Source organism: Clostridia bacterium, from assembly GCA_012840125.1.
GTDB lineage: Bacteria > Bacillota > DULZ01 > DULZ01 > DULZ01 > DULZ01.
Genome location: DULZ01000105.1, coordinates 1 through 47,671 on the forward strand (window position 1 = coordinate 1; position 47,671 = coordinate 47,671).

At 54.6% G+C, this 47,671-nt stretch carries 46 protein-coding genes and 1 other annotated feature; of the genes, 41 read left to right on the forward strand and 5 right to left on the reverse strand.

Annotated features, from left to right (window positions below; all coding sequences use genetic code 11):
* The 4 genes from GXX34_12280 to GXX34_12295 form a co-directional block, all read left to right on the forward strand.
* On the forward strand, window positions 1-1,547 hold a 1,547-nt coding region (locus GXX34_12280; protein HHW08284.1), incomplete at its 5' end, for a 4Fe-4S binding protein.
* Window positions 1,540-2,127 (forward strand): indolepyruvate oxidoreductase subunit beta, encoded by a 588-nt coding sequence (locus GXX34_12285; protein ID HHW08285.1) that lies wholly within the window; start codon window positions 1,540-1,542, stop codon window positions 2,125-2,127. The genes GXX34_12280 and GXX34_12285, both read left to right, overlap by 8 nt.
* Before the next feature lie 321 nt (window positions 2,128-2,448).
* Window positions 2,449-3,147: a hypothetical protein gene (locus tag GXX34_12290; GenBank protein HHW08286.1), complete on the forward strand. Its 699-nt coding sequence runs from the start codon at window positions 2,449-2,451 to the stop codon at window positions 3,145-3,147.
* An 11-nt stretch (window positions 3,148-3,158) separates the two neighbouring features.
* Window positions 3,159-3,755, forward strand: a complete 597-nt coding sequence (locus GXX34_12295) for a hypothetical protein (GenBank protein HHW08287.1) — start codon at window positions 3,159-3,161, stop codon at window positions 3,753-3,755.
* A gap of 34 nt (window positions 3,756-3,789) precedes the next feature.
* On the opposite strand, the gene GXX34_12300 is transcribed toward GXX34_12295, so the two are convergent.
* The gene (locus GXX34_12300) at window positions 3,790-4,797 is read right to left on the reverse strand and encodes a DUF3048 domain-containing protein (GenBank protein HHW08288.1); all 1,008 of its coding nucleotides are present in this window, start codon (window positions 4,795-4,797) and stop codon (window positions 3,790-3,792) included.
* A 176-nt stretch (window positions 4,798-4,973) separates the two neighbouring features.
* On the opposite strand from GXX34_12300, the gene GXX34_12305 reads away from it, so the two are divergent.
* The 13 genes from GXX34_12305 (at window position 4,974) to GXX34_12365 (ending at window position 16,777) form a co-directional block, all read left to right on the forward strand.
* A complete protein-coding gene (locus tag GXX34_12305) occupies window positions 4,974-6,068 on the forward strand; it encodes a fructose 1,6-bisphosphatase (GenBank protein ID HHW08289.1) in 1,095 nt (364 codons plus the stop codon).
* 98 nt (window positions 6,069-6,166) lie between these two features.
* Window positions 6,167-7,684, forward strand: a complete 1,518-nt coding sequence (locus GXX34_12310; GenBank protein HHW08290.1) for an aminotransferase class I/II-fold pyridoxal phosphate-dependent enzyme — start codon at window positions 6,167-6,169, stop codon at window positions 7,682-7,684.
* Window positions 7,685-7,827: 143 nt separating this feature from the next.
* Window positions 7,828-8,001 carry a hypothetical protein gene (locus tag GXX34_12315; protein ID HHW08291.1) on the forward strand — a complete coding sequence of 58 codons (174 nt, stop codon included), beginning with the start codon at window positions 7,828-7,830 and terminating at the stop codon, window positions 7,999-8,001.
* A 104-nt stretch (window positions 8,002-8,105) separates the two neighbouring features.
* Window positions 8,106-10,259 carry a hypothetical protein gene (locus GXX34_12320; protein ID HHW08292.1) on the forward strand — a complete coding sequence of 718 codons (2,154 nt, stop codon included), beginning with the start codon at window positions 8,106-8,108 and terminating at the stop codon, window positions 10,257-10,259.
* A gap of 119 nt (window positions 10,260-10,378) precedes the next feature.
* Window positions 10,379-11,251: a diacylglycerol kinase family lipid kinase gene (locus GXX34_12325; protein HHW08293.1), complete on the forward strand. Its 873-nt coding sequence runs from the start codon at window positions 10,379-10,381 to the stop codon at window positions 11,249-11,251.
* A 129-nt stretch (window positions 11,252-11,380) separates the two neighbouring features.
* Complete coding sequence (locus tag GXX34_12330; GenBank protein ID HHW08294.1) at window positions 11,381-11,665, forward strand: co-chaperone GroES; 285 nt, start codon at window positions 11,381-11,383, stop codon at window positions 11,663-11,665.
* A 16-nt stretch (window positions 11,666-11,681) separates the two neighbouring features.
* Window positions 11,682-13,295: a chaperonin GroEL gene (groL, locus tag GXX34_12335; GenBank protein HHW08295.1), complete on the forward strand. Its 1,614-nt coding sequence runs from the start codon at window positions 11,682-11,684 to the stop codon at window positions 13,293-13,295.
* A gap of 113 nt (window positions 13,296-13,408) precedes the next feature.
* Window positions 13,409-14,017 (forward strand): GAF domain-containing protein, encoded by a 609-nt coding sequence (locus GXX34_12340; GenBank protein ID HHW08296.1) that lies wholly within the window; start codon window positions 13,409-13,411, stop codon window positions 14,015-14,017.
* A 103-nt stretch (window positions 14,018-14,120) separates the two neighbouring features.
* Window positions 14,121-14,339, forward strand: coding sequence for a NifU family protein (locus GXX34_12345; GenBank protein ID HHW08297.1), 219 nt, complete (start codon window positions 14,121-14,123; stop codon window positions 14,337-14,339).
* A 76-nt stretch (window positions 14,340-14,415) separates the two neighbouring features.
* Window positions 14,416-15,297, forward strand: coding sequence for an MBL fold metallo-hydrolase (locus GXX34_12350; protein HHW08298.1), 882 nt, complete (start codon window positions 14,416-14,418; stop codon window positions 15,295-15,297).
* Between the two features lie 60 nt (window positions 15,298-15,357).
* Window positions 15,358-15,717 carry a multidrug efflux SMR transporter gene (locus GXX34_12355; protein ID HHW08299.1) on the forward strand — a complete coding sequence of 120 codons (360 nt, stop codon included), beginning with the start codon at window positions 15,358-15,360 and terminating at the stop codon, window positions 15,715-15,717.
* Between the two features lie 167 nt (window positions 15,718-15,884).
* On the forward strand, window positions 15,885-16,199 hold the full coding sequence (locus GXX34_12360) for a multidrug efflux SMR transporter (GenBank protein ID HHW08300.1): 315 nt from the start codon (window positions 15,885-15,887) through the stop codon (window positions 16,197-16,199).
* Window positions 16,200-16,288: 89 nt separating this feature from the next.
* Window positions 16,289-16,777 carry a hypothetical protein gene (locus tag GXX34_12365; GenBank protein ID HHW08301.1) on the forward strand — a complete coding sequence of 163 codons (489 nt, stop codon included), beginning with the start codon at window positions 16,289-16,291 and terminating at the stop codon, window positions 16,775-16,777.
* A gap of 74 nt (window positions 16,778-16,851) precedes the next feature.
* Here the strand turns inward: GXX34_12365 and sfsA are convergent, their stop codons facing one another.
* Entirely contained in the window at window positions 16,852-17,532 is a 681-nt protein-coding gene (gene sfsA / locus GXX34_12370; GenBank protein ID HHW08302.1) for a DNA/RNA nuclease SfsA, read from the reverse strand.
* Window positions 17,533-17,755: 223 nt separating this feature from the next.
* Here sfsA and GXX34_12375 point away from each other — a divergent pair, with 223 nt between their 5' ends.
* The 3 genes from GXX34_12375 to GXX34_12385 all read left to right on the forward strand — a co-directional run bounded on the left by GXX34_12375 (window position 17,756) and on the right by GXX34_12385 (window position 19,526).
* On the forward strand, window positions 17,756-18,031 hold the full coding sequence (locus GXX34_12375) for a 4Fe-4S binding protein (protein HHW08303.1): 276 nt from the start codon (window positions 17,756-17,758) through the stop codon (window positions 18,029-18,031).
* A gap of 124 nt (window positions 18,032-18,155) precedes the next feature.
* On the forward strand, window positions 18,156-19,289 hold the full coding sequence (locus GXX34_12380; GenBank protein HHW08304.1) for an HD-GYP domain-containing protein: 1,134 nt from the start codon (window positions 18,156-18,158) through the stop codon (window positions 19,287-19,289).
* Window positions 19,290-19,307: 18 nt separating this feature from the next.
* Window positions 19,308-19,526, forward strand: a complete 219-nt coding sequence (locus tag GXX34_12385) for a zinc ribbon domain-containing protein (protein HHW08305.1) — start codon at window positions 19,308-19,310, stop codon at window positions 19,524-19,526.
* A 203-nt stretch (window positions 19,527-19,729) separates the two neighbouring features.
* On the opposite strand, the gene GXX34_12390 is transcribed toward GXX34_12385, so the two are convergent.
* Complete coding sequence (locus tag GXX34_12390; protein ID HHW08306.1) at window positions 19,730-20,023, reverse strand: hypothetical protein; 294 nt, start codon at window positions 20,021-20,023, stop codon at window positions 19,730-19,732.
* A 189-nt stretch (window positions 20,024-20,212) separates the two neighbouring features.
* Window positions 20,213-20,450, forward strand: a binding site (T-box leader).
* Window positions 20,451-20,530: 80 nt separating this feature from the next.
* Between GXX34_12390 and ilvE the strand changes: the two genes are divergently transcribed.
* The 15 genes from ilvE to GXX34_12465 all read left to right on the forward strand — a co-directional run bounded on the left by ilvE (window position 20,531) and on the right by GXX34_12465 (window position 39,066).
* The gene (ilvE, locus tag GXX34_12395) at window positions 20,531-21,418 is read left to right on the forward strand and encodes a branched-chain-amino-acid transaminase (GenBank protein ID HHW08307.1); all 888 of its coding nucleotides are present in this window, start codon (window positions 20,531-20,533) and stop codon (window positions 21,416-21,418) included.
* Between the two features lie 5 nt (window positions 21,419-21,423).
* Window positions 21,424-23,085, forward strand: coding sequence for a dihydroxy-acid dehydratase (gene ilvD, locus GXX34_12400; protein HHW08308.1), 1,662 nt, complete (start codon window positions 21,424-21,426; stop codon window positions 23,083-23,085).
* The gene (gene ilvB / locus GXX34_12405; protein ID HHW08309.1) at window positions 23,078-24,763 is read left to right on the forward strand and encodes a biosynthetic-type acetolactate synthase large subunit; all 1,686 of its coding nucleotides are present in this window, start codon (window positions 23,078-23,080) and stop codon (window positions 24,761-24,763) included. Before ilvD ends, ilvB (GXX34_12405) begins: the two co-directional genes overlap by 8 nt.
* A 4-nt stretch (window positions 24,764-24,767) precedes the next feature.
* Window positions 24,768-25,262 (forward strand): acetolactate synthase small subunit, encoded by a 495-nt coding sequence (gene ilvN, locus GXX34_12410; protein ID HHW08310.1) that lies wholly within the window; start codon window positions 24,768-24,770, stop codon window positions 25,260-25,262.
* A 22-nt stretch (window positions 25,263-25,284) separates the two neighbouring features.
* A complete protein-coding gene (ilvB, locus tag GXX34_12415; GenBank protein ID HHW08311.1) occupies window positions 25,285-26,973 on the forward strand; it encodes a biosynthetic-type acetolactate synthase large subunit in 1,689 nt (562 codons plus the stop codon).
* A 7-nt stretch (window positions 26,974-26,980) separates the two neighbouring features.
* Window positions 26,981-28,561 (forward strand): 2-isopropylmalate synthase, encoded by a 1,581-nt coding sequence (locus GXX34_12420; GenBank protein HHW08312.1) that lies wholly within the window; start codon window positions 26,981-26,983, stop codon window positions 28,559-28,561.
* Entirely contained in the window at window positions 28,527-29,789 is a 1,263-nt protein-coding gene (leuC, locus tag GXX34_12425; GenBank protein ID HHW08313.1) for a 3-isopropylmalate dehydratase large subunit, read from the forward strand. Before GXX34_12420 ends, leuC begins: the two co-directional genes overlap by 35 nt.
* A 1-nt stretch (window position 29,790) precedes the next feature.
* On the forward strand, window positions 29,791-30,291 hold the full coding sequence (gene leuD, locus GXX34_12430) for a 3-isopropylmalate dehydratase small subunit (protein HHW08314.1): 501 nt from the start codon (window positions 29,791-29,793) through the stop codon (window positions 30,289-30,291).
* Window positions 30,284-31,363, forward strand: a complete 1,080-nt coding sequence (leuB, locus tag GXX34_12435) for a 3-isopropylmalate dehydrogenase (protein ID HHW08315.1) — start codon at window positions 30,284-30,286, stop codon at window positions 31,361-31,363. The genes leuD and leuB overlap by 8 nt, the downstream gene beginning before the upstream one ends.
* A complete protein-coding gene (locus GXX34_12440; protein HHW08316.1) occupies window positions 31,360-32,949 on the forward strand; it encodes a citramalate synthase in 1,590 nt (529 codons plus the stop codon). Before leuB ends, GXX34_12440 begins: the two co-directional genes overlap by 4 nt.
* Window positions 32,950-33,091: 142 nt before the next feature.
* Window positions 33,092-35,026 carry a hypothetical protein gene (locus GXX34_12445; protein ID HHW08317.1) on the forward strand — a complete coding sequence of 645 codons (1,935 nt, stop codon included), beginning with the start codon at window positions 33,092-33,094 and terminating at the stop codon, window positions 35,024-35,026.
* A 308-nt stretch (window positions 35,027-35,334) separates the two neighbouring features.
* Window positions 35,335-36,420, forward strand: a complete 1,086-nt coding sequence (locus GXX34_12450; protein HHW08318.1) for a hydrogenase small subunit — start codon at window positions 35,335-35,337, stop codon at window positions 36,418-36,420.
* A complete protein-coding gene (locus GXX34_12455; protein ID HHW08319.1) occupies window positions 36,420-37,973 on the forward strand; it encodes a nickel-dependent hydrogenase large subunit in 1,554 nt (517 codons plus the stop codon). Before GXX34_12450 ends, GXX34_12455 begins: the two co-directional genes overlap by 1 nt.
* Before the next feature lie 12 nt (window positions 37,974-37,985).
* The gene (locus GXX34_12460; protein HHW08320.1) at window positions 37,986-38,603 is read left to right on the forward strand and encodes a Ni/Fe-hydrogenase, b-type cytochrome subunit; all 618 of its coding nucleotides are present in this window, start codon (window positions 37,986-37,988) and stop codon (window positions 38,601-38,603) included.
* Window positions 38,584-39,066 carry a hydrogenase maturation protease gene (locus GXX34_12465; GenBank protein HHW08321.1) on the forward strand — a complete coding sequence of 161 codons (483 nt, stop codon included), beginning with the start codon at window positions 38,584-38,586 and terminating at the stop codon, window positions 39,064-39,066. The genes GXX34_12460 and GXX34_12465 overlap by 20 nt, the downstream gene beginning before the upstream one ends.
* 102 nt (window positions 39,067-39,168) lie before the next feature.
* Here the strand turns inward: GXX34_12465 and GXX34_12470 are convergent, their stop codons facing one another.
* Both GXX34_12470 and GXX34_12475 read right to left on the reverse strand, forming a co-directional pair.
* Window positions 39,169-39,873: a DUF881 domain-containing protein gene (locus tag GXX34_12470; GenBank protein HHW08322.1), complete on the reverse strand. Its 705-nt coding sequence runs from the start codon at window positions 39,871-39,873 to the stop codon at window positions 39,169-39,171.
* Window positions 39,863-40,615, reverse strand: a complete 753-nt coding sequence (locus tag GXX34_12475) for a DUF881 domain-containing protein (GenBank protein HHW08323.1) — start codon at window positions 40,613-40,615, stop codon at window positions 39,863-39,865. The genes GXX34_12470 and GXX34_12475 overlap by 11 nt, the downstream gene beginning before the upstream one ends.
* Before the next feature lie 249 nt (window positions 40,616-40,864).
* Between GXX34_12475 and GXX34_12480 the strand changes: the two genes are divergently transcribed.
* The 6 genes from GXX34_12480 (at window position 40,865) to GXX34_12505 (ending at window position 47,573) form a co-directional block, all read left to right on the forward strand.
* The gene (locus GXX34_12480; protein ID HHW08324.1) at window positions 40,865-41,689 is read left to right on the forward strand and encodes a TIGR00159 family protein; all 825 of its coding nucleotides are present in this window, start codon (window positions 40,865-40,867) and stop codon (window positions 41,687-41,689) included.
* Between the two features lie 3 nt (window positions 41,690-41,692).
* Window positions 41,693-42,616 carry a hypothetical protein gene (locus tag GXX34_12485; GenBank protein ID HHW08325.1) on the forward strand — a complete coding sequence of 308 codons (924 nt, stop codon included), beginning with the start codon at window positions 41,693-41,695 and terminating at the stop codon, window positions 42,614-42,616.
* A 112-nt stretch (window positions 42,617-42,728) separates the two neighbouring features.
* Window positions 42,729-44,066, forward strand: coding sequence for a phosphoglucosamine mutase (locus GXX34_12490; GenBank protein ID HHW08326.1), 1,338 nt, complete (start codon window positions 42,729-42,731; stop codon window positions 44,064-44,066).
* A gap of 306 nt (window positions 44,067-44,372) precedes the next feature.
* Window positions 44,373-45,500 carry an isomerizing glutamine--fructose-6-phosphate transaminase gene (locus tag GXX34_12495; protein ID HHW08327.1) on the forward strand — a complete coding sequence of 376 codons (1,128 nt, stop codon included), beginning with the start codon at window positions 44,373-44,375 and terminating at the stop codon, window positions 45,498-45,500.
* A 330-nt stretch (window positions 45,501-45,830) separates the two neighbouring features.
* Window positions 45,831-46,211: a PH domain-containing protein gene (locus tag GXX34_12500; GenBank protein HHW08328.1), complete on the forward strand. Its 381-nt coding sequence runs from the start codon at window positions 45,831-45,833 to the stop codon at window positions 46,209-46,211.
* A 798-nt stretch (window positions 46,212-47,009) separates the two neighbouring features.
* Window positions 47,010-47,573 (forward strand): hypothetical protein, encoded by a 564-nt coding sequence (locus GXX34_12505; protein ID HHW08329.1) that lies wholly within the window; start codon window positions 47,010-47,012, stop codon window positions 47,571-47,573.
* The last annotated feature ends 98 nt before the right edge of the window (window positions 47,574-47,671 follow it).

A 47,671-nucleotide genomic window follows, 5' to 3' on the forward strand; every position in this document is an offset into this window, starting at 1 on the left:
GGGCCTTAGTGGCTATGAAGCATATCGGTGTCAATGTGGCCGCCGACCCCCTTTTTACTTTTTCCTATACGGGAGTTAACGGGGGATTGGTGCTGGTCTCCGCCGATGACCCGGGCATGCACAGTTCCCAAAATGAACAGGATAATCGCAATTATGCCAAATTTGCCAAGATCCCGGTCCTGGAACCGAGTGACAGTCAGGAATGCAAGGACTTCGTCGTGTTAGCTTACCGGATCAGTGAAGAATTCGATACGCCCGTCATGGTCAGGACCACCACCCGGGTGGCCCACGGCCAATCCCTGGTCTCCCTGGGAGAACGGCGGGAACAGGAACTGGGAGAATACAAGAAAAACGCTCCCAAGTACGTCATGCTGCCGGGCTACGCCAGGCAGCGGCACCCGCTGGTGGAAGCCCGCCGGGAGGCATTGGTCCGGTATAATGAAGCGGCACCGGTCAATAGAATCGAGTGGGGCGATAAGAAAATCGGGGTCATCACCAGCGGCGTGGTTTATCAATACGTGAAAGAAGCCCTGCCGGAAGTGTCGGTGCTCAAACTCGGCATGACTTTTCCCCTGCCGGAAAAGTTAATTAAAGACTTTGCCGCCCAGGTGGAACAACTTTATGTCATTGAGGAATTGGAGCCTTTCCTGGAAGACCAGCTGAAAGGGATGGGGCTCAACGTGATCGGGAAGGAACTGTTCCCCAGGATTGGAGAGCTCAGCCCGGAACTGATCGCAGCCTCGATGAAGATCGCGGCCCGGGAAACGGCGGCAGCGGTAGAGGTGGAGGTTCCCGCCCGGCCCCCGGTCTTGTGTCCCGGCTGCCCGCACCGGGGTGTGTTCTATGTCATTAACAAGCTGAAGTTAACGGTAGCGGGGGATATTGGCTGCTATACCTTGGGGGCTACCCCACCCTTGACGGCTATGGATACATGTATCTGCATGGGGGCCAGCATCAGCGGTGCGCTGGGGCTGGAAAAAGCCCGGGGTCCGGAGTTTGCCAGGAAACTGGTGGCGGTTATCGGCGATTCCACTTTCCTTCATTCCGGCATTACCGGTCTGGTGGATGTGGTCTATAACGGGGGTACTTTTACCACCGTTATCTTAGATAACAGCACCACCGCCATGACCGGGCACCAAGATCACCCGGGTACCGGCTTTACGGCTAAGAAGGAGCCTGCCCCGGCGGTGAACTTGGAACAGCTGGTGCGTTCTCTGGGCATTCAAAGGGTGCGGGTGGTGGACCCGTACAATCTGGCGGAAGTAGAAGCAGCCCTCAAAGAAGAGACCGCCGCACCGGAGCCCTCCGTCATCATCGCCAAGAGACCCTGCGTGCTGCTGAAAGGCCAGCAGCCCACCGGGGGTCCGGTGGCCGTCGATGAGGACAAGTGTACCGAATGCGGCCGCTGCCGCCGGCTGGGGTGCCCGGCCCTGGTATTCATGCAAGCCAAGCCGTCGGTGGATCTCACGTTGTGCAACGGGTGCGGCCAGTGCGTTCAAGTTTGCCGCTTTAACGCCCTGCAGAAAGTGGGTGAAGCTCATGCCTAAGGTAACCAATATTTTATTGGTAGGTGTCGGCGGTCAGGGCACCGTTTTGGCGAGTAAGGTCTTAGGGCAAGTGGCTGTCAGCCTGGGACAGGAAGTCAAGGTGGCGGAGATTCATGGGATGTCCCAGCGGGGCGGCAGCGTCGTTACCCAAGTGCGTTTCGGGGAGACAGTCTACGCTCCCACCATTCCCAAAGGACAGGCGGATGTGATTCTGGCCTTTGAAAAGATGGAAGCCTTGCGTTGGTTGCCTTATCTTAAGCCGGGCGGTCAGATCATCGTCAATGACCAGGAAATCGATCCCATGCCCGTCATCGTGGGCTCCGTCTCTTATCCGGACAAGGTCATCGAGCAGTTGACCGCGGCAGCTCGGGTGACAGTGGTGCCCGCCCTGAAACTGGCTGAGGAAGCAGGCAATGTGAAGGCAGTCAATGTGGTGCTGCTGGGGGTGCTGGCCCAGGAGCTGGGCATCGAAGCTGATACCTGGCGCCGGGTTCTGGCCGAGGTGGTCCCGCCCAACACCCTGGCGGTAAACCAGAAAGCCTTCGAACTGGGGTTGGCCTTCAAACCCTGTGAAGCATGATCATCTTCACCGTCACGAAACGCAGCGGTTAGTTCAAAATAAAGGAGAGCTGCCTGGCCACAGGCAGCTCTTTTTGTATTTTTGTAGGCGCGCATCGATGAGGGCTCCTTCACCAGAACAAAGATGTCTTTGCGCAATACAAGAGGTTGTCTACTGTATTATAAAATAGATAAATTAAAATCTTGTGTTGAATCTAAATTTGAATGTTACTATAATAAACTTAAGTTAGCAGCTTTATGCAATAGCAAAGAACTGCAGTGAAATCAAAACAAAAAACGCCCCCAAACTTGTGAAAAAAATATCTAAACGGGAGGGTAACCCATGAAAAACATCATTAAAAAAGGTTGGTTTGTCTTGTTGTTGGTGTTAATCTTGGCAGGTTGCGGGGGTCAGGGTCAGGAAGCGGTGAAAGAGATTCCGGTGGCTGAACCGGATGAAACCAGCATGTTCGGGGTGGACAAGAATATCAATATTAAGACCATCGATGAATGGTTGGGCAGGGATGATGTAGCTTACATAGATGTGAGGATGCTGGAGGACCCGGCGGATTATACCGCCATCGGTGGGGATCCGGTGCTGTCAGGAACCGTCAAAGGGTTTGAAGTTGTGCCATATCCCTACCTGGCTAATCTGACGGGTTTGCCGGAAGCTGTGGCCGCTACCCAGTATACGGGGCCCACCCTGTTTACCCTTACTTGGGACGAGCAGGGTAAGATTGCATCGGTAGTTCCCAATTACCGGGAATCGGAAATGATCATTAACGATCTATTTCCCAAGGATAAGCCCATCTTCCTCATGTGCGGCGGGGGAGGATATGCCAGCTTTACCAAAGCATTATTGATAGAACTGGGTTACAATCCTGACTTGTTGTATAACATAGGAGGGTTCTGGGAGTATCAAGGAGATAACGTGGTGCATGTAAAAGTCTCCTATGGTGAGAACAACAAGTATGAATATAACGCTTTCCACCGGCTGAAATATCATTTAATTGATTTCGACCAGTTAACTAAGATCAATTAGCGGAGGGCCATATGAAGAGACTTGGTGCCGGTTTGTTATTAATCTTGCTGCTCGCCCTGTTGCCGGGATGTGAAAGGGAGCAGGTCTCCCAAGAATACCCTAATTTCAGCAGTGATAGGGTCATAACTTACAAGCATCGCAAGCCTGGCGAAGAACGCGATTTTGCGGCCGTAATTCTATTTGAATATGAAATGGACAACTATACGAAATATCAAGTGAGCTATTTATCGTGTACTTGCCGGGCTCCATCGGAGAATTTCCAGCAGCTCTTATATGTGGAGCTGAACAACAATAATAACAGCCCTGAGGAAGCCACCATCAGAAACATCGCCTTCCAGTTTTGGGGTGACAGTGCAGTAAACCCGGTTAACGGGTTAACTTACGAAATGATCGAACAAGAATTTCTACCCTATTTGCAATACAAGAGTAAGGCTGAAATCGATGCTATCATCACCCTGAAAGATATCAAAGATGCGAAGCCGGTCATAAGAAACGGGAAAGAAGTTGACTTTGTGGACGGTTATACAGGCGCAACTGTATCGGTAGATAATACCATATCTGTTCTACAGGCTCTGTTTGATTACCATGTAAAAAAATACTACCGGTGATAAGCTGAGAGCTGCTTGGTGGCAAGCAGCTCTCTTAATTGTTATCGGCTACCTTATGGATTGCTTTTCCCGGCCTGAGTATCTGCACCCAGGTTTTGCCCCGGACTAGTTTAATAGGATTTCCCTGGTCGTCCAGGTACTCCGTGGGGGAATGCAAATCCTTTTTCCGCCAGGTGCCGGTGAAATGCTTGCCGCCCAGGAAATACTCGGCTTTGCCTTCCCCGGTTAGCTCCACGTCGATATGGAGGAGTTTCGTGCCCAGGTCCCGGTGCCTGGCGTACTGGATGATCACATTGCGGGCTGCGATTTGCTGCCCGGTAGCTTTGTCCAGGTGCGGTTTGCCGTTGATATAGCGGAGGTATACCCCTTGTTCCTCATCAAAAACATAGCTGGGGCGGTTGTACTGGTCGTAGGAAAAACTGATCTCCTTGTACTCGGGCGGTCCCTCCGGCGGGTCGACAAATTCCCAGTCATGAAACTTGCCGTTTTCCGCCTTGCCTTCCAGGGCTTCTTTAAGATTCAGGTATGTATTATGAGGACGCTTGCCCGTTTTGTCTACCCAGAAGCCTTTATGTCCTCTCACGTCATCCAGATCCCGGATACCCCATTCCTTCACCTTGGCAAAAGCATCATCAGAACCGCCTACATGGGCAAAATAGGCGTCCCATTCCTTGGCCAGCATCATCACATAGGGCCTGGCGCTGCGCACCGACCCCACGTTTTCCGGCAGCTCCCCGTAAAAGAAGGCCAGGAAGCGGGTTACCATGCCTTCCATCTCTACCTCATATACCAGGTCGGCGCTGCCTAACCCGGTCTGGGGCCGGGCGGCAGGGGCGTTGTTGATCATGACGGCGATGAGGTGAGTGGCCTTTTCGATGGGTTCCCCGGTTAAGGGATTGGGAAAAGTGTCTCTGGGCGGCGGGGCTTCCTCCACTGCCGTTACCGGCGGGGGAGTGTCCTCCACCTCGGGTTGTTGACCGCCGCAGCCGGATAGAGCCAGTGCCAGAGCTACCATAACAGCGAAATAGATTGTGCGCTTCATAGACATCTCCTTGCTAAAGAAAAATGACGGCTATAAATTCGCCCCGAGGGGACCGGTTACCTGCTTTTCTTCATCATTGCCATAATATTTTACCCGGAACGGAAAAGGTATTTTGCCACACTATATCGAATACAATGCAATATAGTATAACATATTTGTGCATGGGGGGATAATTTGTGAGCAAAATTACCTTGTCTGTGATTAAGGCCGATGTTGGGGGCTGGGTAGGTCACACCAGCGTCCATCCCCAATTGCTCTCTAAAGCCGAGCAAGTACTGTCCGAAAGTAGTATCTTAAAGGATTTCCATGTCACCAGCGTGGGAGATGACATCAACCTCATCATGACCCACGAGTTAGGGGTGGATAATGCGGAGATTCACCAGTTGGCCTGGGATACTTTCGTGGCATGCACGGAGGTGGCTAAGGAGTTAAAGCTGTACGGAGCGGGACAAGACCTGCTGTCCGATGCTTTTTCCGGCAATGTGAAGGGCTTAGGCCCCGGGGTTGCGGAAATGGAATTCGAAGAAAGAAAAGCGGAGCCCGTCATTGTTTTCATGGCCGATAAGACGGAGCCCGGCGCATGGAATCTCCCTTTATATAAAATGTTTGCCGATCCCTTCAATACCATTGGCCTGGTGATCGATCCCAAGATGCACCAGGGCTTTATCATGGAAGTTCATGACCTGATCGAACATAAGAGCGTGAAGTTCTCCCTGCCTGAGGAACTGTATGATCTCTTGGTGTTTATCGGGGCACCGGGACGTTATGCAGTCAAAGCCGTCTATTCCAAGACCACCGGAGAGATCGCTGCTGCATGCAGTACACAAAGACTGAACCTTACTGCCGGGCGTTATGTGGGTAAGGACGATCCCGTGTGCATTGTCCGCTGCCAGTCCGGTTTGCCGGCGGTAGGGGAAGCGGTGGAGCCCTTTGCTAACCCGCACCTGGTGGCAGGTTGGATGCGCGGTTCCCATCAAGGTCCCCTGATGCCGGTCGGCTTGCAAGATGCTCACCCGACCCGTTTTGACGGTCCGGCCCGGGTGGTGGCCCTCGGTTTCCAAATTGCCAACGGGAAACTGGTGGGACCGCGGGACCTGTTTGCTGACGTGTCCTTCGACCGGGCCAGGAAGCAAGCTCTGGAAATCGCCGATTACCTGAGAAGACTTGGACCGTTCGAGCCCCACCGGCTGCCCTTGGAGGATATGGAATACACCACCATGCCTGAGGTCATGGAGCGGCTGAAAGAGCGTTTTGTGCCCATTGAGGATTAGTAAAAAAATCTCAGGTTCCACTGCCGCAACCCCTTGCATTTTCCCGGCGAATATGATGTAATATGCTTATGTGCTTTTGGCACTCTTTAAGGAGGAAGATGCGACTGGGGGGTTGCGGAGTGGACCAGACAAGAACACCTATCTTTGACGCGGTAAAGAAATATATCGACGAGGGAATTATGCCCTTTCATGTCCCCGGACATAAACAGGGAAGCGGTCTGCCTGAGCTCCGGGCTTATGTAGGCGAGACAGTGCTGAAGATGGATCTGACTTGCCTGCCTGGTCTCGACAACATCTGTAACCCTAAAGATGTCATTGCCGAAGCGGAAGCGCTGGCAGCGGAAGCTTTTGGGGCTGATAAAGCCTTCTTTCTGGTGAATGGTACCACTTCCGGCATCCAGGCGATGATCATGGCTGTGTGCAAACCGGGGGATAAACTGATCATACCCCGTAATGCCCACAAGTCGGCCATCGGCGGTTTGATCATGAGCGGGGCTAACCCCGTCTATATTGAACCTGAGATCGACGCCGGCTTTGGCATTTCCATGGGGGTTACTCCCGAGCAGGTGGAAAGAGCCATTTTGCATCATCCTGATGCCAAAGGAGTTTTCATTATCAATCCCAATTACTATGGTACTGCTTCGGACCTTCAGGCTATTGTAGAAGTCGCCCATCGTCATGGGATACCGGTGATTGTGGATGAAGCTCACGGAGCTCACTTGCCTTTTAGTGAAAGGCTGCCCTTATCCGCCATGGAAGCAGGGGCGGACCTGGCGGCCTGCAGCACCCACAAGCTGGGCGGGTCCATGACCCAGAGTTCCATGCTCTTGTTAAAAGAAGGTCTGATCAGCGCCAAGCGAGTGAAAGCAGTGCTGAATATCACCCAGACCACCAGCCCGTCCTACCTGCTGTTGACTTCTTTGGATGTGGCCCGGAAGCAGATGGCCCTGCATGGCCGGGAGCTGGTGGAAAGAACCCTGACCCTGGCGGCCTGGATTAAGAAAGAATTAAGCGCCGTGGAGGGGATCCAGCTTTTCGGGGATAACGTGGTCGGGCGGCCCGGCTGTTATGCCTTCGACCCCACCAAGATCATTATCAACGTGACGGGGTTGGGTATGTCCGGCTATGAAGCGGAGTATCTCCTGCGCGACAAGTACCGGCTGCAGGTGGAACTCTCTGACCTGTATAACATCATGTTCGTGATTACCGTCGGCGATACCTGGGAAACAGCCCGGTATTTAGTCGACTGCATCAAGTCTATTTGCAAGGCGAACCCGCTCAAGAACGTGGTGAAATACTGTCCTCCCTTGCCGGAAATCCCCCGGATGATGGTGCTGCCGCGGGATGCTTTCTACAGCGAAACCAAGGTGGTTCCCTTAGCGGAAGCGGCCGGGGAGATCAGCGCCGAGGCGATTATGGCTTACCCGCCCGGTATTCCTTTGATATGTCCCGGCGAATTGATTACCCAAAATGTGGTGGATTATATCAATATCCTGAAGCAGGAAGACGCAGAACTACAAGGTACTGAGGATAAGCAGATCAACTATATCAAAGTACTGAAGCATGCCGTGGCCATTGCCAGGGAAAAAGAAGAAGTATGTGTTGACGTAGGTTAACCTGACGCTCCATGCCGGAAAACACTCCGGCATTTTTGTTTTTGTGCAACATTATTGAAAGGAAAAGTGAACTCCTTAGCGAATACATGAAATAAGGGAAATAACGGCAGAGTTTCAAACCATAAAAGCAGGGGGTGGCAATTTTGGATTGGTTCATGATCGCTTTTGTCGGCCTCTTGTGCATCGGTGTGGCATATTACATTGAGAGGCAGATTAACGATCCGGGGATAAAAGTCTTCCCTTTTAACTCCATTAGCCAATACGCCAAAGAAGACGCTGTTGAAGACCAGAGCAACACCCAAAGCGCAGCCAGTTAAATCCTTACCCCACGGTTTTCGTGGGGTTTGCTGTTTTTTCAAGGAACTTTTTCCAGGGAAACACGTCTAACCAGATAAAAAAAGAGAAGGAGTGAAAGCGAGCCATGAAGTCAAAACTCCTAGCCGGTTTAGTAGCGGCCTTATTTTTGGTGGTAAGTATTTTCGCCGGCGGCCTGCCCGCCGTGGGAGCCAGCGGGAAATCCCTGGAGCAGGCTATCAAAATCGCCAAGAGCAGTTTTACGGTGCCTTCCCAGTACACCGAATTCACCTCCCGTTACAGTGAATACGGCGAAACGGCAACCTGGTGGCTGAACTGGCGCGGCGAGACCGGGGAAATGAGTATCGAAGTAGATGCGGTGACCGGGGAAGTGCTGCGGATGTATCATTATCCCCAGAGGGAAGCCGGCAGCATCAAGCTGCCGAAGCTGAGCTATCAAGAAGCCAAAGCCATTGCCGATGAAACGGTGGGCAGGCTGCAGCCGGACCGGGTGGATGAATTGGTCTTGAAGGCGGATCCCAGCAGGCCCTCCCTCGATGTGAATCCCTGGAGCCCGCCCAGCTACGGGTTCCGGTATGAAAGAACGGTAAAAGGAATTCCTTACCCGGATAACGGCATTAACATCACCGTGAACGGGGATACGGGGGAAATCCTCAACTACACTTTTGATTGGTATAAAAAAGAACTGGTGGTGCCGGATAAACTCTTGTCCCAAGAAGAAGCACAGCAAATCTTTAAGCGGGAGTTTCCCCTGGAGCTGATGTACTTCCGGACCGTTCCGGACGACCAGAAAGAAAAACCCGATATTAAGCTGGTGTTCAAACTCCGGGACCCGGGCCTGGTCAGGATCGATCCCGTCACCGGCAGGATCCTGGAACCGGAACCCAGGTATATCATCTTTGCCGCTGACGGGGTAGCTTCCCGGGAGCTGGCGGCGGGCAGTGCGCCGAAAGTAGAGCTCACCCCGGAAGAAATTGCCGAGATCGCGAAAATTAAGAACCTGATTGATAAAGAGAAAGCGGCGGCCGCCGCGGCCAAGGTGATGGAGCTTTCGTCCGACTACAAACTGCAAGGCAGTTCTCTCCAGAAGCTGTGGCAGGAACCGGACCGGCTGGTTTGGCAGTTGTCCTGGCAAGCCCAGAAAGGCGAGGAACTCCGCGGTTATGCCAGCGCCGCGGTGGACGGTGAAACCGGTGAGATTCTCAGCTTCTACCGTTACCGGTATGAAAGTGGGGAAGGCCAAAAAGAACCTGAGTACGATTACGAACAGTGCAGGGAATTGGCCTGGGAGTTGATCAACAAACTGCAGCCTGAAAAGGCCGCGGAGGTGCGGATTTACGAACTAAAGACCGCCCGGCAGCAAGAAAAAGCCCGTTCCTACCGGTTTGTCTACGAGCGGATGGTCAACGGGATTCCCTTCCCGCAAAACGGTTTCGAAGTAAGTGTGAACGCCGTGACCGGGCAAGTGGAGAGCTACAACATGAATTGGAGCAAGGCGGAATTTCCTGCCCCGGATACCGTGATTGATGCAGCACAAGCCACGGAGTGGTACAGCGAGGAAGTGCCCCTGCGGTTGGAGTTTGTCACCTCTTACGACCGGCAGACCGGTGAACCTGTCGTGCGGCTCCTTTACCACCTGGGTGACGTGCCCTACACCATGCTGGATGGCGTGGCCGGCACACCCCTCAACTGGCAAGGTAAACCTTTCGAAACCACCAAGCCGGCGGTGTTTGCGGACCTGGAAAACCACCCGGCCAAGAGCGCCGTTGAGCTCTTAGCCGCCGCCGGGGTGATTGAGGGAACGGAGGATGGGAAATTCTACCCGGATCGCCCCATCACCCAAGGGGAGCTGGCGAAAATACTCTCGAAATTGGAGAACCGGGGCGCCCCCATTATCCCGCTGCCCATGCCGCGCATCGAGCTTGACCCGGCTGCCTGGTACACCAGCTGGATCACGGATGTGTTGAAAAAGGGCCTGTTAAAACCCGGGGAAGTGGACCCGGAAGCCACCGTCACCAGGGAATTGTTAGCCGCCACTTTAATCAGGTATACCGGTTTGGAAAAAGCCGCAGCATTACCTGAGATCTACAAAGTGCCCTTTGCCGACGGCCAGGATATTTCCAGGGAATACACCGGCCATGCGGTGTTGGCCGATGCCCTCGGCATCGTGCCTGCCGTCGACGGTAAATTCTTGCCCCAAAACCTAGTGACCAGAGGCGAGGCAGCCATCGCCGTGGTTAAAGCCTTACAATCCGATTAACCGGAAAGGAGTAAAGCCCTGCAGGGAACAGCCCTACGGGGCTTTTTTGTATGGGGAAAGAGGATTTTGCCAACAAATGGTGAAGTAGAGAATGTTTTTTAGTACGAGGAGGAGTGGGCTTGAAGACGGCATTTATTATTAATCCCGCAGCCGGCCGGGGCCGCACGGAAAGGATCTGGTCAAAGCTCCGGACCGACTTACCCCCAGGCATTAATGCCGGGGAACCATATTTGACTTCCGGTCCCGGCGATGCGGAAAAGCTGGCCGCCAGGCTGTCCCAGGGCGGTTACCGGCAAATCTTTGTTTTTGGCGGCGACGGGACCGTCAATGAAGTGCTCAACGGGCTGCAGCTTAACGGTACCGCCTTGGGCATCGTGCCGACGGGCACCGGCAACGATTTGTGCCGCACCCTGGGTGTAGCCAAGAATCCTGAGGAAGCTTTGAGGCAGTTGGCCCGGGGTAAGATCAAAATGGTGGACATGGGCCTCATCAACGGCAGGCGGTTCTTGAATGCCGTGGGGACGGGCTTTGACGCCGAAGTAGTCAGGGTTACTAATGAACAGTTTCGCCGGTTGAGGGGCATGCCGGCCTATTTGGCTTCCCTGGTGAAAGTCCTGGCTACTTACCGCAGCCGGGAAATCACGGTGGAGACTGGTGATGCCGAGTTTACGGGAAAACTGCTGTTGGCCGCAGTCGGCAACGGCCGGTATATCGGCGGCGGCCTCCGGATGTTCCCCCATGCCCGGGTGGACGACGGCGTGTTCCAGGTGGTCCTGGTGGGGGATGTGGCCAAGACCCAGTTTATTATGAGCTTTCCGAAGATATTCTCCGGTACCCATCTTTCTCACCCCCGGGTCAGCAGTTTTACCGCCAGCAAGCTGGTGATTAAAGGCGATCACACCCTGGCGGTCCAGGTGGACGGGGAGATCATCCTGCACCCGCCGTTGGAGATCGAATTGGTGCCGAAAGCCTTGCCTGTGCTGGTACCGTAACCGGGGGATTTTTCTTCTCAAGGACTTGACAGGAGTATTTCTCCTATGTATCATATAATTGGTTGTTGTTAGCACTAGCCAGCAGTGAGTGCTAACAGGAAGAAATACAGTCTGAAGGAGGGAGCTTTGGTGCTCAAGCCACTCGCTGATCGCGTCGTAGTTAAAGTATCGTCAGGAGAAGAAAAAACCAAAGGAGGGATTATCCTTCCTGACACGGCCAAGGAAAAACCCCAAGAAGGGGAAGTCATCGCTGTCGGTCCTGGCCGTAGGCTGGATAACGGCACCGTTGTCGAGCCTGAAGTGAAAGTGGGCGATCGCGTGATTTTTGCCAAGTACGGTGGCACTGAAGTTAAAATCGATCAGGAAGAATACCTCATTCTTCGTGAAAGCGATATTCTAGCTATTATTAAGTAAGGAGGGACACCTACATATGGCTGGTAAACAATTACTTTTCAATGAAGAAGCCCGCCGTGCTATGGAGCGTGGCGTTAACGTAGTGGCTGACGCTGTTAAAGTTACCCTTGGCCCGAAAGGGAGAAACGTGGTTTTAGAGCGTAAATTCGGTTCCCCGATCATCACCAAAGACGGTGTAACCGTAGCGAAAGAAATCGAGCTGAAGGATCCTTATGAAAACATGGGAGCTCAGCTCTGTAAAGAAGTAGCCTCCAAGACCAATGACATCGCCGGTGACGGCACTACCACGGCTACCGTCCTGGCACAGGCTATCGTGAAGGAAGGCATGAAGACCGTCGCAGCGGGCGCTAACCCCATCTTCCTCAAGAGAGGCATGGACAAAGCCGTTGCCGTTATCGTTGAGGAATTAAAAGCTAACAGCGTTCCCGTCAACACCAAAGAAGAAATCGCTCACGTGGCTTCTATTTCCGCCAACGACCGGGAAATCGGCGAACTGATTGCGGAAGCCATGGAGAAAGTGGGCCGCGACGGCGTCATCACCATTGAAGAATCCAAGGGCATTGAAACCACCGTGGAACTGGTGGAAGGGATGGAATTTGACCGCGGCTATATCTCCCCGTATTTCGTCACCAATACCGAAGCCATGGAAGTGGAACTGGACAACCCATACATCTTGCTGTATGAGAAGAAGCTCTCTTCCATCCAAGACATCTTGCCCCTGTTAGAAAAAGTAGTGAGCGCCGGCAAACCCTTGTTGATTATCGCTGAGGATGTCGAGGGCGAAGCCCTGGCCACCCTGGTCGTGAACAAGCTGCGCGGCACTCTGAGCGTGGCTGCCGTGAAAGCGCCCGGTTTCGGTGATCGCCGGAAGGCTATGTTAGAAGATATCGCCATCTTGACCGCCGGTACTTTCATTTCCGAAGACCTGGGCGTCAAGCTGGACAGTGTCGATTTAGGCATGCTGGGCCGGGCCAAGAAGGTGAAGATCAGCAAGGAAAGCACCACCATCATTGAAGGTGCCGGTTCCAGTGAAGCCGTCCAAGCTCGCGTCAAGCAAATCCGCCGTCAGATCGAAGAAACGGATTCCGATTACGACCGTGAAAAACTGCAAGAGCGCCTGGCGAAGCTGGCCGGCGGCGTAGCGGTCATCAAGGTGGGTGCTGCTACCGAAACGGAAATGAAAGAGAAGAAGCACCGCGTCGAGGACGCCCTGTCCGCGACCAGAGCCGCGGTGGAAGAAGGTATTGTACCCGGCGGCGGCGTAGCGCTGGTCAATGCCATTCCCGCTTTGGATAAACTGGATGTCAAAGGCGACGAGGCTACCGGTGTGCAAATCATCCGCAGGGCCTTAGAAGAGCCTCTCCGCCAGATCGCCAATAACGCCGGTTACGAAGGTTCCGTAGTGGTTGGCAAAGTGAAGGAATCCCCGAAAGGCGTGGGCTTCAACGCTGCCACCGAAGTCTATGAAGACATGATTAAGGCCGGTATCGTCGACCCGACCAAGGTTACCGTCAGTGCCTTGCAGAACGCTTGCAGCATTGCTTCCATGCTGCTCACCACCGAAACCCTGGTGGCGGAAATTCCTGAAAAGAAACCGGCTACACCGCCCATGCCTGACATGGATTATTAATCTTGTGGGTAAAAAGGGTAGGGATGATATGCCCTGCCCTTTTTTATTGATGCAGCAGGAAAAAGGGGCAGCAGGGGAGAAAACCTTGAGAGCATCTTTACCAGGAGGAGAAAATGAAAGGGTCCTTTGATCAAGAAAAAGCGCTGCGCGCCTGGCAGCGGTTTGTCCAGATGGGTGAACTGGTGCCCCAGGTTCCTGCCCCTATTGCTCGTTCCTGGCTTCGCTGCAAGAACCGGGGGCAGCTGCCGGTCCAGTTCATGCCCGCTCGCTTGCCTAAGACGGAACCCTCGCCGGCAGGGGATCCTGCTCTGATGGAAGCCTTCCGGGGGACTTTTCGAGAGTTGGAGGAGTACTTAGCCGGGGATGAGTTATTGCTGGTGCTGCTGGACCCGCAAGGAGTGCTGCTGGACTGGCAGGGCAACAGCCGTTTGCTGGTATCCGGGGAGCTGGAGCCGGGGATGTGCTTTGATGAAGCCACCGTAGGAACCATGGCTATGAGCCTGGCGCTGGAAGAAAACAACACCGTGTTTGTCGGCGGAGCCCAGCATTATTACAGCTGCTATCACCGGGTGGCCAGCAGCGCGGCGCCTGTTTTGGCCGCCGGCAGGGTGGCAGGCATCCTGGGAGCATGTACGGGCGTCCACCAGAGCAGCTTAGGGATCCTGGCCGTGCTTTTGGGCAAGAAAGTCTTGGAGGCCCGTTTTCCCGCCGGGCATGCATAAGTTCCATCCGGTATGCAAACCATAGGTTTGCCGGCAGTAATTATTTATTAGTTGACATTTTTCCGTGGCACTGTGGTATAATGATCCAGAAAGGGGTGACAGCATGGTCGATAAAGTTAAAGATGTATTGGATAAGATCCGTCCCCGTTTGCAAGCGGATGGTGGAGACGTGGAGTTAGTGGCAGTGGAGGATGGCGTCGTCAAGGTTCGTTTGGTAGGAGCTTGCGGCGGGTGCCCGATGGCTACCATGACTTTGAAGCAGGGCATCGAAAGAGTTTTGAAATCCGAGATTCCCGAGGTTAAGGAAGTAGTGCAGGTTTAAAATGTGAAGTTAGGGGCGGGCTGATAAAATCAGACCGCTTTTTTTAGTAACTCGAAGTAGTCGCTAGGTGGTCAGAATGTTTAAAAAAATCAGTTCACGCATTACTTTTCTGCAAGGTACCAACGGGGGCAGAGTCCCCCATGCCAACAGCTTGCTCATCCAAGATGACGTGACAGCGGTTATTGATACCGGTGCCGACCGGGGGGACCTGGAGGAGGTAGCCTCCGGTTGTGCCCCGGACCTGGTGATCAATACCCATTTTCATCTTGACCATTCCCGGGGCAATCGTTTGTTTTCCGGAGCCAGCATTTTGGCCCATCCATGGGATGCCCGAGCCCTGTCCAGCGAAGAGAACTACTTGCAAGCCAGCGGCTTGGCCCGGCTCGGCCGGGATTATGTGTTGAACTACTTTTACAGCCGCGGCTCCCTGCCCGTTTGCCGGGTAGACGGTTTCTTGGCCGACGGGGACGTGATGGATTTCGGGGGCACCAAAGCGAGGGTGATCCATACCCCGGGGCATACGCCGGGACATTGTGCTTTCTTTTTTGAGGAAGAAGAGATCCTGTTTGCCGGGGACATTGACTTGACTTCTTTCGGCCCCTGGTACGGGAATCCCGAGGCGGATATTATTGCGTTCCGGGACTCCATCATCAAACTGCGAGATCTCAAACCGAGGCTGGTTTTGACAGGCCACCTGGAGCCGGTAGAGGAAAACATTACCGAGCGCTTTAACCAGTACCTGGCGGTCCTCGACCGGCGGGATGAACTCCTGCTGGAATTCTTACGGGAGCCGCGGGCCTTGGAGGCAATCGTGGATGCGAAATTGATCTACCGGAAGCATCCCGAGCCTGAACTGGTTTTCCGGTTTTTTGAAGAGATGATGGTGCTCAAGCACCTGGCTAAACTGGAGCAAGAAGGCCTCATTGCCAAAGACGATGGCGTCTATTTTGCCCTGTAAAGCAGAAGGAGAGGAGAAGCAAAACTAACGCAAACGCTGCTGTGTCCTGAGGAGGAAAGCATGTCTTGGGCATATGTGTTTTTGGCGGGTATCGTTGAAATACTATGGGTTATAGGATTGAGGCATTCCAATACTGTCTGGCATTGGATCGGTACCGGGATCATGATCATCTTGAGTTTCTATTTTATCATCAAGGCCTGTGAAAGATTGCCGGCGGGCACAGTTTATGCCGTTTTCACCGGTATGGGCGCCGCCGGTATTGTGCTGGTGGACTGGTTGATCCTCAAAACAGCCATTTCCGTCATCCAGTTTGTCTTCATCGGGTTGATTATCACCGGGGTGATTGGCATTAAACTGGTGACCGGTACCTCCGATGCGGAACAGGTGAACCAGGTCCGGAGCCGGGACAAGTACAAATAGAACGGGCTTTTGCAGATCAAAAGGCCGGTTGCCTTTGTATTTGCTGCCGGCGGCCTGTGTCCCGGGAAGCCCCCGGGGTGGGGTTGCCGCTACTTGTGCAGTTTGGAACAAATATGCTAAGATCATATTGGAGGCTGCCAATGACGGATGCAGGGGAGGGGGAGGGAATGGCTTGGGTGGCGCTGGTGCTGGCCAGTCTAGGGGAAGTTTTTGGGGTCATGTGTATTAACCTGTACTTGCGGCAAAAAACCCTGGGTCGTTTGCTCCTGGTAGTTGTCACCTTCGGCACGGGTTTTGTGTTCCTGGCCCGGGCCATGCAGGACATACCCATCAGTACCGCCTATGCCGTTTGGACCGGGCTGGGCGCCGCCGGAGCCGTTGGTACGGGCATTGTTTTCTTCCATGAAGCGGCCGGTTGGAAGCGCTTGCTCTTCCTGGCTTGTATTATTGCAGGAGCGGTGGGGTTGAAACTGTTTAGCTAGGACTGGTGAATTGACAGTTTGGACCCCCCAGCCTATAATTTGAATTGAGTATTGTTACGCCTAATCATGCTGGGAAAGGAGCAATTGGTTTGAAAGCAAAGAGTGGACGGTTGGCACTGGTTCTGATTCTGGCTTGGCTTCTCATGGCTCCTGTGGGAGTGTTGGCCCAAAACGATGAACTGACAGCGGAGCAGCAGTCACTATATAACGAAATGATGAAAGCTTTTGTGGCCCCCGACTTTTGCGGCAAATCCCTGGTGGAATGTCCCGCCCCTATCACCGTGGAAATGCGGGAGGGCATTTTGGAGCAGGTGAAAAGCGGGGCGACCAAAGAAGAGATCATCGCTTACTGGACCGGTGTTTATGGCGAGCGGATCCTGGCAGCGCCGCCGAAATCAGGGTTTTTCCTGTCCGCCTGGGTGTTGCCGGTGGTGGGCATCATCGCCGGTGTAGGGATCTTGGCGGTGGCCATGAAGGGAAGAATGGGAACGCCGCACGGCTCTGCCAAGGGCAAGAAACAAGCGATACCCGGTGAATATGAAGAAGAGCTGCAGCAGGAGATTATCAAGCACTTGTAGAGGGTGCCGGACAGCCTCCCTCCCATGGTGGGGGAGGCTGAAGTATTTTCCGGGACAGCCGGTTACAAACCATTCTACAAGCGCACCGGGATGAAATCAGCAGCCCGGATGGAATCAGGAGTCACAATGCAGTCCAGGGCCAGCACCTTCACCCCTTTGGCAGCCGCTTCTTTCAGTGCCCGGGCAAATTCCGGGTGTGTTGCGGCATTGGGAGTAAAATAATCAACGTTTTTCATCTGCACGATAAAGATTATCCATGGTTCGTAGCCGTCATTGATACTGCCCGCCAGCTCCATGATGTGCTTGACACCCCGCTCCGTGGGAGCATCAGGGAACATGGCTGCATTATCAATTTCCAAAGTGACCCCCTTGACTTCCACCAAGACTTTCCCATTTTTCGTCTCCAGGTAAAAATCAAACCGGGACTGCTTGTACCGGTACTCCGGTTTAATCAGGGACAGGCCGGGGAAAAAGCCGCTGTTTTCCACCCATTCCTGAAACACCGGGTTGGGAACCTGGCTGTCGATATTGACCAGCCGGTCTCCTTTGTAGACGCCGATGAGATCGTATTTGGTTTTCCGGTTGGGATTATCCGTCTCCCGGACAAATACCCCGGCGCCGGGGATTAAGAGTTCCTTCAGCCGGCCCGTGTTTTTGACATGGCAGGCTTCCACCCTGCCGTCGATCTCAATGTGGCACAGGAAGCGATTGCTGCGGGACAAAAACTTGGCCGGTTTAATGTTGTTGTATTGCATGGTTCTCCTTTCCAGGCCCCGGGCAGGGCCGTGCACAGTAGTGATAACACTATTTTAGCATGAACTGGGGAGGAGAAGGACCAAGGTGTCCGGGGGAAGGGGCGGTGGGCCGGCGCATTTCGAAGGCGTCCCGCCTGCCGGGCTTGGACCCTGGGTAAGGGAGCACCCGGCGCGTGAACCGGACAATATGATTTGTTGATCAGATTGTTATTGACGGTATGTTATGAATTTGATATACTATTCACAGATTTTTCCGTCTAATTATAACCACGGGAGGGCGACTGCGTTGGCCAGGGTTTATAAGTGGACTTATCGAATTGATCCGGAGAAGTGCATGACTTGTGCCACTTGTGAGTTGGAGTGCCGTGACGGTGGCATTTACGTCTATGACAACTTGGTCTTTGCGATTAACGAAGAGAACTGCACCAGGTGTGCGCGCTGCTACAATGCTTGCCCGGTAGGAGCCGTGCTCCGGATTCCTAACGAGGCGGCTGTGTAGTTGAGACAACCTGCGAAATTTGTCGAAAAACTGGGACCACAGCTATGCTGTGGTTTTTTGTTTGTGCTATACTTAACGTATAATAATAACTGTGGCTATAATTGCTGTACCGGTGGTGTAAAAAGTGTATCGAATTCCTGTTGATGCCCTGCAGCCGGGCATGAAAATCGCCAGAGCAGTTTTTACCAGCGACGGCCATGTTTTGATTAATCAGGGGGTTGTATTAAAGCAGAGTTATATCAATCACCTGCGCCGTTTTGGGATCGCGTCCGTTTATGTGGAAGATGCCCTGGCTTTGGATTTGGCCGCTGAAGACGTCATCGATGAAGCCACCCGGATTGAAGCCGTGAAAACGGTGCGGGATTTCTTCGTGAGCAGCCGCCAAAACGGGTCCGGGCGCTGCCTGATATCCACCCGGAAATTAGAGGAAACCGTCAACCACATCATTGAGGATTTGCTGAGCCAGAGAAATCTGATGGTGAACCTGCAGGATATCCGCGCCATGGACGACTACACCTTTGGCCATTCCGTCAACGTCTGCGTGCTGTCCCTGGTCGCCGGCATCGGCCTGGGCTTCTCCCGGACCCAGTTGATGCATCTGGGCATGGGTGCGTTAATGCACGACATAGGCAAACTGAAGATCCCGCCCAGTATCATGAATAAACCGGGCAAATTGACGGATGAAGAGTTTGCCGTCATGAAGCAGCATACCACCTTCGGTTATGAGCTGCTGCGGCACGAAGTGAGCCTGCTCACCGCCCACATAGCCTTAGAGCACCATGAAAGATTTGACGGCGCCGGTTATCCCAATCGGATCAGCGGCAACGATATCCACTTGTTTTCCCGCATTTGCAGCGTGGCTGACGTCTTTGACGCCCTCACTGCCGACCGGGTGTATCGAAAAGCTTATCCACCCCATGAAGCCTATGAGTACCTGGCTGCTTCAGGAGGAAGCCAGTTTGATTATCACGTGGTAAATGCTTTCTTACGCAATGTGGCGGCTTACCCCACAGGGACCTGGGTGGAACTGAATACCAGGGAAATCGGGGTGGTCGTGGAGACAAAACCGGGCTTTGCCACCCGCCCCCTGGTACGCCTGTGCTTTGGCCCGGCGCCGGAACGGGAGCAGCTGCGCCAGCCGGAGGATGTGGATTTGACCCGTGTGCTGGATCGCTTGATCACGCGAGTCGTGCCGCGGGAGGAAGTAGAAAAAACAGCCCGTAACTTGCCTCGATTAGACAGCCATGTGTTAAAATAATAGTTGAGGTGAAAAAAGATGCCTACTTATGATTTTACCTGCAACAGCTGCAACCATAAATTCTCCGTTTTTACGTCCATCAGCGGCCGCAAGAACGTCAAGTGCCCGGAATGTGGGAGCGGCGATGTCACCCAGCGCATGACCGGATTTCTCTATGCCAAGTCCGGTAGTAGTAACGGATCCGGTGGCTCTTCCGGTTGCTCCGGCGGCAGCTGCGCCGGTTGTTCCGGCTGTTAGTGCAGGGGCCTCCGGGGTATTGTTCACGGCAAGGAATATCTTGGAGGTCTTCCAGACTGTAGACATAATCGCAGGGCTGGGGAGCGAGGGAACTCATCCCCCAATAGGGCTCCCTGCACACGGCGATTGACGGCAAAGGCCAGCGAAGGAGTCTGTCAACAAGTTGAGAGGCCCCTAAGGAATACCTTAGAGGCCTCGTTTTTTTAGCTGCGGCCCAGTTGTTCGAATTGGTCCGTATGCTCTTGGGACCACTGGTCTAAGCGGTCCCGGTCTTGCCATTGGCGCCGGTCCCTGTTTCCTTCCTGGTCGTCAAGCAAGTTCTTGGCAAACCTAAGGGGCATCGAGACGGCTGTTTGGCCGATTTGGCTGATCTGTCGCAGCATCTTGCCGGAAGGATTATTCCGGTCGCCGGTCAGTTCCCGGGTCAACGCAAAAGGCAGGGTTGCCAGTTCTTCCGTGGCGTCAAGTCCTTGCTTGATGATGGAAATAATGGACACATGGATCCCTCCAAGACACTTTTTGCTTATTATGATCCTAAGCTTAAGCCGTTATGAGGGACAAAAAAGGTAAATGCAGGCAGGAACCCGGGGAATAGATCTTTTCTGTAAGTAACTATTGACAGGGAATCTGTAAGCAACTATACTATTATTCAAAATCATTTGCCGAAGCGTATAAAAATGCAATTCGAAAAAGCAATGACGGGGGCCATGCCAATTAAATGTCTCAGGTCACAGAGAGCCGGGGCAGGTGGGAGCCGGTACCGGGCTTTAGTTGGAATCTCTCCTCGTAGCTGCTTTGGTGAACGGCACAGGGTGCCCAGTAATCAAAGACGGTGTGCGCGACCGTTATTTCGCGACAACGAGTTGGCTGTTTCATGCAGCAAACAGGGTGGTACCGCGGGAACCAGTGCCTCTCGTCCCTGGTAGTGATTGCCAGGGACGAGGGGTTTTTTTATTCTTCGTCCTGTAATAAATGTGCAATAAATAATTAAGGAGGGGCCATGCATGAGTTTAATCATTTACCTGGACGGCAAATACGTTCCCGAAGAGGAAGCGAAGTTATCGGTTTTTGACCACGGGGTACTGTACGGGGACGGCGTATTCGAAGGGATCCGGGCTTATCACGGCCGCGTTTTCAAGCTCCGGGAGCACCTGGTCCGGCTCTATGAATCTGCCCGCACCATTAACCTGAACATATGGCTATCCCTGGAGGAAATGCAGGAGGTTGTGCTGGAAACCCTGCGCCGCAATAACCTTAGGGATGGGTACATTCGCCTGGTGGTAACCCGGGGCAAGGGGGATTTAGGTTTAGATCCCAGGAACTGCCCGAAGGCCAGCATTTTCTGCATTGCCGCCAGCATCAAACTGTATCCGGAAGAGATGTACCAAAACGGCTTGGAAATCGTGACGGTGGCCACCCGGCGCAATATTCCGGAGGCCTGCAATCCCCAAGTGAAATCCTTGAACTACTTGAATAACATTTACGCCAAGATCGAGGCGGCCCAAGCCGGGGTAGCGGAAGCCTTAATGCTCAATCAGGAAGGCTTCGTGGTGGAGGCCACCGGGGACAACATTTTCCTGGTGAAAAACGGCAAGCTCATCACCCCGCCGCCCTACCTGGGACTGTTGAAAGGCATTACCAGGGATACGGTCATGGAACTGGCCCGGGAAATGGGAATTGAGGTGGAGGAAGCGGTCTTTACCCGCAATGAAGTGTACAATGCCGACGAGGTCTTCCTGACCGGCACGGCGGCGGAACTGATTCCGGTGGTGAAAGTAGACAGCCGGGTCATAGGCGACGGCAAACCGGGACCGGTCTTTGCCAGACTGCTGGAGGCTTACCGGGAACTGACGAAGATCAACGGACCGAAAATTTACCCCGATGAGGAGTGAGAAACGTGCCAAGCAAAACCATGAAGGAGGGCCTGGAAAAGGCACCCCACCGTTCTTTGTTAAAAGCCCTAGGCTTAACTGACGCGGAAATCCGCCGGCCCCTGGTCGGCATTGTGAATTCCTTTAATGAGGTGGTCCCCGGGCACATGCACCTGCGGCAAATCAGTGACGCGGTGAAGGCGGGAGTGAGGATGGCCGGGGGTACTCCTTTGGAGTTTCCCACCATCGCCGTGTGCGACGGGATTGCCATGAACCACGAGGGGATGCGGTATTCCCTGGCTTCCCGGGAACTGATCGCCGATACGATTGAAATCATGGCCAAAGCCCATGCCTTTGACGCCCTGGTGTTTATTCCCAACTGCGATAAGAACGTACCCGGCATGTTGATGGCTGCCGCCAGGCTGAACCTGCCTGCCGTCTTTGTCAGCGGCGGTCCCATGCTGCCCGGCGAACACCGGGGGCAGAAATTAACCTTAAACAGCATGTTTGAAGCCGTGGGCCGGGTGGCGGCCGGCACCATGACCATGGAGGAACTCCAGGAAATAGAAGATGCCGCCTGTCCCACCTGCGGCTCCTGTGCCGGCATGTTTACCGCCAATTCCATGAACTGTTTGACGGAAGTGCTGGGCATGGGTCTGCCGGGCAACGGCACCGTGCCGGCGGTTTATTCCGCCAGGCTCCGGCTGGCTAAAGTAGCCGGCATGAAAGTGATGGAACTGTTGGCCCGGGATATCAGGCCTTTAGATATTATGAAGCCGGAAGCTTTTGGGAATGCTTTGGCCGTGGATATGGCCATGGGCTGTTCCACCAATACGGCCCTGCACTTGCCTGCCATTGCCCGGGAAATCGGCATGAAGCTGGATTTAAGTCTCATCAATGAAATCAGTCAAAAGACGCCGCACTTGTGCAAACTGTCCCCCGCCGGGGAAGCGACCATGGACGACTTGGACCGGGCCGGCGGTGTGCCAGCCGTCATGAAGGAATTGGCGGATCACGGCCTTTTGGACGACAGTTTAATGACGGTTACCGGCCAAACCATCCGGGAGAATTTGAAAGATGTGGCCGTGTTGGACCGGTCCGTTATCCGGTCCGTAGAGGATCCCTACAGCCGCGACGGCGGCTTGGCGGTGCTGTGGGGCAATCTCGCCCCTGACGGAGCCATTGTGAAAAAGGCTGCCGTGGCTCCGGCCATGCTGGTCCATGAAGGACCCGCCCGGGTCTTTGATGCCGAAGAGGAAGCCGTTGCCGCCATTCTGGGTAAGAAAATCCAGCCCGGCGATGTAGTCGTGATCCGGTATGAAGGGCCGAAAGGCGGTCCCGGCATGCGGGAAATGCTGACCCCCACTTCCGCTTTGTGCGGCATGGGATTGGATGATAAAGTGGCTCTCATTACCGACGGTCGTTTCTCCGGCGCCAGCCGGGGCGCAGCCATCGGCCATGTCTCGCCGGAGGCCGCTTTGGGAGGTCCCATTGGGTTGCTCCAAGACGGGGACCGGATCAAAATTGATATTCCTAACCATTCTCTCCAGGTGTTACTTGACGAAGCGGAACTGGCAGCCAGGCGGGCCAATTGGCAAGCGCCTGCGCCTCGGATTAAGAGGGGCTACATGGCCAGATATGCCAATACGGTGACTTCCGCGAGTACGGGGGCGATTGTAGATGGCTAAGAAGTTAACAGGAGCGCAAATCCTGTTGGAAGCTCTGCAGAGGGAAGGGGTGGACACCATTTTCGGTTACCCCGGCGGAGCTGTCCTACCAATCTATGATGCTTTGTTTAATACACCGTCCATCCGGCATGTCCTGGTGCGGCATGAACAAGGGGCGGTGCATGCCGCCGACGGTTATGCCCGTTCCACCGGTAAACCCGGGGTGGTCTTTGCCACCTCGGGCCCCGGGGCGACGAACCTGGTTACCGGCATCGCTACCGCCTATATGGACTCGGTGCCCCTGGTGGCGGTGACGGGCCAGGTGGCGCTCAGTCTCCTGGGCCGGGACTCTTTCCAGGAAGCCGACATTACCGGCATTACCTTGCCGATCACGAAATACAACTACCTGGTGAAGGATCCCAACGAATTAGCCTATGTGATTCACGAGGCTTTTTATGTAGCTACTTCCGGGCGCCCCGGACCGGTGTTAATCGATATCCCCAAGGATGTCCAGGCGGCGCTGGTGCCCTTTGATGAGTACCCGCCGCGGGAGCTGGAATTACCGGGCTACCAGTTGACGGAAAATCACTTGGAAGAAAAGCTGGCGACCATTTTGGGAGAACTGGCCGAGGCGGAAAAGCCGGTCATCTTCGCCGGCGGCGGCGTGATTAAATCCGGTGCCGCCGGGGAGCTCATGGCTTTGGCGGAAAAGACCAACATCCCCGTGGCGTACAGCCTGATGGGCAAAGGGGCTTTTCCGGACAATCATCCCTTGTGCCTCGGGATGGTTGGCATGCACGGCTTGGCCCATACTAACTATGCCTTTACCGAATGTGACTTCTTGCTAGGGCTGGGAGTTAGGTTTAGCGACCGGGTCACGGGAAAACTGGATGAATTCTGCCCGCGGGCGACCATCGTCCATGTGGATATTGACCCGGCGGAAATCAACAAGAACATCCGTGCCCATTATCCCGTAATCGGGGATATTAAGAATGTTTTGAAAATCATGCTGCCGCTGTTAGAAAAATTCACCTTCAAGGACTTTACCCCTTGGCATGAAAAAATTGCCGCATGGAAACAACAATACCCCCTCCGGTATGAGAATAAAGGGTTGAAACCGCAGTATATTATACAGCAGATCAACGAGTTGACTAACGGTGAAGCTTTCATTACCACCGAAGTAGGGCAAAACCAGATGTGGGCGGCCCAGTACTACCGGGCCACCAGGCCCAGGAGCTTTATCTCCTCCGGAGGTTTAGGCACCATGGGCTACGGCTTGCCGGCGGCCGTCGGCGTGCAAATCGCCCACCCGGATGCGGTGGTGGTGAATATCTCCGGGGACGGCAGCTTCCAGATGAACGTGCAGGAACTGGCTACCGCCGTCCAAAATGAGCTGCCCATCAACGTCGTGATTCTAAATAACGGCTATTTAGGCATGGTACGCCAGTGGCAGGAGATGTTCCTGGACCGCCGCTACTCTCATGTGGATATTACCTTCGGTCCCGATTTTGTCAAACTGGCGGAAGCCTACGGGGCCGTGGGCCTGCGGGTGGAGCGGCCGGAGGATGTGCGCCCTGCCTTGGAAGAGGCCCTCAAATCGAAGCGGACCTATGTCATTGACTGCATTGTAGAGCGGGAAGAAAACGTGTTACCCATGGTACCCGCCGGAAGTGCCATTCACAACATGTTAGGGAGGTAATGGCATGAAGCATACCCTGTCAGTCTTGGTGGAAAATAAGCCCGGGGTCCTGACCAGGATCGCCGGATTATTTGCCCGCCGGGGATACAACATCGACAGCTTAGCCGTCGGGCGTACGGAGGATCCGGCGGTGTCCAGAATGACCATCGTGGTTGACGGCGACGAGCGGGTCATTGAGCAGGTGACGAAACAGCTGAACAAGCTGGTGGATGTCATCAAGCTGACTGACATGACCAACGAGGAATATGTGGACCGGGAATTAATCCTGATCAAAGTGCATGCAGACCCGACCACCCGGGCCGAGATCATGCAGATCGTGGATATTTTCCGGGCGAGGATCGTGGATATCGGGCGTAACAGCTTGATCATTGAATGTACCGGCGACGCAGGCAAGATTAACGCCATCGAAAGTGCCCTCAGGCCTTTCGGGGTGCGGGAACTGGTACGGACCGGAAGAATTGCTCTGGCGCGCGGATCAAAACACAAGAACGGCAGTTGATTCCCGAAAAGGAGGGTTAGGTTTGAGTATCACAGGTGCCAAGGCATTGATTAAGAGCCTGGAAGCGGAAGGAGTCGAAATAGTTTTCGGCTATCCGGGGGGAGCTGTCCTTTCCATCTACGATGCCCTGCGGGAATCTTCCATTCGACACGTGCTGGTGCGGCAGGAACAGGCCGCCGTCCACGCGGCCAGCGGTTATGCCCGGGTGACCGGTCGTCCGGGGGTGTGCCTGGCTACTTCCGGACCCGGGGCTACCAATTTGGTGACCGGCATAGCCACCGCCTACATGGACTCCATTCCCATTATCGCCATCACCGGCCAGGTGGCCACCAGCATGGTGGGAACCGACGCTTTCCAGGAAGTTGATATCTTCGGCATTACCATGCCGATTACCAAGCATAACTATTTAGTGCAAAGAGCCGAGGACTTACCGCGGGTTGTGCGGGAGGCGTTTCACATCGCCAGTACCGGCCGGCCCGGCCCGGTCTTAATTGACATTCCCAGGGATGTGTCCGGCGGCCTGTTGGAGGAATACGCGCCGGTAACGCGAGTGGAACTGCGTGGCTACAAGCCCACCTACCGCGGCCACCCCGCTCAGGTGCGCAACCTGGCCCAGTTGATCAAGGATGCCCAAAGGCCGCTCATCTATGCGGGCGGGGGCGTGCTGCGGTCAGGCGCTCATGAGGAACTGCTGAAATTGGCTGAGCTCATCAGCGCTCCTGTCACCACCACCCTGCAGGGGATCGGGGCTTTCCCGGAAAATCATCCCCTGTCATTGGGGATGCTGGGCATGCACGGTACTCCCTATGCCAACTTGGCCGTGCAGCAGTGTGACCTGTTAATCGGGCTGGGAGTGCGGTTTGACGACCGGGTGACCCTGGCGGTGCAGAAATTTGCTCCCCAAGCCAAAATCGTGCACGTGGATGTGGACCCGGCCGAGATCGGGAAAAACGTGGTAACAGATCTTCCCATCGTGGGCGACATTCGCCTCGTACTGGAGGACCTGCTGGGCTTGCTCAGCAAAAAGGAATGCCCGGAGTGGGTGGAGGAAATCCACCGGCTGAAAAAAGAACACCCGTTATACTACGGCAATCCCCAGGAGGGGCTTAAGCCGCAATACGTATTGGAAAAACTTGGTGAGATGCTGAGAGAGGAAGAAGCCATCGTTACCTCTGATGTGGGGCAGCATCAAATGTGGGCGGCCCAGTACTGCAAGTTTCTACGGCCCAATACCTTCTTGACCACCGGTGGATTAGGCACCATGGGCTACGGGTTCCCCGCCGCCGTGGGAGCGCAGATTGCCAATCCCAAGGCCAAGGTGGTGGCCGTGACCGGTGACGGGAGTTTTCAAATGCACATGGCCGAATTAGGCACGGCGACGGAAAACCGGCTTCCCATCAAAATCCTCCTGTTCAATAACAGCTATTTGGGCATGGTGAAGCAGCTGCAGCACTTCTTTGTCGGAGGCCGCTACGCCGGGGTGGAGTTCCACGGCAACCCGGATTTTGTGAAGCTGGTCAGCGCTTATGACAACGCTTGCGGCTACCGGATCACGTCCCCCGGGGATGTGGAACCGGTGCTTAAAGAAGCCCTGCAAAACGACAAGCTGACCTTGATTGAATGCGTGATCAGCGATAATGAATGGGTCTATCCCATCGTACCAAACGACAAGGGGTTGGATGAAATGATCCAGTTTCCCAGGGAGGAATAGAGTCAGGATGAAGGATCGAGTATACATTTTCGATACAACCTTAAGAGACGGGGAACAAACGCCGGGCGTCAGCCTCAATATTCATGAAAAACTGGAAATTGCCGCCCAGCTGGCCCGGCTGGGGGTGGACGTGATTGAAGCGGGTTTTCCCATCACCTCCAAAGGGGATTATGAGGCGGTCAGGGCCATTGCCGGGTCCATTAAAGGCCCAGCTATCTGCGCCCTGGCCAGGGCTTCCGAAAAAGACATCGATGTGGCCTGGGAAGCCCTGCAGGAAGCGGAGAATCCTCGCATTCATACTTTTATCGCCAGCTCCGATATTCATTTGAAATACAAATTGAAAATGACCAGGGAAGAAGTCCTGGAGGCTATCACCAGGGCCGTTACCTACGCCAGGCGGTATACAAGCAACGTGGAGTTTTCCCCGGAAGATGCCTCCCGGACGGACCGGGACTTCATCTGCCGGGTAGTGGAAACCGCCATCAAGGCGGGGGCGAAAGTGGTCAACATCCCCGATACCGTGGGCTATGCCACTCCCGAAGAATTCGGCAGTTTTATCGCCAACATCACCAACCGGGTACCCAATATCGATCAAGCCATTATCAGCGTCCACTGTCACAATGATTTGGGCCTGGCGGTGGCCAATACCCTGGCGGCTTTGAAAAACGGGGCCCGGCAGGTGGAAGGAACCATCAACGGCATTGGGGAACGGGCCGGCAACGTGTCCCTGGAGGAAGTGATTATGGCCCTGGTCACCCGCAAGGACCAGTACGGCTTAACCACGGGGATCAATACGGAAGAAATCTACCGCACCAGCCGGCTGGTCAGTTCCATGACGGGCATGGCTGTCCATGCCAATAAACCCATCGTGGGGAAAAACGTCTTTGTCCACGAGTCCGGCATTCACCAGGACGGGGTCCTGAAAGAAAGGACTACCTATGAAATCATGAACCCGGCCACCATCGGTATGACGGTGAACAACATCGTCTTAGGCAAGCATTCCGGCCGGCATGCTTTCCGGGAAAGGCTGGCGGAACTGGGCTACAAGCTCAGTGAAGAGGCCCTGGAAAAAGCATTTGCCCGGTTTAAGGACCTGGCGGACCGGAAGAAAGAAATCACCGACCGGGATCTGGAAGCCATTGTGGAAGACCAGATCCGGATTGTGCCGGAAAAATTCCACTTGGAGCACATGCACATTTCCAGCGGCAACCGGGTGCTGCCCACCGCCACCGTGGGGATCCGTTTCGATGACCGGCTGGTGGAAGAAGCCGCCTGTGGAGATGGGCCCATCGATGCGGTGTTTAAAGCCATTGACAAGATTACCGGCATCCCCGTATGCCTGAAGCATTACGCTTTAAATGCCGTCACCGGCGGCAAGGATGCCATCGGGGAAGTGGTGGTGCGCCTGGCGGTGCGGGACAAAGTGTTTATCGGCCGCGGCTTGAGCGTGGATGTCATTGAAGCCAGCGCCAAGGCTTATATCAACGCCCTGAATAAAGCGGTTTTTGAACTAGGTGAAGAAATTATGCATAGCGGCAAGGAGAGTGAAGCCAATGGGAATGACCATCACGGAAAAAATACTTGCTGAGCACGCCGGCAAGGAATTTGTGGAGCCGGGGGAACTGATCAACGCCCGGCTGGACCTGGTGCTGGGAAATGACATTACCGCACCGGTAGCCATCAAGGAATTTGAAAAACTCGGCATCGAGAAGGTGTTTGATCCGGATAAAGTAGTGCTGGTGCCGGACCATTTCACTCCCAACAAGGACATCAAGTCCGCTGAGCTGGCGAAAACCGTGCGGGAATTCGCCAAGAAGCAGGGTTTGACCAATTATTTTGAAGTAGGCCGGATGGGCATTGAGCACTGCCTGCTCCCGGAACAAGGGCTGGTCCTGCCGGGCGACGTAGTCATCGGTGCCGATTCCCACACCTGCACCTACGGCGCCCTGGGGGCTTTTGCCACCGGGGTGGGCAGCACCGACATGGCCGCCGGTATGGCCACCGGGGAAGCCTGGTTTAAGGTACCTGAGACCATCAAGTTCATCTACTACGGCAAGCTGAGACCTTATGTCAGCGGCAAAGACCTGATTCTCTACACCATCGGTTTGATCGGCGTCGACGGGGCCAGGTACATGGCCATGGAGTTTACCGGCGAAACTATCAAGGAACTCTCCATGGATAACCGGCTCACCATGGCCAACATGGCCATTGAAGCCGGGGCGAAAAACGGCATCTTCGAGCCGGACGAAATCACCCTGGCTTACGTGGAAAAGCGGGCCAAGCGGCCCTATCAGGTCTACCACAGCGACCCTGATGCCAAGTATGCCCAGGTGATCGAGATTGATGTGAGCAAGATCGAGCCCCAAGTGGCTTTCCCCCATTTGCCGGAAAACACCCGGCCCATCAGCGCGGTAGGCGAGGTCAAGATCGACCAGGTGGTGATCGGTTCTTGCACCAACGGCCGCATTGAGGACCTCAGAGTGGCCGCCTCCATTTTGAAAGGTAAGAAAGTCCACCCGGATGTGCGCCTGATCGTGATCCCCGGGACACAGGCCATTTACCTGCAGGCCGTGCGGGAAGGGCTGGTGGAGGCCATCGTGGAGGCCGGCGGCGCTTTCAGCACCCCAACTTGCGGCCCGTGCCTGGGCGGCCACATGGGCATCCTGGCGAAAGGGGAAAGAGCCGTCTCCACCACCAACCGCAATTTTGTCGGCCGCATGGGCCACCCTGAAAGTGAAGTATATCTAGCCAGCCCGGCGGTGGCGGCTGCCAGCGCCATTCTAGGCAGGATTGCCGGGCCCGAGGAGGTAGCGTAAGATGCTGTTTCAAGGCAAAGCATTTAAATTCGGCAATGATATCGATACCGATGCCATTATCCCGGCGCGGCACATGAACACCGCCGTGCCGGAGGAACTGGCGAAACACTGCATGGAAGACGCGGATCCGGAGTTTGTCAATAAAATGTCCCCCGGTGACATTATTGTGGCCGGGAAGAACTTCGGCTGCGGCAGTTCCCGGGAACATGCCCCTATTGCCATCAAGTACGCCGGCGTCTCCTGTGTGGTGGCCAAATCTTTTGCCCGGATCTTTTACCGCAATGCCATCAACATCGGCCTGCCCATTTTTGAATGCCCGGAAGCGGTGGACGGCATCGAGGAAGGGCATCAAGTGGAAGTCAATGCTGATACTGGCGTGATCAAAAACTTGACCACCGGGCAGGAATACCAGGCAAAGCCCTTCCCGGAGTTCATGCAGCAGCTGATTGAGGCCGGGGGATTGATGGCTTACGTGAAAGAGAGGGTGAAGGTCCGTGGCTAGAATCGCCGTATTGCCCGGGGACGGCATTGGCAAGGAAATCGTCCCTGAGGCGCAAAAGGTGCTCAATGTGGTTGCCGGTATTTACGGTTTAGAATTGGAATATGAAGAAGGGCTCATCGGCGGCGCCGCCATCGACGCCACCGGTGTGCCCCTGCCGGAGGAAACGGTGCAGCTGTGCCGGTCCAGCGACGCCGTGCTGCTGGGCGCCGTGGGCGGTCCCAAGTGGGATAACCTGCCCGTGGAGAAACGACCGGAAGTCGCCGCCCTCCTGCCCCTGCGCAAGAAACTGGGCTTGTACGCCAATATCCGTCCCGCTTTCCTGTTCCCGGCCCTGGTGAATGCCTCCTCCCTGAAACCGGAAGTGGTGGCAGGCACTGACCTGGTGGTGATCCGGGAATTGACCGGTGGTATTTACTTCGGGGAGAAAAAACGGGAAAAACATGAAAGCGGCGAAATGGCCCTGGATGCGCTGGTCTATACCACGGAAGAAATCGAAAGGATCTTGAGGCTGGGCTTTGAAACCGCCAGGCAGAGGCGGAAGAAGCTGACCTCCGTGGATAAAGCGAATGTCCTGGAGAGCTCCCGTCTATGGCGGGAAACCGCCGCGAGACTGGCCCAGGAGTATCCTGATGTGGAATTAGAGCATATGTATGTAGATAACTGCGCCATGCAGCTCATCAGAAAACCTACCCAGTTTGACGTGATCGTTACGGAAAACATGTTTGGCGATATTCTCACCGATGAAGCCTCCATGCTGACCGGCTCCATCGGCATGCTGGCCTCCGCCAGCATCGGCGGCCAAGTGGCCCTGTATGAACCGGCCCACGGTTCCGCTCCTGATATCGCCGGGCAGGGCAAAGCCAACCCGCTGGCCACCATCCTGTCCGCCGGTTTAATGCTCCAGTACAGCTTCAACCTGCCGGAAGCTCTGGAGCGCATCAAAAGGGCCATCGGCAGCGTGTTGGAGGCCGGTTACCGGACACCGGACATTATGGAACCGGGTTGTACACTAGTAAACACCAGCACCATGGGAGATCTGGTCTGCCAGTATCTAAGTGGGGAGAAGCTATGAACAAGATCTGGGTCTACGACACGACACTCAGGGACGGCTCCCAAGGAGAGGGGGTCTCCTTAACCGTTGAAGACAAGTTGAAAATCACCGCGCGCTTGGACCATCTGGGCGTGGACTACATCGAAGGGGGTTGGCCCGGTTCCAACCCCAAGGATTTAGAGTACTTCCGGCGGGTGGGCGAGTTGAAGCTGCAGCATGCCAAAGTTACGGCTTTCGGCAGCACCCGGCGCCCTGGCATCAAAGCGGAAGAGGACGCCAATTTACAGGCCCTGATCAATGCCGGCGTGCCGGCGGCGGCCATCTTCGGCAAGAGCTGGGACCTGCATGTGCTGGAGGCCCTGGGTACCACCCTGGCGGAAAACCTGCGCATGATCGAGGATTCCGTCCGGTTCCTGAAAAGCCGGGGGATGGAAGTCATCTTTGATGCGGAGCATTTCTTTGACGGGTATAAGAGAAATCCCGATTACGCTTTGCGGGTCCTGGAGGCCGCCTTTAACGCCGGGGCCGACTGGCTGGTTCTCTGCGACACCAACGGAGGGAGCCTGCCCGAGGAAGTTTTCCGGGCGGTGGAAGAGGTGGCCCGGCGTTTTCAACATCCCCTGGGCATCCACTGCCATAACGACGGGGAACTGGCGGTCGCCAACACCCTTATGGCCATTCAAGCCGGGGTGACCCAGGTGCAGGGAACCATCAACGGGATGGGCGAAAGGTGCGGCAACGCCAACCTGTGCAGCGTGATCCCCAATTTGGAGTTAAAACTGGGTTACCAGTGCTTGCCGAAAGGCCATATCCGGCACCTGACTGAGTGCTCCCGCTATGTCAGTGAAATCGCCAATTTAGTGCAGCACAATAACCAGCCTTTTGTGGGCCAGAGCGCTTTCGCCCATAAGGGCGGCATTCACGTGAGCGCAGTGCTGAAGCACCCGGAAACCTATGAGCACATGCCCCCGGAAGCAGTGGGCAACACCCGCCGCATCTTGGTCTCGGAGCTCTCCGGTGCTTCAAATCTAGTCGGCAAGGCGGAGCAATTCGGGGTTGATTTTTCCGACAAAGCCTTTACCAAGGAGTTAATCCAGAGCATTAAGGAAATGGAATTCCAGGGCTATCAATTTGAAGGGGCTGAGGCTTCCCTGGAGTTACTGGTCAAAAAGGCTACCGGCGAGTACAGCCCTTACTTCCAGGTGGATTCCTTCAAGATCCTGTCGGAAAAGGTGGCCGAGGGCAAAACCATTTCCGAGGCTATGGTGAAGGTTCGGGTAGGGGACCGGATGGTGCATACCGCCGCCGAAGGCAACGGTCCCGTGAACGCCTTGGATAACGCCCTCCGCAAAGGATTGGAGGAGTTTTTCCCGGCCATCGCCGAGATGCATTTAAGCGACTACAAGGTCCGGGTGCTGGACGAAAAAGATGCCACCGCCGCCAAGGTGCGGGTTCTCATCGAATCCCGCGATGTCACGGGCGCCTGGAGCACCGTCGGCGTCTCCACCGACATTATCGAAGCCAGCTGGGAAGCGCTGCTGGACAGTTTCAACTATTTCCTCATGAAAAGAAACGCCGGCCAGAAGTTGGCGGCCAACGATGCTTGAGTCAAAAGCTGTCAGGCGACAGCTTTTGATTTTTTTTTTCTTGAAAGTAGACAAAAATAGCAGTATTTCCCGAAGGAGTTTTTTCGCCTTTTAGCCAATAAACTGGTAACAAATGGAAAATCCACCCGAACGGAGTGATGGGATGAGCAAGAACAAGGGAAAAAGCAAGGCAAAAAAGGCGAAAAGCAAATCCGTCGTACCGGCCAGTGTGGTCAGGGTGAGCGGCCGGTTGGCCAATATCTTGGATCACGTCAAACAGGCCCTTTATCACGAGCCGTTAACCTATGAAGAGTTGTACCGGCGTGTCCGGGAAAAACTGCCCTTGGTGGACCCGGACAAACTGGAGCGGGATCTTAAGCGCTGCCTGGGCAACAACGTTTCCTTTTATTTCAAAAACAACCGGTGGCAGATGGACAAGACCGGCAGCCCCGGCAACGATCCCTTTTATCAATACTTGATGACCCTCGGGTATCCGGTGACTTTTCGCGAATTGAGGGCACTGGCCGAGGAAAACGGGTATGGGGAGATACCCGTCCGGGAACAGGATTTTGCTTATGACGGTCGTTTCATCCGGTTGAAAAACGGCAAATGGGGCCTTACTTACTGGCAAGTCTCCCTGGAAGTCTCCCTGCAGGACTTGCAGCAAGTGGTGCGCCTGCTGCAGCGGTGCGAGTACCCGTTAGATTCAGAGCGGATCGCCAGGGAGGTCTTCGGCATCGGCGTCACCGACACGAACCTGGAGCAGGCATTACACAAGGACCAGCGTTTCCTGGAAGTGGCCCCGGGACTCTGGTACTTAAAGAGCAAAATCGATGCCTTAATTGCCGACATCACGGCACCGGACGAGTTTTCCTTTATCCGGCAAGCGGAAATCAGCGCCCTGCAGGAAGCGGAACTGATGCTGATTATCGAAGAAGCCGATGCTTCCAAGCGGGAGTATATCGTTTCCTCCTGGGACTTGGAGAAAGGCGTCCTCCGGCTGAGCAAGCGGCTGGCGGAGCTGTTTGAACCCATTGACCAGATTGCCTATTTAAAGGTAAAAACCGGCAACGGGGAATTGGGCGTTTGGTTTCTTAAAGAACAGCGCTGCCTGGCGGGACTGCGGCCCTGGTTTGAAGAATACGGCCTGGAACCGGGCAGCAAAGTGGAAGTGAGCCGGGACGACGATCCCGGGTATATCAAGTTAAAAGCCAGCGGCGAACGAGAAGCGGAAGTCTTCGCCGAAGGCCTGCGGGTCAAGAAACTGGTGAAATTGAAAAAGGAATGCGCCGTCGCCGCCCCTTCTTTGGAAGAAGTGGTGACGGAAATACTGCAGCTTTACCCGGATGGGTTGGACATGCCCACCCTGTCCACCCTGGTGATGCTGATCCAGGGTGCGCCGGAGGAAGAGTTGTCGGAGTTGCTGGACCAATACCCCTATTACGAGCGGGACAAGCATGGGATCTGGTCCTGCAACGTGCCCATGCGGCAAGCTTACCACCAGTGGCAAAAGGAAAGAGAAGAGTTCCGGCGGCAAATCGCCACCGCCACGGAAGACTACCAGGCCTTGCTGGAGGCCAAGACCACTTTGGAAGAAGAACTGGCATACCTGCAGGATCACCACCGCCAGGAAGAGGCCCTGTTCCAGGCGAAAATTGAAGAACTGTCGGCGGCCAATGAGCACCTGGCGTTGGAAAACAGCCGCCTGAAAAACGAGTGTAGCCTGCTGGAGGCCCGGCAGAAAGAATTACTGGAGCACGTGGAGCACCAGGGGAGCCAGCTGGTGGCTTTAAGGGCGGAGAAAAACAAGCTGAAAGTGAAACTGGAACAGCTGGAAAACCGGGCCATGCAGCTCCAAAGCACCCTGAACCAGCTGATGGAGGACGCTCACCAGGAAGTGGAACGCCTCAAGCGGGAACTGGCGGAGAAGACCCACCAAATGGACAGCCTGCAGTATGCCAACAAGGAACTCCAGAAGAACCTGGCGCGGCTCCACGAAGAACGCCGGCAGATGAAGCGCCAGATTTCTTCCTGGCCCATCAGGATTGCCATGTTCTTAACCGGGTTAGTGGAACGGCGGCGCACCATTGGCGGTTAATACCAGTTGATGCTTCCAAGGACCGGCTTGGAAGCTTTTTTGTCACTTTTTATTTGATAGTCTGGCGGGAAGCCGTCAAATTGACAGGAATTTTGAGCTTATTGTAGAATATATAAATACTTAAAAACTTTTTCGCCCTGAAACGTTATTACTGGGTTCCGGCGAAACAGGGCATTCGGGACGAAAGAGGGAAACAATTAATCGCAAAATTCAGAAGTTTGCTAATTCTCAAAGAAAGGAGATGATGGGTCAAACCAGCCGGATCGCACCAGCCCAGAGCAATTCAAATTGCGGAGGTGGAAGCAAGCATGGAATTGGATGACCTGCTTAGAAGCAGAGGCATGAATAGAAGGGAGTTCATCAAACTGCTGACGGCGGCGGCCGTGGCCATGGGCTTCTCCGCGACGGACGTGCCGGCCATGGCCCAGGCTATTGAAGAAGGGGTGAAGAAAACCCCGGTAATCTGGATGAAAGGGCAGTTGTGCACCGGCTGCACCTGTTCTTCCATTTCCACCCTGGACCCCGGTCCTGCTGAGGTGGTCCTGGACCTGCTCTCCTTCCGGTACAACCCCACCATAATGGCTGCGGCGGGACACCAGGCCCAGCAAGCCATGGAGGACACCATCAAAGAAGGTGGCTACCTTTTAGTGATGGAGGGCGCCGTGCCCACGGCTGATGACCGGTTTGTGGTGTCCGGGGGCAAACCCGTGCGGGAAAAGCTGCTGGAGGCCTCTGCCAATGCTGTCGCCGTAGTGGCGGTCGGGGCTTGCGCCAGTTTCGGCGGGATCCCGGCGGCGGGGCCTACGGGAGCGGTAGGAGTCGACAAGATCGTTACCGGTAAGCCCGTCATCAACCTGCCCGGCTGCCCGGTGAACCCGAGATGGCTGTACGGTACGGTGATGTACTACCTCATGTACCAGGAGCTTCCCGAACTGGACGCTTATAATCGCCCCAAGATGTTCTACGGCAAGCTGCTCCATGACAACTGCCCGCGCCGCGGCCGCTTTGAGCGCGGCGAATTCCTGACCGATTGGAACAGCGATGAGCAAAAAGACTGGTGCCTGCTTTTGATGGGCTGCAAGGGGCCTAAAACCTACACCGATTGCCCGCAGGGACTGTGGAATGACGGGGTAAACTTCTGCATTAATGCCGGGTCCCCCTGCTCAGGCTGTACCCAGCCGGAATTCTATGCCGCCGGTTTTGGTGACACCCGGGCCGGCTTCTCGCCCTTGTACGCGAGACAGAATTCCTTTGCTTTACCCGGCTTGGGCGGCATTGAAGCCACCAAGGTGGGCAAGGTGATGGCCGGGGTGACGGCCGCCGGTATCGGTCTCCACTTGGCGGCGCGCACCGTGAGCGGCAGCAAGCACAAGAGCGGGGGTCACAGTGAATAATGGCGCAGAAAATAGTGATCGATCCCGTAACCAGGATTGAAGGCCATCTGAAAATTGAAGTGGTGGTGGAAAACGGCCAGGTGACCGATGCCTGGGTGGTGGGTACCGCCGCCAGGGGTTTTGAAATCTTGCTGCGAGGAAAAGACCCGCGGGATGCCACTTATGTGACGGAAAGAGTGTGCGGTGTCTGTGCCGGGCCCCACGGCTGGGCTTCTTCCATGGCCGTGGAGACAGCCCATGGGGCAACCTTGCCCGAAGCAGCCCGGGTCATCAGGAACCTCATTATCGGGGCCATGTGGCTCCACAACCATCCCTTGCATTTTTACCACCTGTCGGCCCTGGATTACCTGGATGTCATGGCCGTGGCCGAGTACCGGGGCAATGACAAGCAGCTGTTGGAAGTCAGGGACAAGATCCTGGCGCTGGTGAAAGCGGGGGATACGGCTCCCTTGACACCGCGCTACGAGCCCGATGAATACTGCATCAGGGATCCGGAAACCGTGATCACGTGCGTGGCTCATTACCTGAAGGCGTTGGAAATACAGGCCAAGGCCAGGAAGCTCTCCGCTGTCTTCGGCGGCAAGCAGCCCCACCAGTCCAGTATTGTGGCCGGCGGGGTTACGATCAAGCCCAACCCGCAGCAGATACTGAAATACAAATCCATGCTGAAAGAACTGGTTAAATTCATGCGGGAAGTCTATGTACCGGACGTGGTTGCCCTGGGCACCGGCCCCCTGCTGCCGCTGGCCCAAGCGGGACTGGGTGGGGGCAACGGGAATTACCTGTCCTACGGCGTGTTCCCCCTGGGGGACGGCAACCACTTGTTTAAGCCCGGCGTCGTTTTCAACGGTCAGCTCAACAACGTGCAGCCCTTGGACCAGGGCAGGATCACGGAAGACGTCAAGCATTCCTGGCTCAAGGACGAGGCAGCCGGGCACCCCTCCGCCATGACGACGGAGTTTGATCTAGACAAGGCGGGGGCTTACAGCTTCCTGAAAGCACCGCGGTATGAGGGCCAAATCATGGAAGTTGGTCCCCTGGCCCGGATGCTCGTCCACCAGCCCCCGGCTTTCATGGAGTTCATAGAGAAGTATCAGATCAAGCCCGGTGCCGTGGCGCGGCATGCGGCCAGGGCCTTTGAAATCCTGATGCTCTGCGACGCCATGGAGGAATGGATCGATGAACTGCCGTACCTCTTAGCCGGTAAAGATGCCCGGATTCACGATACCGACCACTGGAACCCGCCCAAATCGGGCAGTGGGTACGGGCTGCTGGATGCACCGCGGGGCGCCTTGGGCCACTGGATTGAGATCGAAGATTACAAGATCAAGAATTACCAGATGGTGGTGCCTACTACCTGGAATTTCTCGCCCAGGGATGAAAAGGGCAACCGGGGACCGGCGGAAACGGCTTTACTCGGAGTTCCCGTGCCGGATCCGGACAATCCCATCAACATTGTCAGGGTGGTACGTTCCTACGATCCTTGCCTGTCTTGCGCGGTTCACCTGATCGAAGCCGACAGAGAGCAAGTCCGGCAATTCAAGATTTGCTGAGGTGGTGACGGCATGAGCAGTCAGGAACAATTTCACTGGCCCCAACGATTAGCCCACTTAATCAACCTGATCGCCATTGTCCTCTTGATCTTTACCGGTTTTTACATCTACTATCCCTTTGCGGCCGGGTTGATGGGGGCGGCTCGTTATTTCCATTATATTGCGGCCTTTGTGCTGATCCTGAATATGGTCTGGCGGGTCTACTATGCCTTTTTCGGCAAATACCGGGATTACTATGAATACAAACCGGAACTGGGCAAGATCCTGCGCGTGGTCAAGTATTACTGCTTTATGGGGGAAGCCCCGGCTGCCAGGGGCAGGTACAATGCCCTGCAAAAACTGGCTTACCTGAGCATTCCCTTTCTGGTCATGTACCAGGCCTGTACCGGTATGGCCCTGGCCATGCCGGACCGGCTGGCCGGGTTCATCGAAGCCCTGGGAGGCATGGCCAACGTGCGAGCCCTGCATTATTTTGGGACTTGGCTCTTTATCTGCTTTGTCCTAATCCATCTCTACATGGTGTTTTCGGAAAAACCTTACCAGGTGATGGTGATGTTCCTGGGTAAGGAACCAGGTCAACAAAAACCGTTGATGAAGCAGGCAGGTTCCCATGTGCAGCAAAAACAGTGAGGCAAACAAAATCCTTGTGTTAGGCGTAGGCAACGTCCTTTTGCAGGATGAAGGTTTCGGGGTACACCTGGTGCGGGAAATGGCCGCCATGGAATGGCCCCCGCAAGTAGAATTTATCGACGGGGGCACGGCCGGCATGGAACTGATCCACCTGTTTGAAGATGCTGCTTTGTTGATCGTGGTGGACAGCCTTAACGCCCAGGTGGAACCGGGGAGCGTTTTCAAATTTCAGGTGGGGGATGTGGCCGATTTGCCGAAGAAGATTAAAACATCTTTTCATGATATCGGGTTGCTGGAGGTCTTGCAGGTAGCCGGCATCCTCGGCTGCCTGCCGGAAACAATTATTTACGGCGTCCAGCCCAAGACCGTGGACTGGGGTTTGGAGCTGACGCCGGAACTGAGCGAGGTCAAAAGCAAGGTCATGTCTTTGATTGCGGAGGACATAGCCGCCAGGACCAGGTGAACATGGCCGGTTTTTTCGAGCCACGGCTTCAGCCGTGGCTCTTTGACGTTTAAAAACCAAAGCCCACCGGCGCCGGCGGGGCCGGTGGGCGGTACCGCTGTTTTATTGGGGCGTGACTACCCGGGCGTAAATCCAGGGCTCCACGGACTTAACCGCCGGGATGTGGATTTCCTGTCTTTGCTGTACTTCCGGGTGGATGTTGTACTGGGTTTTCCAGATATCGATGAGCCCGCCGGTGAATGTAAGTCCTTTTTCCAGGGTATGGGGGTCGCCGATGGCTTTGACGATGACCGGAAAGAGCAGTCTTTCCCCGTCGATGGTAATGTAAAAGGAAAAGGCGTCGCTGGCTTCCGCGATGCTGGTGCGAGCGGTGATGCGGTGATCATTGACGGAGATAGCCTCCGCCCCGGTGGCCCAGAGCTCATTCACCAGGTCCACCAGGTCGAGGAAATACAGGGGCGCATCACCGGTAATCGTGACCGTAATCCCCGGCCCGGTAACCGGGGTAATGCCGCTGACCAACCGCAATTTGTTGATGTCATCCGTCATGGTCTTCAAAGCGGAAGTTTCCTTCTCCGATTGAGCCAGCAGGTCCCGGTAGGCCGCATCCAGGTTTTGGATTTCTTCCTGCAGTACACGGTTTTTGTCGTCCAGGTTCTTCCAAACCGTAATAAGGTCTTCCTTACGCTGGGCGTCCAAAGCCGTCAGTACCTTTTGTTGGGTTTGAAACTGGGTAGAAAGCAAGAATCCGAGAACAATAAATACTAAAGTGAGGGAGATATACCAGCCTTTGTTTTTAATATTCATCGGTTTCCTCCTCCCCCTTGACTTCCTGCAAGTGACTGGCGGACAAACTACCCTTGTAAGTGGGGATGAGGATGTTTTCTTCCTGCACGATACTGACCGGGAAATCCCGGTTTTTCAGCCAGGGATAAGTTTGCCCGTTGGTCACGTGATACGTCAGGATTTCCGGATCGCCGATGGCCCTGATTTCATAGGGCGGGGCCAGGCGCATGGAATTGACCAGGATGACGGTGCCCACACAGCGGATATCACTGGGGGTAGTGATTCTCTGGTTGTTGATGGAGATGGCTTCGGCACCGCCGGCTTTTAAGTCGTTGACCAGGTAGAGCAGGTCCTTGTCATGGATAATATATTTATTAGGATCAAAAGTAAGGGGATCAGACGCCTTGGCGGCAGCAGCCATGGCTTCATTGTCGTCCAGGGTGACCACGATACCGGGGCCGCTCACCTGGGTGAGGCCGGTCATCCGGCGCAGCCATTCCAGCTCCGTTTGCAAGCCGGCCAGCTGGTCCACGTCATGGATCTGCCGCTCCCGGATCTGGTCATTCCTGTCCCTTTTCTGTTCAATGAGTTCTTCCAGGGTCAGGGTTTCCTCTTCCAGCCGGTTGATGATTTCAATCAAATCAGCGTTAGGGCTTTCCGCCGCCTCGCCGCGGTGGGCTTGATAGGTCATTATTAATGATATAAGGATAATACCAGCTGCCACTGATAGTACCGTCAACGCAAACTGCCATTTCCTGGACATTAAACTGTCCTCCCTTCATGTTTTTATTTTACTGGAATACACATGCCTTAGCAATAAAAAGGGGCGGGGGAGGAAGAACCATAAAAATTCTGTTCAGGTAAATTTTAATAGCTAAAGGAATTCCCCTGGCTTTCGTCGAAAATGGATATGCAAATCCTCTGACCTATCCCCTCCCATGCCCGTCAAGGTTGAATTAAGGGATTCTGGTAATTGCTTTTCCAAGGAATCTCTCCCAGAGGTGAAGCAGACTTGAATTTATTGCAAATCCTGCCCTCCTTTAATTTCATCGATCTCATTCGCGTGGCCGTGGACATAACAGTGGTGGCCTTTGTGCTCTACCGTTTTATTATGCTCATCCGCGGCACCAGGGCAGTCCAGCTGATCAAGGGATTGGCCATCCTTTTTGCTGCTTCCTTCCTGGCAGAGATCCTGGGGCTGACCACCATCGATTGGATCTTGGAACAGGTGCGGTTGGCTTTAGTGGTGGCCCTGCCCATCGTGTTCCAACCGGAGCTGAGGAGAGCTTTGGAACAGCTCGGACGCGGTAAGTTTTTTGCCCGTCCCTTGTCGTTTTTAGGTGAAGAAGATATGTCGCGGCTGATCAGTGAAGTGCTGCGGGCCACTCAAGTCCTGGTGAAATTGCAATACGGGGCTTTAATTGTCATCGAACGGGAAACGGGCATCAACGATTATATTGAAACGGGAGTAACCCTAGACAGTGTCGTCTCGGCTGAACTCCTGATCAATATCTTTGTCCCCAATACCCCCCTCCACGACGGGGCCGCCGTCATCCGGGGGGACCGGGTCGCTGCCGCCGGGTGTTTCCTGCCTTTAAGCGACAGCCCTTACCTGAGTAAACAATTAGGTACCCGGCACCGGGCTGCGCTGGGGATTTCCGAGAATTCCGACGCTATCGCCATTGTGGTTTCCGAGGAGACAGGCACCGTGTCCCTGGCCCAGGACGGGAAGCTGGTGCGGTTCCTGGATGAGAAAAAGCTGAGAGAAATGCTGGAAGAAGCACTGCTGATCAAACCTAATGCCCAAACAGGCTATTTCTGGCAAAAGAGGTGGTAGCGGATGTGGGAACATTTTAAGACAAACCTGCCTTACCGGATCATATCCATCTTGCTGGCCATCAGCCTGTGGGCGTGGGTGACCATGGCCCAGAACCCGGTGAAAGAAGCGGTGTACGAGATTCCGCTGGAAACCAAGAACCTGTCCAGCGATTTGATGGTGGCGGATAAGCCCTCCACCGTCACCGTGCGGGTGCAGGCCCGGCAATCGGTACTGGCCAACGTGACTTCCAGGGATTATCAAGCCTACGTTAATTTAAGCAATGCCCACATCGGCACGAATGTGGAACCGGTAGAAGTGAATACCCCCAGGGGCGTGGAGGTCATCCACACCAGTCCTTCCCAAGTCAATATTGTCATCGACCAGATCACCCAGGTGCAGCTGCCGGTGCGGCCCATCCTAACGGGAGAGGTGGCCACCGGCTATGCGGTGCTGGATCCCAGCATCAGCCCTACGGAAGTGCTGATTGACGGCCCGAAAAGCATTTTGGACCGCATCGCTGATGTGGTGGTCGACGTGTCCCTGAAGGGGCAGCGGGAGAGCTACCAGGAGCGGGTACCCATCAAAATCTTCGATGTGGACGGGAACCCCATCCAGGACTGGTTGAAAATCAAACCGGAGACGGTGGAAGTCTTTGTCCCTGTGATCCGGGAATTACCGGCGAAAAGATTGATCATCAAACCCGTCCTGGAAGGAGAATTGCCCAGTGGCTTGACCGTCAAGCAGGTAGTGGTGGAACCGGAGATGGTGCAGCTCTTCGGCCGGTGGGAGCTGTTGGAAAAACTCGATTACCTGTACACGCGGCCCGTTAGCCTGGAGGAGGTTACGGAAACGGCGATTCTGGATGCGGAGTTGGATGTCCCGGAGGGCACTTACTTGGGCATACCTTCCCGGGCCAAAGTCATTGTGGAAATTGCCTCGGACTGAACTAAATCCCTCTTTTTGGAGGGATTTTTTGTTAACTGGTCAAGAAAGCGATGATATACTATAATGAGCATTGGGTGGTTGGCATAAGTAATGATGATGGAGAGGTGATCGCATGGGAAAACTTTTTGGCACCGACGGAGTGCGAGGCGTGGCCAACCGGGACTTGAGCCCTGAATTGGCCTACCGTCTAGGCCGGGCCGGGGCTTACGTGCTGGCTTTACGAGATAAAAACCCAGCCGGGATCGTGATCGGCAAGGACACCCGCATTTCCGGGGATATGCTGGAAGCAGCGCTGGTGGCCGGCATTTGTTCCGTAGGGGTGGATGTCTATCGTTTAGGTGTCATGCCCACCCCCGGGGTGGCGTATCTGACCAAAGCCCTCAATAAGGCGGCGGGAGCCGTGATTTCTGCATCCCACAATCCCTTTGGAGACAACGGCATTAAATTCCTTGGACCCCAAGGTCTCAAACTGCCCGATGAAGTGGAGGCGGAAATTGAAGGGCTGGTGTTAAACAACCGGGAGCTGCCCTATCCTACCGGCGAGCGAATCGGCCGGGTATATGACGTGGGCAACAGCCGTGATCTCTACGGCGCATATGCTAAGAGCTTGTTTAAAGGCTCCCTCGAAGGACTGAGAATAGTGGTGGACTGCTCAAACGGGGCCGCTTCTGCCATTACCCCGCGGGTTTTAACGGAACTGGGGGCGGAAGTGGTGACCATTTTTGCCGAGCCTAACGGGGTTAATATTAACGAGGGCTGCGGTTCCACCCATCCGGAGACTCTGCAGCAAAGAGTAGTCGCGGAAAAAGCCCATCTCGGTCTAGCCCATGACGGTGATGCGGATCGCCTGCTGGCCGTGGATGAGAAGGGCAACCTGGTGGACGGGGACCAGATCATGGTCATCACCGCCTTGGCTCACAAGGCCCAGGGCAAGCTGGAGCAAAACAAAGTGGTAGTGACGGTGATGAGCAACCTGGGCTTGCACAAAGCCATGCAAAAGGCCGGCATCGAGGTTTTGGAAACCAAAGTAGGCGACCGGTATGTGCTGGAAAAGATGATGGAAACCGGGGCTGTCATCGGCGGGGAACAATCAGGCCATATCATTTATATCAAGCAGAATAACACGGGCGATGGCCTCATCACTGCCTTGAATCTGTTACAGGTGATGGTGGATACCCAAAAACCCCTATCGGAACTGGCGGCCCAAATGGAGCGTTACCCGCAGGTGCTGGTCAACGTAACCGTGGCTGACAAAGAAAAAGTGCTGCAATCGCAGCAAGTGCAGGACGCCGTCCAAGCAGCCAAGGCACAGCTGCAAGATCGGGGCCGGATCCTGGTGAGACCTTCCGGTACCGAACCCAAGATCAGGCTCATGGCGGAAGGCCCTGACGAAGAGGAACTGAAAAGCATTGTCGATGCACTGGCCAAGGTAGTTAAGGAGGCAGAATAGAACCCAAGCAGCCTGTCGTCGATCTGGAGGGCTAAAGATTGCCGCATCACTCGTTGCGAGATTCCGGCAAAGATCGACGACTGCTGTCCATTGCTATCGCAAGGACTCTCTGGGACATGTTGCAGCGCCGGGACCCTGCCCCGGCAGGGTTGACGAGGAAGGGGTTTATCGAACTTTTCGGCGGGTGCCCCTCGGCTGCCTACGGCCGTGAAAGCGGGACAAAACCGGGGAGCAATTCCCGGCACAAATCCCATCGGGTAGGAGGGAGTCCTTACGCTTCAATTCTCAGACGTAAGGAGATGGAAGATGACGATGACAAAGGAAACCATGGCAGCGGATAAAGGCGGCTATCCCCATTTCATGCTCAAGGAAATCATGGAACAGCCGGCAGTCGTGGAGCGGACACTGGCGGCCGCCGTCGCTTCGGTGGAAGAGGTCCAATGGCATGGGGACTTGGCCCGGTTGGACCTGGCCAAGTACGAGAAAGCTCTGGTGGTAGCCTGCGGCACCGCCTATCATGCCGGGCTGGTGGGAAAACACTTTATCGAAAAGACCGCCCGCATCCCGGTGCAGGCGGAGCTGGCGGCGGAGTTTCGCTATGCCGATCCTTTTGTGGATGAGGACACCCTGGTGCTGGTTATCAGCCAATCCGGCGAAACCGGGGATACCCTGGCCGCCATGCGGAAAGCAAAAGAGCAGGGCGGCACCATCCTGGCCATCACCAATGTGCCCGGCAGCACCATTGCCCGGGAAGCCCATTACGTGGTCAACACCGTGGCCGGGAAGGAAGTGGCCATCGCCTCCACTAAGGCTTACCTGGCCCAGATAGTCACTCTCTACCTCACCGGTGTGCAGCTTGCCACGGCCAAGGGAAGAATCACTCCTCAAGAAGGAGCCGGGTACCTTAGGGCTTTAGCCGGTATGCCCCGGATGCTGGCGGATATCCTAGCCATGCGGGAAGGATACCGGTCCGTGGCGGAGAGATTAGCTAAAAGCGCCCATGCCTTTTATTTAGGACGGGGCCTGGATGCGGCCGTCGCCATGGAAGGCTCTTTAAAACTGAAAGAGACCACCTATATCCACGCCGAAGCCTATTCCGCCGGGGAGTTCCGCCACGGGCCCATGGCCCTCATCGAAGAAGGCGTGCCGGCCATTGTGCTGGCCACCCAGCCGGAACTCGCGCAGCCCAATAAAGCCATTGTGGAAGAACTGAAATCCCGCGGGGCCTGGGTCATTGCCGTGACCATGGCCGGCGAGGAATCAGTCCCATCCCTGTGTGACGATGCCATCGTACTGCCGAAAACATTGCCGGAATTGGCTCCGGTGCTGGCGGTGGTGCCTCTCCAGCTGATCGCTTATTACACCGCTTGCGCCAAGGGCCTGGCAGTGGACACCCCCAGGAACCTGGTGAAGAGCGTTAAAGATGCCCACTAGCCTATCATTAGAGGGGATTTGGTGGCAGCAAGACAAGTCATTCATGGGTGAGAAAGGGATAAGGGCGCCTTTGCCGCCGCTTATCCCTTTGTCTTCTGTTTGAACTTGTTGGCAACCATCCGAGAAGCGGGCGCATCCGGTCGGGCCGTTACTGAATTGAACTGGTTTGCTGGCCTTACCAGCCGGGGGAATTGATGGTATCATTATACTGGCAGTGCATCCCAGGGAAAAATGGGAATAACCATCAAGTTGTGGGTTGAGAAGCGGCAGGACATTTCTTCCTGCTGCTGAATATTGACTGTAGCGCCGGGAGAAAGGAGCTGTGATGCCATGGCTGATGTGTTGTCCACCAAGTACACCTTTTATTACGAAGTGCCCATCCCGGAAAACCTGTTAAGAATGCTGGTACCGGGCGAGCAGGCCCTGTTTGCGGTGAAAACCATTCGCGATGCCGCCGTGTTCACGGATCGGAGGATCCTGATTGCCGATAAACAGGGCCTGACGGGGAAAAAGGTGGAGTATTGTACCATACCGTATAAATCAATTGTGGCCTTTTCCATAGAGACGGCAGGTACTTTTGATTTTGACAGCGAGATTAAGCTGACCCTGTCCGGGGGCATCAGAGTAGAATTACAGTTTATGAAAGGCAAGGACATGGACCGGTTGTTGTTCAAAGTGAATGAGACTATTGCCCGTTATATGCTGGGTTAGCCGGAAATGTCTATGGTGAAGCCTTGCGGTAAGATGGGTAGACACCGCGGTTTGGGCAGGATTTTAGTCAGGATGAAGAATTGGGTATATAAACCAGTGCCGGGGGATTGATTAAATGCGACCACCTAAGGTTTTGGACAATAAAAGATTTAGAGTTGTAGATGAGTTAAGAGCGGAGCTTGGTAAAGGCTCGAAGTTGTCCGTTATTTCCGCGTACTTCACTATCTATGCTTACGCAGAACTGAAAAAAGAGCTCAGCAAGATAGATGGCGTGAGGTTCATTTTTACCGAGCCGGCTTTTGTACCCAAGGACCATGAGTTCTTTAGAGAATATTACATAGTGCGCAATCCGGAAAAAAAATATCCGGCAATGAACCATAGGTCCAGACGCGGCAGCCTGAGATATATGATACCAGCAACCTATTACCGACTACATCAACATTAGATGAGTAGAAATGAGTTATGGGTAGCATGAACCAGCTTGTTCTCAAACCTGAGAAGAGCTCAGTATTGTTGTCGTAAAACGGTCAAGGGCGCAAAGCAGCATTTTGCTCCTGCTTTGGATGCTACGGCAGAGCAAGACTACCCCGTCAAGAGGTTGAGAAACGAAGGAAAACCATGATATTCTGCAACAACCCTTACGATACAAGGATATTCTCCTTAATCGAGGGGTTAACCAGATTTTACAAACATGCTCTACTTGGTAAATGCTGAGGGAGGTTCATGGAAGATTGCATGAGGCCGAAAATGGGCGCATCTGTCATAGAATGGGAAATGGTCCAAGGGGAGTGATATGATATGGGAAAAAGCTATGAGGAACTGATAAGGCTTTTAAAGCAGATATTCCAAATGGATCAGGCCGATCTGGATTTCGGCATTTACAGAATTATGAATTACAAACGACGGGAAATTGAAAGGTTTCTCACAGTTGATCTATTGCCTCAGGTACGTAACCAATTGGAAAACTACTATTCAGTCAAGCAAAAGAGTCTTAGGAAAGAACTAGATGACTTGAAGAAGACCCTAGATGAAACTGGAGTGGCTTACGAGAGCAGTAAGAAATATCTGGAGCTCAAGCGTGCTCTTGAATCCGGAATGGATCTGGAAAAAATTGAAGATGAGGTCTATTCTCACCTGACAGATTTCTTTAGCCGCTACTATAAGGATGGGGACTTTATTTCTCAACGCCGGTACAAGCAGGGAGTTTATGCCATACCGTACGCTGGTGAAGAAGTTAAACTTTACTGGGCTAATGCTGATCAGTATTACATTAAAACAACTGAGTATTTCAGGGATTATACCTTCATCCTTCCCAATGGCAGAAAAGTTCATTTTAAATTGAGCCTTTTGCAAAAACGCTAGTCCTTATAAATCAATGTACTGGATAACAAAGAAAAGGACTTCACCCCAAATTGGAGAATCTTTCAAGTAATGACACAAAAAAGAAACCCAAGGAGTGA

Excerpts from the sequence above, each read along its gene's own strand:
- GXX34_12285 (HHW08285.1), top strand. The coding sequence starts at position 1,540 with ATGCCTAAGGTAACCAATATTTTATTGGTAGGTGTCGGCGGTCAGGGC.
- GXX34_12290 (HHW08286.1), top strand. The coding sequence starts at position 2,449 with ATGAAAAACATCATTAAAAAAGGTTGGTTTGTCTTGTTGTTGGTGTTA.
- GXX34_12295 (HHW08287.1), top strand. The coding sequence starts at position 3,159 with ATGAAGAGACTTGGTGCCGGTTTGTTATTAATCTTGCTGCTCGCCCTG.
- GXX34_12300 (HHW08288.1), bottom strand. The coding sequence starts at position 4,797 with ATGAAGCGCACAATCTATTTCGCTGTTATGGTAGCTCTGGCACTGGCT.
- GXX34_12310 (HHW08290.1), top strand. The coding sequence starts at position 6,167 with ATGCGACTGGGGGGTTGCGGAGTGGACCAGACAAGAACACCTATCTTT.
- GXX34_12320 (HHW08292.1), top strand. The coding sequence starts at position 8,106 with ATGAAGTCAAAACTCCTAGCCGGTTTAGTAGCGGCCTTATTTTTGGTG.
- groL (HHW08295.1), top strand. The coding sequence starts at position 11,682 with ATGGCTGGTAAACAATTACTTTTCAATGAAGAAGCCCGCCGTGCTATG.
- GXX34_12340 (HHW08296.1), top strand. The coding sequence starts at position 13,409 with ATGAAAGGGTCCTTTGATCAAGAAAAAGCGCTGCGCGCCTGGCAGCGG.
- GXX34_12345 (HHW08297.1), top strand. The coding sequence starts at position 14,121 with ATGGTCGATAAAGTTAAAGATGTATTGGATAAGATCCGTCCCCGTTTG.
- GXX34_12350 (HHW08298.1), top strand. The coding sequence starts at position 14,416 with ATGTTTAAAAAAATCAGTTCACGCATTACTTTTCTGCAAGGTACCAAC.
- GXX34_12355 (HHW08299.1), top strand. The coding sequence starts at position 15,358 with ATGTCTTGGGCATATGTGTTTTTGGCGGGTATCGTTGAAATACTATGG.
- GXX34_12360 (HHW08300.1), top strand. The coding sequence starts at position 15,885 with ATGGCTTGGGTGGCGCTGGTGCTGGCCAGTCTAGGGGAAGTTTTTGGG.
- sfsA (HHW08302.1), bottom strand. The coding sequence starts at position 17,532 with ATGCAATACAACAACATTAAACCGGCCAAGTTTTTGTCCCGCAGCAAT.
- GXX34_12375 (HHW08303.1), top strand. The coding sequence starts at position 17,756 with ATGAATTTGATATACTATTCACAGATTTTTCCGTCTAATTATAACCAC.
- GXX34_12385 (HHW08305.1), top strand. The coding sequence starts at position 19,308 with ATGCCTACTTATGATTTTACCTGCAACAGCTGCAACCATAAATTCTCC.
- ilvE (HHW08307.1), top strand. The coding sequence starts at position 20,531 with ATGAGTTTAATCATTTACCTGGACGGCAAATACGTTCCCGAAGAGGAA.
- ilvB (HHW08309.1), top strand. The coding sequence starts at position 23,078 with ATGGCTAAGAAGTTAACAGGAGCGCAAATCCTGTTGGAAGCTCTGCAG.
- ilvN (HHW08310.1), top strand. The coding sequence starts at position 24,768 with ATGAAGCATACCCTGTCAGTCTTGGTGGAAAATAAGCCCGGGGTCCTG.
- GXX34_12420 (HHW08312.1), top strand. The coding sequence starts at position 26,981 with ATGAAGGATCGAGTATACATTTTCGATACAACCTTAAGAGACGGGGAA.
- leuC (HHW08313.1), top strand. The coding sequence starts at position 28,527 with ATGGGAATGACCATCACGGAAAAAATACTTGCTGAGCACGCCGGCAAG.
- leuD (HHW08314.1), top strand. The coding sequence starts at position 29,791 with ATGCTGTTTCAAGGCAAAGCATTTAAATTCGGCAATGATATCGATACC.
- GXX34_12440 (HHW08316.1), top strand. The coding sequence starts at position 31,360 with ATGAACAAGATCTGGGTCTACGACACGACACTCAGGGACGGCTCCCAA.
- GXX34_12445 (HHW08317.1), top strand. The coding sequence starts at position 33,092 with ATGAGCAAGAACAAGGGAAAAAGCAAGGCAAAAAAGGCGAAAAGCAAA.
- GXX34_12450 (HHW08318.1), top strand. The coding sequence starts at position 35,335 with ATGGAATTGGATGACCTGCTTAGAAGCAGAGGCATGAATAGAAGGGAG.
- GXX34_12455 (HHW08319.1), top strand. The coding sequence starts at position 36,420 with ATGGCGCAGAAAATAGTGATCGATCCCGTAACCAGGATTGAAGGCCAT.
- GXX34_12460 (HHW08320.1), top strand. The coding sequence starts at position 37,986 with ATGAGCAGTCAGGAACAATTTCACTGGCCCCAACGATTAGCCCACTTA.
- GXX34_12465 (HHW08321.1), top strand. The coding sequence starts at position 38,584 with ATGTGCAGCAAAAACAGTGAGGCAAACAAAATCCTTGTGTTAGGCGTA.
- GXX34_12470 (HHW08322.1), bottom strand. The coding sequence starts at position 39,873 with ATGAATATTAAAAACAAAGGCTGGTATATCTCCCTCACTTTAGTATTT.
- GXX34_12475 (HHW08323.1), bottom strand. The coding sequence starts at position 40,615 with ATGTCCAGGAAATGGCAGTTTGCGTTGACGGTACTATCAGTGGCAGCT.
- GXX34_12485 (HHW08325.1), top strand. The coding sequence starts at position 41,693 with ATGTGGGAACATTTTAAGACAAACCTGCCTTACCGGATCATATCCATC.
- GXX34_12490 (HHW08326.1), top strand. The coding sequence starts at position 42,729 with ATGGGAAAACTTTTTGGCACCGACGGAGTGCGAGGCGTGGCCAACCGG.
- GXX34_12495 (HHW08327.1), top strand. The coding sequence starts at position 44,373 with ATGACGATGACAAAGGAAACCATGGCAGCGGATAAAGGCGGCTATCCC.
- GXX34_12500 (HHW08328.1), top strand. The coding sequence starts at position 45,831 with ATGGCTGATGTGTTGTCCACCAAGTACACCTTTTATTACGAAGTGCCC.
- GXX34_12505 (HHW08329.1), top strand. The coding sequence starts at position 47,010 with ATGGGAAAAAGCTATGAGGAACTGATAAGGCTTTTAAAGCAGATATTC.